Here is a 57,059-nt window from a genome sequence, read left to right on the forward strand (position 1 = left end):
CTCATCCACGATCGCGATGCTGTGGCCAAGGTGGACACCGAGATCGCCGCCCACCTCACCGGGTGGGGCTCGCTGTCGGTAGCCAAGACAGAGCAGGCCATCGACTACTGGGTCGACCGCTACGACCCCGCCGCGCTGCGGCGCACCGAAGACCGCGCCCGTGGACGCCATGTCGATATCCACACCCCCGACGACGGGTCGGGCAGCGCCGACATCACCGGGCAGTTGTTGGCCACCGACGCCGAGGCCCTCGACCAACGCCTCGACGCCATGGCAGGCGTCCTCTGCGAGGGTGATCCGCGCACCCACGAACAACGCCGCGCCGACGCGTTGGGTGTGTTGGCCCACGGCGGCGACCGGCTCACCTGCTTATGCGATGACCCGCAGTGTGCCGCCGCCGGCGTGCAGCCCAGCACGGTCATCGTGCACGTCGTCACCAACCAGGAGTCGCTGTCCGATGACACCCCGGCCGAGCTCGACGGACGAGCAGAACCCGGACCGACGCGCGCTGAACTGCTCAACATGACACTGCGAGAAGCGTTGTCAGAACCCCCGCCGCCCGGACCCGCGGCCACCGCACCCGCGGCGCTGTTGGGTGGCGGTGTGCTGCCCGCCCCGCTGCTGGCCGCCAAGATCGCGGGCACCGCCAAGATCGTCCCGATCGTGCACCCCGGTGGCACCGCACCGCAGCGGCGCTACATCCCGTCGGCGGTGTTGGCGTGGTTCGTGCGGTGCCGCGATATGACGTGCCGGTTCCCGGGCTGCGATCAACCCGCCCAGCACTGCGACATCGACCACACCATCGCCCACCCCGCCGGCCCGACCCAGGCATCCAACCTCAAATGTCTATGCCGAAAACACCACCTGCTCAAGACATTCTGGGGCTGGCACGACGAACAGCTCCCCGACGGCACCGTCCACTGGCGCTCACCACGCGGCCAGCGCTACACCACCCACCCCGGCAGCCGAATACAGTTCCCCGACCTGTGCAGACCCACCGCACCCGTAGCCCTCGGCGACAGACCCGACACCGCGAGACCCGGCCGCGCACTGGCCATGCCGCGACGCAAACAAACCCGAACCCACAACCGCACCAAAGCCATCAACGACGAACGCACATACAACCAACCGTTCGTCGACGCCGAAGCCGCAGAACGAAACCGACCTCCACCCTTCTGAGGACTACGGTGAATCCGTGAATGCTGCGTCGCCAACTGTCGTTCTGGTGCACGGCGCATTCGTCGACGGATCCACCTGGCGCGCGGTTTACGCCCTTCTCGCAGAAGACGGATACCGCGTCGCTGTGGTGCAGCTTCCGACGGTGTCCTTGATGGATGACGTGGCAAGGACACGGCGGATCATCGACTCCCAGGACGGACCAGTCGTGCTGGTAGGGCATTCCTACGGTGGCGCGGTCATCACCGAGGCCGGGACCCACCCCACGGTGGCAGCGCTCGTGTACGTCGCCGCATTCGCGCCGGACGAGGGCGAGTCGGTGAAGGCGCTGGGCGGTGACCCCAGCGCGCCCGGATCGCCGATCGTCCCGGCGCCCGGCGGCGGGTATGTCCAGAATCGCGCGACATTCCGCAACGCATTCGGCGCAGACCTGTCCGCCGCCGACGCCGCATTCCTGGCAGACTCGCAGATTCCGTGGGGGGTGGACGCCGCGGTGGGGACGGTCACCGAGCCCGGCTGGCGTAACAAGCCGAGCTGGTATCTGGTTGCCACCGAAGACCACATGATCCCGCCCACCGCCCAACACGCCATGGCACTGCGCGCAGGCGCCACCACGGTCGAGGTCGATGCCAGTCACGCCGTGTACATGTCACAGCCGCGCGCTGTCGCCGCACTCATCAGACAGGCCTGCGGACAAGCGATCCGGTGACTTGATACCTCATCACTCCCGCCTGGCTGCGCGGCAGTCGTTCTCGCCGTCCCGGAAACCGGCGTCATAGTCGGTGGTCTGCCTCGTCGAATCCGAGGCGACGGATCTGCGCCGCGGATCACTCGGGCACTGGCGGGGCGGCGTGTCCCCTCCACACGTCGTCACATCTGGTTCAGACGACCAGTCCGCCTCGGCGGTTCCCGGCAGTGTGGTCAAATGGCCGACATGGCAGACAAGGGTGCTGGTAAGCCCACTCCGCGGACCGGCCGGGAACGGATCCAGAAACTGGCACAGGCCGCGCTGAACGCCGACGTCACCGTGGAGCAGGTCGACACCATCCTCGAGGGACTGAGTGAGACCCTCGTCGACCTCAACAATTCGACCGGCAATCTCGACGCGACGCTGGAGCGGTTCAACGACACGATCAGCCGGATCAACGAACTCGCACCGCGCCTCATCGCGGTGGTGGACCGTCTCGAGGGCATCGTCGACCGCGTCGAGCGCATCGTGGGCATTGGCGAATCCGTCATCGGACCACTGGCCGCGACCGAACAGGCGGTCCGCGGCGCGGTCAACAGGGTGCGCAAGACCACCGGCCTCTAGTGCCCGCAAGCCTTCCGGTTCCAGAGCCCCCGATCGCCGACGGAGTCGGTCTTCCGTGGGACATTTCGGTCGACGATGCCGTCGCCGCAATCGCCGAAGCGCGCGCCCGCCATGGCGACACCTTCGCCGTCCGCAGCGGCAACGACAACTACCTGTTCACCTTCTCGCCGACCGGAGTCGAATCCTTCTACGGGCTGCCCGAGAAAGACGCCAGTAAGGGCGTCGCCGACTACCTGATGCTGCGACGCAAGCTTCCCGACGAGATCTTCGACGGCAGGCGCATCCTGCCGACGTCGTTGTTCCGCCGCGACAACGTCGCCTCGTATCTCGCCAACCTCGATCTGGCCCTGGATCAGACCGTGGCCGAGCTGGGATCCGAAGGAGTCGTGGAACTGTTCGCCCTCACGCGACGTCTGGGACACCGCATGGGCTTGGCGTCATGGGCGGGACCGGGCTCCGCAGAAGGTGATTCGTTCGAGCGGCTCGTCCTGGCATTCGAGACCCTCGACGGTTCGGATGCTTTCGTGCATCCCAACGCGATGGCGGCCGTCGACGCATCGGGCAAACAGGCCGAGCGAGCGGCGCTCGAGGACGTCGTCGCCATCATCGAAAACGCCGTGCGCGCCGTGGCTCCCGACACCGACGAAGGCGACCTCTTCGGACGGATAGTGCACGCATGGTCATCCGAACCCGATGACGTGCGGCTGCGCGGAATCGCGTTCGACGTCGCACTCATCCACATCGCCTCGATGTCGAACCTGATGGCCGCCCTGGGCTGGGCCCTCGTCGATCTCCTCGAACATCCCGCGCAGCGCGAACGCGTGGCGACAGGCGACACCGAGTTCGCGCAGCGGTGCGCACTGGAAAGCACGCGACTCGCACAGCGATCCATCATGTCGCGGGCGGTATTGGCGCCCGTCGATCTCGACGCTGGCGAGGTCATCTACCGGGTGCCCGCCGGCTGGACCATCGCCACACTGCTCCCGCTGCTCAACACGTCGGCGGCGCCGGGCCTGCAGACCTGGGACCCCGACCGGTGGCAGCGCTACCGCCTCGCCGACACGGCGTCCCTTCCGTCGCCCATGTTGGTCACGGCGTTCGGGCACGGGAAGCACTCGTGCCCCGCTCAACCGTTCTCGCTCGCGGCCATGACTGCGGCGATGACCCACCTCTGCAGCCGGTATGCGATGACGCCCAACTGGTCCGCATATCCGCGGCCGGTGCCCGCACAGATCGGGGGCGTCGCACGCTCGGCCGACGAGTGCCCCGTCGACTACGTCAGCCGCTGATCACACGAAGTCTGAACCGCCGTCGACGTTCACCGTCGCCCCGGTGACATAGCCGTTGCGCTTCGACGCCAGATAGACGGTGATCGACGCGATCTCCTCGGGCAGGCCGGCCCGTCCAAGGTCGCACGGTTGGTGGAAGTTGTTGTCGATCCAGGTCATCACGTCAGTGGGATTGGTGGCGTCGAGGCCGTCGGCCGCCAGAATGTCGGAGAGCACCTCGGTGAAGCTCGCCGTGACGATGGTGCCCGGGCATACGCAGTTGACCAGAATGCCATCCTTGGCAAGGCTTTTCGACAGGTTCTTGGTGATGCTGCTCAGCGCAGCCTTCGATGCGGTGTACGCGACGATCCGTGGGTTCTGCCGCTGAATCGAGTGGGCCGACAACGTCACGATCCTGCCCCATTCCGCGGCCCGCAGCATCGGTAGCGCGGCGCGGATCGATCGCACCCCCGACATCGTGCCGAGGGCGAACGTCTCCTCCCACTGCGCGTCGTCCATCTCCTCGAAATAGCCGTCACCCGGACCGATCGTATGGACAAGGCTGTTGAGCTGACCCCATCGCTGCGCGACGGTCTCGAAGCCCGCGGCGATCGACTCGGCGTCCGACATGTCGACGCTGATCCCGACGGCATCGGCGGCACCCGCATCGCGCAGGGTGGCCACCGCGTCGTCGAGGGCATCTGCGCCCCTGGCCATCACCGCAACCTTGGCACCCTCCTCTGCGAACGTCGTGGCGATCGCCAGGCCCATCCCCTTGCTACCGCCCGTCACAACTGCGGTCGAGCCCGCCAAACCCAGGTCCATCGAGTCACCTTTCCTAGGACTGCGCTACGCCGAGTCCGCGTATGCAGAAACGGACGATCTGTTCGCGAACGGCGTTGCGATCACATTCACCGGTCGCCCATTGGCGTTCGACACTCGCCCAGATCGCGCCATGGATCGACAGCGCGTCGGCCGCCGGGTCGATGCCAGGGAAAAGCCCGGCGGCCCTTCCCTTCTCGAGCTGTTCGACGAGGGGTTTCAATATCTCCCCGTAGGCATCGCCGACCAGTTCGGGAGCCGCGAACATCTGGGTCTGCGCCTCCAGAGACATCTGCCGCAGATCGGATCTGATCTGAGCGTTGAACGCCAGGTCCAAGCGGCCGTCGATCCAGGCGACCACGGCGTCGGCGGGGTTCGACGTAGCGGCCATTTGCCGTTTCAGCCTGCGCGTCTCGATACGGGCCATCTGCAGGAAAACCGCGGCCACCAAGGCGTCCTTGGAATCGAAGTGCCGGTAGAAGGCGCGTGTGCTCATACCGGCGCGCTCGAGCACGCGCGCGATGTTGACCGACGGGATCCCCTCGTCGCGCATGATCTCGGCGGCGGCCTTCACCAGCGCGTCGCGTACTCCGGGATCGGGGTCCAGCTTCTTGCGGTTCCGCCGAGCGACCGTTTCCATCAGGCGGTGGCGTCGTAGGTCGCGAGGTAGTCGACGAAGGATTCCTGCACCTGCTCCCGCGTCAGGCCGTAATCGGCGAGATCGTACGCATGCTCGCCGCGCGCTCCCGGCTGATGCCCATCGGCCCATTGGAGCACCCGACGGCGTGCCTCGTCGGTGAATGTCAGGCCGAGCCGGTCATAGCCACCCTCAAGGGTGCCGATCGGGTCGGCGTTCAGGTCGGCGAAGGACACATCGACGAAGCGGTTGTCGCCGAAGCGCATTCGGAAATCCATCGCCCGCCGGACACCTTCGGCCCAGCACTGGAGCTGCTCGGCGCCGAGTTCGTGCGCGTCGTCGCGATCACTACTCCAGCTCCGCACGTACTGGATCAGGCTGCACACCGATGCCAGCACTTTCGCCGGATCGCGGTGACTCCAAAGGAATTTGGCGTTCGGATAGACCGCCACGAGCGCATCGAGTGAGAACATGTGAACCGGTGTCTTCAAGTGCCACAGGTTCGGTGGGCAGTGCCACTGAAGGAGTTTGAGCACCTGCCGGTGGAACGTGTACGTCTCGGCCATATCGCACTGCATCAGCCATGCCAGGTACCCAGGCACGCGCACGACCCCGTCGAAGTGGAAGGTGCGGAAGCTCATCCCCATCAGGTCCTGGCATTCGGTCGCCGCCTGCGGCTCTGAGTTCATCATGGTCCGCATACGCGGAAACATGTTGTCCATCATGGCGAGTCCCTCGGCGGCCGCGGCGATCCGGGGATCGTCGTACTGGGTGGCGGCCTCCGGCGGCGGCGTACACGCCTGAGACTCCCACATCCGCAACGACCGGAACTGAGGATCGTTGGCGACCAGCTGGCTCAGGGCCGTCGTCCCGGTGCGCGGAAGCCCGATCACGAACACCGGACCCTCGACGACCTCGTCGTCTATCTCGGGATGCTGCTTGTAGGTGTCGACGATCCGCAGTCGTTGGATGAGGGCGTTACTGATGGTCGCGTGCTGGATGACCGCGCCCAGCTCGTTGAGATCGGCTTCGTTGTTCAGCGCGTCGACGGTGCGCTCCAGTCCCTCGCGATAATAGGGCGAGCCGAAATCGTCGAGCCCGGTCGCGGCTCGTGCGCCGTCTTCGAGTTCGTGCACGGTGAACGTCATACTGCGAACCTTTCGTGAACCGCGCGCCTACGCGCCGCGATGACTGCGGCGCGTTCTTCGGGGCTGACCGTCGCTGTGCCCGAAGGTAACTCAGATAAGACGTCGGCAACGTTGACCACCCGCGCACTCGGCGTTGGCGCGGTCTCCGTCCGCACACAGCGCAGGATCATCGCGCCATTGCTATGTCCCGCCGTATCAAGCCAATTCGCCACACCGGGATCGCGCGTGCTGACGACCACGCGAAGCACACCGTCCGAGTCGATCTTCGCCTGATGGGCGTTGAGGCTCGACTGATGCCGGCCGTAGTGAATGGTCTCCCACCACTGGTTGCCGAGCGAGTAACTCCAATAGACGCCCTTCGGCGGTTCGACCTCCAGGATCAGCGCCTCATCGGGTTCGAGTTCGTAGCGGCCGATGACAGGGCGATTCTCCGCCGCGGCGCCGATATCGGAGCGGTCGATGGGTGGCATGAACGCGTTGGCCGGTGGGCCCGCGTTGAAGTCGAGGAAGAACTTGAGGTTGTCGTGAACGAAATCCCCGAGCGCGTAGATCTGACGGGATACAGCAACATCGAGCGCCGCCGAGCGATCCTCCGGTTCGATCTCGTCGCCGATCCGCTCGATCTGCAACGAGGATGGCTTCTCGGTGTCCCAGTCGTAGAAGAAATGCCGCACCACCAGCGTGGGATGGTCGCCGTCCACACGCATCCAGTTGCCCTCGTGCTCGTCCGCCGACAGCACGACCTCGAAGTTTCCGTCCGCGTCCGTCTCGAGGTCCTCCACGAGGCAGTTGGTGGTGGAGACGATTCCATTCATGGTCTGCAGACCGACATATCGCGCGGTGCCCCGGTTGCCGAAGAGCCGGTACGTCTCGCCACCCCGCAGCGTCGACCGCAGGTAGATGCAGTCCGGGCACTCCATGCCCCAGGTCAGAATGTCGTCGGTGCTCGCGCGCGTCACCGCCAGCACCGGATCCGGGTCGACCCGCAGCGCCTCATCGACACCGACGGCCAGCAGCACCATCAAATGCCGCATCCCGGATGCGTAGTCGACGTTGTTGCGGTTGACGTCGCTGGATGCGACGAGTTCGCCCGCGGTCTTCAGCCGATCCAGAAGGTGCGCCCAGGCCCCGCTCAGATCGCCCGCGCCGCCGCCCTGCCCGGTCAGCGCCGCCTCGGCGATCGAGAACGGCAGCCAGGCCATCGGGTTCGCATCGGTCACGTGTGTCTCCAGTCCTGCCGACCTTAAATGAAAATATGGTTTTCATTTAAGACAGACATGACTGTGACACCTCACCACCGAAGTGTCAACGTTGCGTGCCCTAACCGCTGTTGCGCAGTGCGGTCGCGAGACCGCTCATCGTGAGCAGGATGCCGCGCTGGACGAGTTCGTCGTCGTCCCCGGACCGGTATCGGCGCAGCAGCTCCACCTGCAGATGGTTCAGCGGCTCGAGGTACGGAAACCGGTTGAAGACCGATCGCGCCAGCGACGGGTTGTCGGCGAGAAGATCGTCCTGGCCGGTGATCAGCTTGTGCATCCGGATCGTGCGGGTGTGTTCGGCGACGATCTTGTCGAACACCCGGGCCCGCAATTGCTCGTCGGGCACCAGCTCGGAATAGCGCGCCGCCAGGCCCATGTCGGCCTTCGCGAGCACCTGGGCCATGTTGGACAGGACGGTGCGGAAGAACGGCCACCGGCGGTACAGGTCCCGCAGCACCTCCAGACGCCCGTCGCCCTCGTTAATCCATCCTTCGAATGCGGCTCCGGTGCCGTACCAGCCGGGCAGCATCACCCGCGACTGGCTCCAGGCCAGGACCCACGGGATCGCGCGCAGGTCGGAGATGGATGTGGTGGGCTTGCGCGACGTCGGCCTGCTGCCGATGTTGAGCGCGCCGATCTCGGTGACGGGTGTCGACGCCTTGAAGTACTCGACGAAACCCTCTGTCTCGTGGACTAATTCGGAGTACGCGCGCTGCGCGCGGGCGGCCAGCTCGTCGAGCACGTCATAGGCGGGACCCGCGGCGTCGCCGAGGCCCTCGATGTCGAGCAGCGTGGCTTCCAGTGTCGCGGCCAGCAACGTCTCGAGGTTGCGATGCGCGATCTGCGGTTCGGCGTACTTGGCAGCGATCACCTCACCCTGTTCGGTGATGCGCAGCGACCCGTTCACCGCGCCGGGCGGCTGAGCCCGGATCGCGTCGTAGCTGGGTCCGCCGCCTCGCCCGACGGTGCCTCCGCGACCGTGGAAGAGACGCAAGCGGATTCCCGTTTTGCGCGCGGACTCGACGAGGTCGAGCTCGGCGCGATACAGCGCCCAGTTGGCGGCGAGGTATCCCCCGTCCTTGTTCGAGTCGGAGTAGCCGAGCATCACTTCCTGGCTGTTCTTACGGGCCGACACGATGGCGCGGTACACCGGAAGGTCCAGTGCCTGTTCGAGAATCGACGAGCCACGCTGTAGGTCGTCGATGGTCTCGAAGAGCGGGACGATCCCGACGGGCGCATGGACATCCGGTCCCGAAACATCCAGCAGGCCGGCCTCTTTGAGTAGCACGGCGGCCTCGAGCATGTCCGAAACCGACTGGCACATCGAGATGATGTAGTTCGGCACGGCCTGCGACCCGAACACCGTGACCGCGCGTGCGGCCGAGGCGACGATGTCCAGTTCCTTGCGCGCCAGCTCGGAGAGGTCGGCACACGCACCGATGAGGGGGCGGCGCGTGGCCAGTTCCGCCGCGAGCAGCTCGACACGCTCGGGTTCGGGCAGCGAACGATAGTCGTCATGCACACCGGCCCACGCCAGCAGTTCGGCGACGACCTCCTCGTGCACGTCGGAGTTCTGCCGCATGTCCAATCCGGACAGGTGAAAACCGAAGACGTGCACGGCTTCCCGCAGCCTGGCCACCCGATCGTCGGCAAGCACCGCGCTGCCGTTGGTGCGAAGCGACTCGTCGACGACGTCGAGGTCGGCCAGCAGTTCGGCCGGGGTCTCGTAACGTTCGAGCCCGAGGTCGAGTTCGTGTTCGGGCTGTCGGTCCAGGATCTCGAAGGCCGTCGTCGTCAGGCGCGCGTGGATGACGCGCAACGCCCGGCGGTACGGTTCGTCCGCGCGGACCGGTTCATGACACTGGTCGGCCAGCGCATCGAGCGCGTCGCTGACCGTCACCAGCCGCGCCGACATCGACAGCTCTTCTTCGAGCGCGGTGATCTCGGTGAAGTAGTGTTCGATCGCCGTGTAGGCGGCGTCACCCGTCGCCTTCCGCACCACCTCGGCGGTCACGTTGGGGTTGCCGTCGCGATCCCCGCCGATCCACGAGCCGGGTCGCAGAATGGGCTCACTCAGTAATTCGCTGTCGGGCCATCGGGACCGCAGCGCATTGCGCACCTCGGCGTTGACCTGCGGGACGACCTCGAAGAACGCAGCAGGGTAATAGCGCAGCCCGGTTTCGATCTCATCCTGAATCTTCAACCGCGACAACCGGATCAGTGCCGTCTGCCACAGCATGAGAATGTTGCGGCGGAGCTCACTCTCGACCTCACGGCCGTCGTCGGTGAGGTCATGGCCTTTCATTCGCAGACGCATCAGCTCGGTGATGCGGTGCTGGGTGTCGAAGATCGTGCGCCTTCGCGTTTCGGTGGGATGCGCTGTGATCACCGGCGATACCAGCGCCCCGGCCAGCGCGTCGGCCACCATCGTCGAATCGAGCCGTGCCGAATCGAGTTTGGCGTACGTCGCCGCCAGGCTGCTGTCCTGCGGCGGTTCCCCTGCGGCGACGTGGATCACACGCCGGCGCTCGCGGTGAATATCCTCGGCGACGTTGGCCAACAAGGCGAAATGGGTGAATGCGCGGATGACGGGGATGGCCTGGTGAATGTCGATGCCGTCGAACATCGACGCCAGCTCGGAGCGGTCGATCTCGGAACGCCGCACCCGGAACGACTCCACCCTGGCGCGCTCGACAAGGTCGAAGACGTCCTCGCCGTTCTGCTCGCGGACCGTCTCGCCGAGGATGGTGCCCAGCAGCCGGATGTCGTCGCGCATAGGTTCGGTGGCCTCCCGGCCCACCTTTGTGCGCTGTACCGCGCCGATGGGTTCCAGGTCGCCGAGCTCTGCCATGTCCCCAGTATCGGTGTGAGCCTCCTCGGCTGCAGACCGAGCGGGCAGCGGAGAGTACTAGCTGTACTTGATCTGCAGCGCGACGCCGACGATCGAGACCACCCAGATGGCGGTGACGAAATACGTCAGGCGGTCCAGGTTCTTCTCAACGACGGTCGAACCGGACAGGCTGGACTGGACGCCACCGCCGAACAGGGTGGACAAACCGCCGCCCTTGGCGCGGTGCAGCAACACGAGCAGCACCACGAGCAAGCTGGTGATGATCAGCGTGATCTGCAGGGCAAGAACCATGGCCGACAGCCTACAGGGGGAAAACGGCCGCTACGGCAAGGGCCCACCAGCGGCGATAGCCGAAAGGGTCGCGAACTGCTCACCATCCAGCGATGCCCCGCCGACCAGTGCACCGTCGACGTCCTCCTGTGCGACGATCTCGCCGACGTTCTTGGCGTTCACCGAGCCGCCGTAGAGGATGCGGACGCCGGCGGCGAGCTGCGGTGACGCCAGCTTGCCCAGCTCGTCGCGGATGGCCTTGCAGACCTCCTGCGCATCCGCGGCGCTCGCCACCCGGCCGGTGCCGATCGCCCACACCGGCTCGTAGGCGATGACGGAAGCGCCGATCTGCTCGGCGGTCAGCCCGGCCAACGAGCCCCGCAGCGACTCCACGTTGTATTCGACGTGGTTGCCGGCCTCCCGGACCTCCAGCTGTTCACCGATGCAGATGATGGGGGTGATGTCGTGTTTGAAGGCGGCAGCCGCCTTCGCGGCGACCAGCGCGTCGTCCTCGTGGTGGTACGTGCGGCGCTCCGAGTGCCCGACGACGGCGTAGGTGCAGCCCAGCTTGGCCAGGAAGGCGCCGCTGATCTCGCCGGTGTAGGCACCCGATTCATGCTGGGACACGTCCTGCGCCCCGTACGTCAGGCGCAGCTTGTCGCCGTCGACGAGGGTCTGCACGCTGCGCAGGTCGGTGAACGGCGGCAGCACCGCGACGTCGACCTTGTCGAAGTACTTGTCCGGCAGCGAGAACGCGATCTTCTGGACCAGCGCGATCGCTTCGAAGTGGTTGAGATTCATCTTCCAGTTGCCGGCGATCAGCGGCGTACGGCTCACTTGGGTACCTCTCTAGGGTTGCTCGAGTACTTCAATTCCGGGCAGTGTCTTGCCCTCAAGGTATTCCAGCGATGCCCCGCCTCCGGTGGAAATGTGGGAGAAGCCGTCCTCGGGCAGGCCCAGCTGTCGCACCGCGGCCGCGGAGTCGCCACCGCCGACGACGCTGAACGCGCCCTTCTCGGTCGCGCCGACGATGGCCTCGGCCACCCCCTTGGTGCCCTCGGCGAACGCGGGGAACTCGAAGACCCCCATGGGGCCGTTCCAGAAGACGGTCTTGGCGTTGGCGAGCAGGTTCGTGAACCGCTTGACCGAGCCCGGCCCGATGTCGAGACCCATTTTCCCGTCGGGGATCTGGTCGGCAGTCACGCGCTCCGGCGCCGAGTCTGCCGCGAACTTCTCGGCCACCACGATGTCGACGGGCAGGTGGATCACGTCGCCGTAATCCTCGAGCAGCTTGCGGCAGGTGTCGATCATGCTCTCTTCCAGCAGCGAGTTGCCCACCGAAACACCTTGCGACGCAAGGAAGGTGAAGCACATGCCACCGCCGATGACGATGCTGTCGGCCTTGGTCGCGAGGTTCTCGATGACGGCGAGCTTGTCGGACACCTTCGAACCGCCGAGCACGACCGCGTACGGCCGTTCGGTCGAGCTGGTCAGCTGCTCGAGGACCTTGATCTCGGCCGCCACCAGCGTGCCCGCGTAGTGCGGCAGCAGGGTGGCGACGTCGTAGACCGACGCCTGCTTGCGGTGCACGACCCCGAAGCCGTCGGACACGAAAGCGCCGGCCGAACCGTCTGGGCCATCGACGAGTTCGACGAGCTTCCTGGCCAGGGCCAGGCGCTCGCCGTCGTCCTTGCTGGTTTCGCGGGGGTCGAACCGGATGTTCTCCAGCAGCAGGATGTCGCCGTCGGTCAGCCCTTCCGCACGCGCCAGCGCGTCGCTGCCGACGACATCGCCCGCAAGCTGGACGTGCCTGCCGAGCTGGTCCCCCAGCGCCTTGGCGACCGGCGCGAGCGAGAACTCCGGGGCCGGACCGTCTTTGGGCCTGCCGAGGTGCGCGGTGACGATCACTTTCGCACCGGCATCCGACAACGCCTTCAGCGTCGGCACGGACGCGATGATGCGTCCTGGATCGGTGATGTTGCGATCGTCGTCAAGTGGGACGTTCAGGTCGGAGCGCACCAGTACGCCCCGGCCCGAAACCCCTTCTGTCAGGAGATCTTCGAGCGTCTTGATAGACGATGAAGCCATCGGTTCAGAGCGACTTGCCGACCAGCGCGACCAGGTCGACGAGGCGGTTGGAGTAGCCCCACTCGTTGTCGTACCAGGACACGGTCTTGGCCTGGTTGTCGATCACCTTGGTGAGGCCGGCGTCGAAGATCGAGCTGTGCGGATCGGTGACGATGTCGCTGGACACGATCGGCGCGTCGTAGTACTTCAGGATGCCTTTGAGCGGACCGTCCGCGGCCGCCTTGAATGCCGCGTTGATCTCGTCGGCGGAAGGCGACTTCTTCAGTTCGGCGGTCAGGTCGGTGCACGAACCGGTAGGGATCGGCACGCGAAGGGCGAAGCCGTCGAGCTTGCCCTTGAGTTCGGGCAGCACAAGGCCGATCGCCTTCGCCGCGCCGGTCGAGGTGGGCACGATGTTGAGCGCGGCGGCGCGGGCGCGACGCAGGTCCTTGTGCGGGCCGTCCTGCAGGTTCTGGTCCTGTGTGTAGGCGTGGATCGTGGTCATCAGGCCCTTGACGATGCCGAACTCGTCGTTGAGCACCTTCGCCAGCGGCCCCAGGCAGTTCGTGGTGCAGGACGCGTTGGAGATGATGTTCTGGCTGCCGTCGTACTTGTCGTCGTTGACGCCGAGCACGATGGTGATGTCCTCGTCGCTGGCGGGCGCGGAGATGATGACCTTCTTGGCGCCGGCATCGAGGTGGCCCTGCGCCTTGGCGCGCGCGGTGAAGATGCCGGTGGATTCGACGACGACGTCGACACCGAGGTCACCCCACGGCAGTGCGGCCGGTCCTTCCTTCACCTCCAGCGCCTTGATCTTGGTGTTGCCGATCACGATGGTGTCGTCGCCCTCGAGGGTGATCTCCTCGGGGTAGCGGCCCAGGATCGAGTCGAACTTCAGCAGGTGCGCCAGGCTGGCGTTGTCGGTGAGGTCGTTCACCGCAATGATCTCGATGTCGGTGCTCTTGCCCTCGGCCTTTTGCGCCGCGAGGGCCCGGTAGAAGTTGCGTCCGATGCGGCCGAAACCGTTAACGCCAACCCGGATGGTCACGTGTGTCTCCCTTTTTTGCCTCGATGCTCGATGACCAGCCTAGTGCTGTGACAGAGGCCACGCTCGCCCTGGTCAGTGCACGGCCAGGCTCTGGTCGGCGTACGGATTGCCCAACCATTTCCCGCGGATCCGCTGCAGTGTGCCGTCATCTTCCAATTCGGCCTGCGCGACGGTGATGCGCCCCAGTAGCGCCTGGTCGTCGAGCGGGACGGCGATCGCGATGTTCTCGACAGAGATGCCACGCTGCACGACCTGGACCGCGGGTACGGCCTTGACGAGCTCGTTCAGCACGGGTGCGAGTTTCATGAACGCATCGCAGGCGCCGGTGGTCAGATCTGTCAGCGCGGTGCGGATGCTGCCGTAGTCGTAGACGCGGACCGCGCGGGCCCTGCCGTCGGACACGAGGCCCTCGGCGATCGGCTGGCTGGTGTTGCCCTGCTGCACGCCGATGGTCAAACCGTCGAGGTCGTCGATGGACCGGACGTTCGGCAGGCGCGTGGTGTCGACGGCCAGCGACTGTCCGGAGATGACATAGGGCGGGACGAACCGGGCCTTGCGTTCGCGTGCAGGTGTGACGGTGGTGCCCGCGACGACGCAGTCGTAGTCCTTGCCAAGGCCGTCGAAGATACCGTTGAAGTCGGCACCCTCGTACCCGATGAATTCCACTGTTGCGCCCAGCTTTCCGGCGATGGCTTCCATCAGGTCGATGTCGAGCCCGGTATCGCCCGGCATCCCGTTGAACGGCGGGTCGGGGAAGGCCGCACCGACTCTCAGCGTCTCCATGTGTTCAATCTCCAATCTCCGGCGAACGTGGGTTACCCGCACGGTTCAGCGTCGAAAAGCGCGCTTAACCCCACATTCGGTGCCGGCCTCACGGCGATCGCTCGAGTTCTGTTCGCGCATCGTCGATCTCCTGGTAGGTGAACGTCGCCATCTCCGACATCGTCATCTCCGCACCCTGCAGAACCAGTGACTCATAGGATTTGTCGCCGACGATGCGTCGAAGCTCGGCGATCACGGCGTGCAGACCGGGAACGGTGCTGACTGTCATCGGGGTGTTCCCGTAGCCCAGGATCGTCGCCGCAGCCGCGTGCCGTCCGAGGCGATGGAGAAGGCAAGTGAGGTTGGCCAAGGGGACACCGATGACGGAGCGGTTGCCGGAGTCGTGGTAGTTGCGAATCGCAAGGCGGGCAGCGTCCAGCCCCGCGGTCGGGTCACCGGTGTCGGCTTCGTACTTGCAGAGGGTCATGGCAAGCAATGACACGTTCGCCCGGATACCGTTGGCTTGGGCAACTTCCAGGCCCCGGCGTGCCGCGTTCAGCGAACGCACCGGGTCCACACCGCTCAACGCGTTGCCGTAAGCGAGCAGCGCGTACGACAGCGCAGCCGGATTGTCGGCAGCCTCCGCGACGTCGATCAGACCGTCTGTCGCCGCGATCGCCTCATCGCGATATCCCATCGCTGTCAGCGCCATCGCCAGCGTCGCCCTGGCGAACCTCCGCGAGTCGGGACTCAGCGTCGCCGCCTCGCGGCAAAGCTCGGCCCATCGCTCAGGTTGCCCGGCAGCCAGGTACACCGAAGCCAGCGGCGCCGAGATGCTGTGCACCACGGAGTCACTACCTTTCGGAATCAATGAGTAGCTCGCCTCCTTGAAACGGACACCGTCATCGAGTCGGCCGGAGAAATGACACATCGTCGCGATCAGATACAGCTCCGCCAATCGGGGGTGACCCGCAATCCGTGCGGCCTCGTGGAGTTCCTCGGCCCAGGCGGCAGGCTCGTAGATCTCCACCCACATGCCAAGGAACGCGGCCAGGATGGCGATGGCAGCCGCGGTGTCCAGGTCATCCTGATCAGTAGCCGTGCGGAAAGCCGCGCGCAGATTGGCGAGCTCGCTGGAGAACCAGGTGTATGTCTCGTTCTGTCGTGCGCCGTCCCACAGCGCGAGCATCTCCGCCTCTCGGTCGGCGAAGTATCGACTGTGCGCGCGGCGCATCTCGTCCGCTGATCCGCTGGCCACCAGTTCGTCCTCGGCGAACTGACGGATGGTCTCCAGCATCGTGAACCGGGTATGCAATGTCGACGACTTGTCGGCGACCAGCAGTGACTTGCGCACCAACGCATCGAGGAGATCCAACGTGGCGAACTCGTCCTCCCCAAGACCACCGACTGCGTGTGCACTGTGCAGGTCGAAGCCTCCTGCGAACACCGAGCACCGGTCGAGCAGCAGTCTTTCCGCCTCGTCCAATAGATCGAACGACCACGCGACCGCGTGGCGCAGCGTCTGGTGACGCTCAAGACCTCGTCGGGCTCCGACGAGCAATCTGAACCGGTGATCGAGGCGGTCGCGAACTTCGCGCACCGACATCGACGACATCCGAGATGCGGCCAACTCGATCGCCAAGGGGATGCCGTCGAGTCGTCGGCAGACGTCCTCGACAGTCGAAGACTCGTCGGGCGAAACGCAATCTGCGCGCTCGCTGAAAAGCGTAACCGCTTCATTCACAGCCAATGACTTGACGCGCCATAGTCGTTCGTCGATCAGGCCCAGCCCTTCACGACTGGTCGCGAGAATATCGACGGTTGCGGACTGCTCGAGAATCGCTTCGACGAGTTCGGCCGCGGCATCCAGGATGTGTTCGCAGTTGTCGAAGATCAGCAGTCGTCGCCTGCCTTCCAAGGTGGCCGCCACCGACTCGCTCACCGTCTGGCCGGGCTGCTGATTGATTCCGAGCACCGCAGCTACCGCCTCGGGCACCGACGCCGGGTCCGTGACCGCCGCCAACTCGAAAAGCCATACACCGTCTGGGTATTCGTTGCGCAAACTCGATCCGACCGCGAGTGCTAGCCGGGTTTTCCCGATTCCACCGACCCCGGTCAAGGTGACCAGACGATGCGTTTGCAAGGCTGAAACAATCTCGGCAAGTTCGCCGGCTCGCCCCACCAGTCTGGTGGTAGGCGCACGCAGGTTTCCCTGTCCGGCCTCCAGCGTTCGCAACGGCGGGAAGTCGGTGGGCAGCCCCGGCGCACACAGCTGGTACAACGCCACCGATTGCGCCACGTCGCGGAGCCGCCGCGGTCCGAGGTGCACCAATTCCACGCCACTGAGCAGAACTGCCGTCGAATCGGCCACGAGCACCTGGCCACCGTGGCCAGCGGCCATCACCCGCGCGGCACGATTGAGCGCCGTGCCGAAGTAGTCGCCGTCGCGGAGCTCGGCCTCACCAGTCACAATCCCCATCCGCACCGGAAGTTGGAGTTCCCGCTGCGCGTCGATTGCCGCGTCGACCGCGGAGCGCGGCGAGTCGAAGGCCGCACAGGCGCCGTCGCCCGTGTGCTTGAACAAAAATCCGCCGTTGTCCTCGATCGCCGACCGCAGCACGTGGTCATGCGCGGCCAGCGCTGAACGCATTTCGTCCGCGTCGGATTCCCACCGACGGGTCGAACCCTCGATATCGGTGAACAGGAACGTCACTACACCCGACGGTGGCTCCCCCGCGGACATCCGCACAGAATCGCACAGTTAGGGGGCAGGGTCAGGCGTCTTCCAGCAAGTCTGGCGTAACCGCCGATTCCGTATCGGGAATGCCGTCTTGTTTGGCCTTACGATCGGCCATCGACAGCAGCCGCCGAATTCGGCCCGCCACAGCGTCTTTCGTCATCGGCGGGTCGGCCAGGCGTCCCAGCTCCTCGAGTGAGGCCTGTCGGTGCTCGACGCGTAGCTTGCCCGCGGCGGCCAGGTGGTCGGGCACGGTGTCGGCGAGAATCTCCAACGCACGCTCCACCCGTGCGGCCGCGGCGACCGCCGCCCGTGCCGAGCGCCGGAGGTTGGCGTCGTCGAAGTTGGCCAGCCGGTTGGCGGTGGCGCGCACCTCGCGGCGCATCCGCCGTTCCTCCCACGTCAGCCGGGTGTCTTGGGCGCCCATGCGCGTCAGCAGTGCGCCGATGGCCTCGCCGTCGCGCACCACCACCCGGTCTGCGCCCCGGACCTCGCGGGCCTTCGCGCTCACACCCAATCGCCGCGCCGCGCCGACGAGCGCCAGCGCGGCCTCCGGCCCTGGGCAACTGACCTCGAGCGCCGAGGACCTGCCGGGTTCTGTCAGCGATCCATGCGCCAAAAACGCACCGCGCCAAGCGGCTTCGGCATCGGCGACGCTGCCGCCGACCACCTGTGCGGGCAGACCGCGTACGGGTCGGCCACGGAGATCGAGCAGACCGGTCTGGCGGGCCAGCGCCTCACCGTCCTTTGCGACCCGCAGCACGTACCTGGTGCTCTTGCGGATCCCGCTCGCCGACAGCACGTGCACCACCGCGTTGTAGCCGTAGAGGTCGTAGATGTCCTTGCGCAGGCGCCGCGCGATGATGCCCAGGTCGACCTCGGCCTCGACGACCACCCGCCCCGACACGATGTGCAGCCCCCCGGCGAACCGCAGCAGCGATGCCACCTCGGCACGGCGAGCGCTCACCGAATTGACCGTCAGGCGGCTGAGCTCGTCTTTGACCTCGGCTGTCATCGCCACGGGTCGTCACCTCTCGGTCCGTTCGCTGTCGGTGCGGGCACAGTCGGCGCTGCGGGCGCCGGCGGCGCCGCTCCGCGCAACCGCACACCTTCCAGTGCCGCGGCCAACCTCGCCGGGTCATGTAAAGGTGTACCAGGTCTGGACACGTCAGCAAACTCAACTTCGGCATCCAAAATTTTGGCGGTGCGGCGCAATTGCTCACGCTCGCGTTCGCTCGGCACCCGGCTGGCGTCGACGATGACCTCGTGCATCGAGAATCCCGGCGCGTGCTGCGACAACACGTGGATGTGCCGTTCGGCCGAGAACTCCGCGGTCTCCCCCGGCTCGGCGACCAGGTTCACCACCAGTGCCCGCCGCGCCGACGTCGCCTGAAGGGCCGCCGCCAGCTGTGGAACCAGCACGTGCGGAATGACGCTGGTGAACCACGACCCGGGTCCCAGCACGACCAGATCGGCAGCCATGATCGCGTCCACTGCCTGACGGGTGGCGGGCGGATCGCCCGGCAGGAGCCGTACACGCCGCACCTTGCCCACGGTGGTCGCGATCGCCACCTGACCCCGGATCACCCGGCTCATCCGCGGATCGGATTCCAGGCCCGCCACGTCGGCCTCGATCTCCAGTCCCACCGGACACATCGGCAGCACGCGCCCGTGGATGCCGAGTACCCGGCCCAGCTCGTCGAGTGCCGCTACCGGGTCGGCAAGAACCTCGTTGAGACCCGCGAGTATGAGATTGCCTATCGGATGACCCGCAAGGGCGCCGTTGCCGCCGAAGCGATGTTGCAGGATCGTGGCCCACAGCCGTCCTTGTGGACTGTCAGATGCCAACGCCGCCAACGCCATTCGCAGGTCGCCGGGTGGCAGCACATCGAGTTCGCCGCGCAGGCGACCCGATGAGCCGCCGTCGTCGGCGACGGTGACGATCGCGGTGACGTGCGGGGTGAGTCTGCGGGCCGCCGACAGCGTGGCATAGAGGCCGTGCCCACCCCCGAGGGCAACGATCCGTGGGCTCATTCGCGCCCCAGATCCCGGTGCAGTACTCGCACTGTCAGGTCGTCACCGCCCTGCAATCGAGCCGCCAGCGCCTCGGCGATCGCGACACTGCGATGCTTGCCTCCGGTACAGCCAATGGCAACAGTCATGTAGCGCTTTCCCTCGCGACGGTATCCGTCGATGACGAAGTCCAGCAGCCGATGGTACGTCTCCAGGAATTCGCCTGCGCCCGGCTGACCGAGGACGTAGTCACGGACCGCCTGGTCCTGGCCCGTGTGTGGCCGCAGCGCATCCACCCAGTGTGGGTTGGGGAGAAAGCGCACATCCATCACCGTATCCGCGTCCATGGGTAGCCCGTACTTGTATCCGAACGACTCGACGGTGACATTCGTGTGAGCGACGGTTTCACCACCGAATGCCCGCTCGATGCTTTCCCGGAGTGCCGGAACGGGCAGTGTCGACGTGTCGATGACCAGATCGGCCCCGGCCCGAATCGGGGCGAGCATCGTGCGCTCGGCCGCAATGCCTTCTGCAAGAGTCTGATTGCCCTGGAGCGGGTGACTGCGACGGTTTTGCTCGTACCGGCGAACCAGGATGTCGTCGGAGGCCTCGAGGAACAGCACGCGCGGAGTGATGTTGCGGGTGGCCAGATCGTTGCGCACCCAGTCCAGGTCTCCGGTGAACCCGCGTGAGCGCACATCCATCACCACGGCGAGCTGAGTGATGCGCGAACCCGCCGCAAGACCCAGCTCGACCATCCGCGCGATCAGCTCGGGCGGCAGGTTGTCGGCGACGTACCAGCCGAGGTCTTCGAGCACCTTGGCCGCGGTGCCCCGGCCTGCACCGGACAGCCCGGTGACCAGTACGACGTCGATGCCGGATTCACCCTCATCCCCGGTTCCGGTGCCATCTTGCAATTCTTCGTGCATACCCTGATCTGTCATCCGGACGCTCTGCTCTGATCATCGCCGATAACCGGTGCGGGCGCTCCGGAATCGGCTGGGACGCCGAGGGCCTCCAGGACTGCCTTGGCGGTCGCGACGCCGATGCCGGGCACGGCGGTGATCTCCTCGACGCTGGCGTCCTTCAAGCGCGCCACCGATCCGAAATGCGTGACCAGCGCTTTGCGGCGATGCTCGCCCAATCCGCGGATCGAGTCGAGCGCCGATGCCGTCATGCGCTTGGACCGCTTGCTGCGGTGGTAGGTGATCGCGAATCGGTGCGCCTCGTCACGCACGCGCTGCAGCAGATACAGACCCTCGCTGTTGCGCGGCATGATCAAAGGGTCGGGCTCGGACGGCACCCACACCTCTTCCAGCCGCTTCGCCAGCCCGATCACCGCGACATCGCCGATACCCAGCTCGTCGAGCACCGCCTGCGCGGCATTGACCTGTGGCGCGCCGCCATCGACGACGTACAGGTTGGGCGGATAAGCGAACTTGCGCGATTTGCCTTCCGGCGCAAGCTCTGTCGGATGTTCCAGGTCGTGCAGATGCCGGTAGAATCGTCGCCGGGTGACCTCGGCGATCGACGCTACGTCGTCGGAGCGGCCCTCCCCCGCGGCGGCCCTGATCGCATAGTGGCGATAGTCCGACTTGCGCGGCAGCCCGTCTTCGAACACCACCAGCGAGGCCACCACATCGGTGCCCTGCACGTGGCTGATGTCGACACACTCGATGCGAAGTGGTGCGTCGGCGAGGCCCAGCGACTCCTGAATATTCTGCAGTGCAGCACTTCTCGCCGTGAAGTCGCCCGCGCGCTTCAGTTTGTGCTGCGCGAGGGCATCTTGCGCATTGCGTCGCACCGTCTCGGCGAGTGCGCGCTTGTCGCCGCGCTGCGGAACCCGCACCGCCACCCGTGAACCGCGCAGTTGCGACAGCCAGGTCTCGATCTCTTCGGAGTTGCCGGGCAGACACGGAACCAGCACCTGCCGGGGCACCGGCGTCAACGACATGTCGGCCGAACCGTCGAGTTCTGCCTGGTCGCCATAGAACTGGGTGAGGAACTGCTCGACCAGGCGTTCCTGACCGGATTCGCCCGGTTCACCGGATTTTTCGACGATCCATCCGCGCTGGCCCCGCACCCTGCCGCCGCGCACGTGGAACACCTGCACGGCCGCTTCCAGATCGTCGTCGGCGAACGCGACCACATCGGCGTCGGTGCCGTCACCGAACACCACGGCCTGCTTCTCCATGGCCCGCTTCATCGCAGAGATGTTGTCCCGCAATCGGGCTGCCCGCTCGAAGTCCAGCAGTTCGGCGGCCTGGTTCATCTGGGTTTCCATGTCACGGACCAGCCGGTCGGTCTTGCCGGCCAGGAAGTCGCAGAAATCGTTCACGATCTGCCGGTGTTCGTCGGCGGTCACCCGCCCGACGCAGGGGGCCGAACACTTGTCGATGTATCCGAGAAGGCAGGGCCGGTCGATCTGCCTGTGCCGCTTGAAGACTCCCGCCGAGCAGGTGCGTGCCGGAAACACGCGGGTCAGCAGATCGAGCGTCTCCCGGATCGCCCACGCGTGCGAGTACGGCCCGAAGTAGCGGACCCCTTTGCGGCGGGCCCCCCGGTAGACCATCAGGCGTGGGTACTCCTCGTTCAGCGTCACCGCGAGTACCGGGTAGGACTTGTCGTCGCGGTATCGCACATTGAACCGCGGGTCGAATTCCTTGATCCAGTTGTACTCGAGCTGCAGCGCCTCGACTTCGGTGTTGACCACCGTCCACTCGACGCCGGCGGCCGTCTTGACCATCTGGCGGGTGCGCGGTGCCAGACCGGAGAGGTCGGCGAAATAGGAGTTCAGCCGGCTACGCAGGCTCTTGGCCTTGCCGACGTAGATCACCCGGCCGTGCGGATCCCGGAACCGGTAGACGCCCGGCTGGACGGGTATCGACCCGGGCGCGGGTCGGTACGTCGCTGGATCGGGCACGGATCCCAGGTTACTGCCGACCTCGGACGGGTCCGATGAACTACCGTCGGGTGATGCGGATCTCGTCACTGATCAAGGTGGCGGCCCCGCTCACCGGGGTTGTCGTCATTCTCGCCGGATGCGGGGCCGAGCAGAGCACCGAGCCCAGCGCCGCCGGACCGTGCGCAGTCGTGGCCAACGGGACGCCTACGCCCAAAACCTCCGCGGCTCCTTCCGGCGGGGCGGCGACCACCTCCCGAAACATCTCCACCAATCCGGAGATGGCGACCGGTTACCGCACGGACATGACCGCCGTACACACCGGCCGCTACTCGGTGGTGACCGCCAACCCGCTGGCCACCAAGGCGGCATGTGAGGTGCTGCGCGACGGCGGGACCGCCGCGGACGCTCTGGTCACCGCGCAGGCGGTGCTCGGCCTGGTCGAGCCGCAGTCCTCTGGCGTCGGTGGCGGCGGGTTCCTGCTCTATTACGACGCGGCGGCGGACTCGGTCCAGGCCTACGACGGCCGCGAGGTGGCGCCCGCGGCAGCGACGGAGAACTATCTGCGCTGGATCTCCGACGCAGACCGGACCGAGCCCAAACCCGACGCCCGGGCATCCGGCCGCTCCATCGGCGTGCCCGGCATTGTTCGCCTGATGCAGGAGGTCCACGCCGAGCACGGCAAGACCGGCTGGCGCGAGCTGTTCGACCCCGCCGTCGCGCTCGCCGACGACGGGTTCGACATCAGCCCACGGTTGGCGTCCGCCATCGCCGACGCCGCACCTCAGCTCAAGGTGGATCCTGCAGCCGCCGAATACCTGCTGAACCCCGACGGCACCCCGAAGGCCGACGGCACGCGCCTGACCAACCCGGCCTACGCAAAGACGTTGGGCGTCATCGCATCTGATCCGCAGGCGTTCTACACCGGCGCGATCGCCGACGATATCGTCGCTGCGGCAGCCGACGCGTCCGGCGGCCGGACCCCGAGTCAGATGACGAAAGAAGACCTGGCCGGCTACACCGTCAAGAAGCGTGAAGCGCTGTGCGCTCCGTACCGCGGCAAGGAAATCTGCGGTATGCCACCGCCGTCGTCGGGCGGCATCGCGGTCGCCGCGACGCTGGGCATCCTCGAGCAGTTCGCGATGGCCGACCACAAGCCGACCGACATCGACCTCAACGGCGGCAGGCCCGCCGTAATGGGCGTCCACCTGATCTCCGAGGCCGAGCGGCTGGCCTACGCCGACCGCGACAAGTACGTCGCCGACACCGATTTCGTCCCGCTGCCCGGCGGCTCCCCCAATACCTTGATCAACAGCGATTACCTGGCAAGCCGCGCGGCGCTCATCTCCCAGCAACGTTCGATGGGGACGGCGAAACCGGGCGAATTCGGTCCGCCGACCAGTCCGGCGCCGCCGACGCCCGAGCACGGTACGAGTCAGGTCAGCATCATCGACGCTCAGGGCAACGCGGCGTCGCTGACCACGACGGTCGAGTCGTCGTTCGGTTCGTTCCACATGGTCGACGGGTTCGTCCTCAACAACCAGCTCACGGACTTCTCGGCCGAGCCCGCAGGACCTGACGGCGCTCCGGTCGCCAATCGCGTGCAGCCCGGTAAGCGCCCACGCAGCTCGATGGCACCCACGTTGGTCTTCGACGGCCCCGCCGCGGGACAGCCGGCCGCCCGAGGTCCGCTCTACGCGGTGCTCGGTTCCCCGGGTGGTTCGGTCATCATCCAGTTCGTCGTGAAAACCGTTGTGGGCATGCTGGATTGGGGACTCGATCCGCAGCAGGCGGTGTCGATGGTCGACTTCGGCGCGGCGAACTCTCCGAAAACCAACGTCGGCGGCGAACATCCCGTCATCGACACCTCCGATAACGGCGACCACGACCCGCTCGTCGTGGGGCTGCGAAAGCTCGGGCATCAGGTCGACCTGGCGGACCAGACAAGCGGACTGTCGGCCATCGTCCGCGACGGATCGGGGCTGATCGGTGGCGCAGATCCTCGCCGCGAGGGGCTGGTGATGGGAGACACCAGGTGACCGCAAGAGTCACCCGCCTCAAAGAGTCCGACTGGAGGGCCTTCGCCGTAATCCGGTTGCGGGCCTTGACCGACGCGCTCGGAGAGAACGATCCGCAGTATCAGAAAGAGGTCGGGTTCACCGCCGCGCAGTGGCGGCGACGATTACGCGATCACGCGCAGTTCGCGACGCTGGTCGGCGATCGCGCTGTCGGACTGATCGCCGCGCAACAGGAGAACCCCGACTCGGTATACCTCTATTCGCTGTGGCTGGATCCCGCCGCCCGGGGCCGGGGCCTGGCCCGTCCGCTGGTCGCCGCCGCGGTGGACTGGGCCCGCGACCAACGGGTGCGCACAGTCACTCTGCGGGTGGCATCGGACAACACCGCGGCCCGCGGCGTATACGAAAGCCTGGGATTCGCGGCACATTCGCCGGACAGCCCCGGACCGGGAGACGAAGTCGCGATGACGCTCAGCGTGGGTTGATGGCCTTGTAGCGCTCGAGAAGCGTGCGAACGGTGTCCATCGCGGCGACCGCACGGTCCTTGTCGACCGCCTGTATCGCCAGTACCGGGACGTACTCATCGTCGGGCAGATCGACGCGCGCCCAGCGAGCGCCGCGGGGGAAGGACACGTCGACCACGTCGGACCAGGGAATCAGCCGGTAGGTCAAGAGGTTCCGCACCGCGAGCCCCTGCGCGCCGACGCGCAGCCGCGGGCGGGCGAACAACAGCACGACGGCGGCGATGACGGCACCGAGCAGGGCCATCGCCACCTGGTCGGCGGTCTGGAAGATGACACCGGTCGACGCGATCTTCAGCAGCACACCGACGGTGATGTGCGCGGCCAGGATGAGCGCCGCCGCGCCGTATGCGAAATACGGTGTGAGATGGGGCCGTATCTCCACGTCCCAGTCGCTCATGACGGCGTGCGCAGGTCTCGCAGCGTCAGCGCGGTGGAGATCGCCGCCGCGGCCGCCTGCGCGCCCTTGTCCTCGGCCGAATGCGGCAGTCCGGCGCGATCAAGCGCCTGCTGCTCGGTGTTCGTGGTGAGCACGCCGTTGGCGACCGGGGTCGAGGTGTCCAGTGACACCCGGGTCAGTCCCTGGGTGACCGCGTCACAGACATAGTCGAAGTGTGGCGTTTCCCCGCGGATCACCACGCCCAGCGCCACCACCGCGTCATGTTTGGCCGCCAATGCCTGTGCGATGACTGGGATTTCGATGGCACCCAGAACGCGCACGACGGTGGGTCTCGCGATGCCCGCATCGGCGGCGATCTTGCGCGCGCCCTCGAGGAGCGCATCGCAGATGGTCGAGTGCCACGTGCTGGCGACGATTCCCAGCGTCACTCCCGCGGCGTCGAGCTGAGGCAGATCGGGAATGCCTGCGGCTGGACTCAATTCAGGACCCCGCCCGTTCGGGTGGAGTGCGATCACCCAGCAGGTACACGCCCTCGTCGTACGAGTCCATGGTGACGGCTTCGTGGTATTCGTCGAGGCCGGTGAGGTCGTGACCCATCCGGTCGCGCTTGGTCATCAGGTACCGGATGTTCTCTGCATTGGCGCGAACCGGCAGCGGAACACGTTCGATGATGTGCAGCCCGTACCCGTCGAGACCGACGCGTTTGGCCGGGTTGTTGGTGAGCAGCCGCATCGACCGCACACCGAGGTCGACGAGAATCTGTGCGCCGATGCCGTAGTCACGGGCATCGGCGGGCAGGCCGAGCTTCAGGTTGGCGTCGACCGTGTCCTCGCCCGCGTCCTGCAACTGGTAGGCCTGCAGCTTGTGCATCAGCCCGATGCCACGGCCTTCGTGCCCGCGCATGTACAACACAATTCCGCGACCCTCGCGGGCCACCATCGCCAACGCGGCGTCCAGCTGGGGACCGCAGTCGCAGCGCCGGGAACCGAAGACATCGCCGGTGAGGCATTCCGAGTGCACGCGAACTAGGACGTCGTGCCCGTCGCCCTGCGGTCCCGCGATGTCGCCGCGGACCAGCGCCACGTGCTCGACGTCTTCATAGATGCTGCTGTAGCCGACCGCGCGGAACTCACCGTGCCGGGTCGGGATGCGGGCCTCGGCGATGCGCTCGATGTGCTTCTCGTGCTTGCGCCGCCATTCGATGAGGTCGGCGATCGAGATGAGGGCCAGGCCGTGCTCGTCGGCGAAGACCCGCAGCTCATCGGTCTGCGCCATAGCGCCTTCGTCCTTCTGGCTGACGATCTCGCAGATCGCGCCGGCGGGCTTCAGGCCGGCCAGCCGGGCCAGGTCGACGGCGGCCTCGGTATGGCCGGGACGGCGCAGCACCCCACCGTCCTTGGCGCGCAGCGGGACGACATGGCCGGGCCGAGTGAAGTCGTCGGCGACGGCGGTCGGGTCGGCGAGCACGCGCATCGTGGTCGCGCGGTCGGAGGCTGAAATACCGGTTCCGACATCCTTTTTCGCGTCGACGGTGACGGTGTACGCAGTGCCATGCTTGTCCTGGTTCACCGCGTACATGGGCAGCAGGCCCAGTTTGTCGCAGATCGCACCGTCGAGGGGTACGCACAGATAGCCGGACGTGTACCGCACCATGAACGCCACGAGTTCGGGAGTCGCCTTCTCGGCCGCGAAGATCAGATCGCCTTCGTTCTCGCGATCCTCGTCGTCGATGACCACCACGGCCTTACCCGCGGCGATGTCAGCAACTGCCCGCTCCACGGAGTCCAGCCTCGTCACCACATCAGTATGAACCACCCAGGCCCAACACTTATTGCCGCCTTCCTGACCTGGTGCATTTAGCGCACGTCCGTGGCAAATATTGACGCCTGTCCTTGCACAGGAAACTGTGCCGCCCGAGTTCGTGCAGGTTCTGGGTGCAGACCCCACCGACCGGATTCACCGGTCGTCATCTGTCATGACCCCGGCTGCCCCGATAACCGGGGTTCGATCAGTCTCCCGAGGAATCTATAGAGCCGTCTCGCGCGTCCAGCAGCCGCTCAACGTATTTCGCAATGATGTCGACCTCGAGGTTGACCTGCGTACCCACCTCGGCCCGCCCGAGCGTCGTCAGTTCGAGCGTCGTCGGAATCAGCGAGATCTCGAACCAGTCGTGACCGACCGCGGAGACCGTCAACGACACTCCGTCCACGGTGATCGAGCCCTTCTCGACGACATACCGCGTCAAGGCCATCGGCAGCGCGATCCGCACCACCTCCCAATGCTGCGCCGGGGTGCGCGCGATGACATGGCCGGTTCCGTCGACGTGACCCTGCACGATGTGACCGCCGAGGCGGCTGTTCAGCGCGGCGGCACGCTCCAGGTTGACCCGACTGCCCACGCCGACGGCGCGCAGGCTCGACCTGTTCAACGTCTCGCCCATGACGTCGGCGGTGAACGCACCGTCGGAACGCACCTCGACAACGGTCAGACACACACCATTCACCGCAATCGAATCACCGTGTCCGGCGTCGGAGGTGACGACGGGACCTCGGATGGCGAACCGTGCGGCGTCGCCGAGATCTTCCTTGCCGACGACTTCGCCCATTTCTTCGACGATTCCGGTGAACACGCCGCCAGACTAATCCTCTGACAGTCGCTTCTCACCGAAGAAGGTCGCCACCGGATTGCCGTTGAAGTTCGGAATCTCCCGGTAACCCTCGGCGAGGTACATGCCCCGGGCGTGCGGTTGTCGCGGCCCGGTGTCCAGCCGGACGACGTCATAACCGAGTTGGTGCGCCGCGGCCTCGAGTGCGTGCAGCAGCTCCCTGGCGATTCCCTGTCTGCGGGCCGCCGGAACGACGTACATCCGCTTGATCTCGCACGCACCGTGTCCAAGTTGTTTGATGCCGCCGCCGCAGACGGGTTCGCCGTCGCGGTACCCGACCAGGAACGTCCCACCAGGCGGGCTGAGGTCAGCCGGCCCAGCCGCGGGCATATCCGGCGAATTGATGTCGAGTCCGTCCCCCACGTCCCAGTACAGCTCGCGCATCTCATCGGTCATCGCCGCCAGTAGTGCGGCGCCGTCGACCCCTTCCGCGGAGACATGGCGAAAGTCCAGTTCAGCGGCCACATTTCTACTTCTACCCGTGCCCGGCCACCTCGTCCAGGTGGGCCGACCGACTACGATGCAGTCATGCCGACCCGCCTCTTGGCGATCTTCGCCGCCCTCTTCACTTCCGTCGCTCTGCTCGCAGGGTGCTCGAGCTCCGAGGACAACAAGAACCTGCCCGACGCCGCGACGCTGCTGAAGCAGTCCGCCGAAACCACCAAGGGCCAGACGAGCGTGCATCTGCTGTTGACGGTGAACGGCAGCATCCCCGAATTCCCGATCGAGACGCTCGAGGGTGACCTGACCACCAAGCCCGCGGTTGCCGCGCAGGGCAAGGCCAACATCCTGTTCCTGGGCCAGCGGTTGGAGGGCGTCAACTTCGTCGTCGTCGACGGCATCCTGTACGGCGCGATCACGGCGGGCACTTTCCAGGACTTCGGGCCTGCTGCCGATATCTATGACGCCTCGGCGGTCCTGTCGCCCGAGAAGGGTCTGGCCAACGTGCTGGCCAACTTCTCCGATCCCAAGGCCGAGGCTCGCGAGACCATCAACGGCGTCAAGACCGTCCGCGTTACGGGCACCATCAGCAAGGACGCCGTGGACAAGATCGTTCCTCAGGTTGGCGCCACCGGCCCGGTTCCGGGCACGGCGTGGATCGCCGAGGAGGGCAACCATGAACTGGTGCAGGCCAAGATGGACCCGTCTAAGGACAACAGCCTGACGATGACGCTGTCGGACTGGGGTAAGCCCGTGACGGTCACCAAGCCGGCGGTCTGATGCCGGCCTCGCCAGAAGCCGTCGCGCCGGCGACGTCCGGGCGGCGTATCGCGATCAGCGCGGGCAGCCTTGCGGTGTTGCTCGGCGCTCTCGACACCTATGTCGTCATCACGATCATCCGCGACATCATGCTCGACGTCGGCATCGGCATCAATCAGATTCAGCGAGTCACGCCGATCATCACGTGGTACTTGCTGGGATACATCGCGGCGATGCCGCTGCTGGGCCGGGCATCGGACCGGTTCGGCCGAAAGCTGTTGCTACAGGCCAGCCTTGCCGGTTTCGCCGTTGGCTCGGTGATCACGGCGATGTCCACGGATCTGGACATTCTGGTCATCGGCCGGCTCATCCAGGGCATCGCCAGCGGCGCCTTGTTGCCGGTCACCCTGGCGCTCGCCGCCGACCTCTGGTCGAGCCGTAACCGCGCGGCGGTCCTCGGCGGCGTCGGCGCGGCCCAGGAATTCGGCAGCGTCATCGGCCCCATGTACGGCATCGCGATGGTCGCGCTGTTCCACCATTGGCAGGCGGTCTTCTGGGTCAATGTGCCGCTGGCGTTGCTCGCCATGGTGATGATCCAGTTCAGCCTGCCGTCGCAGCCGAAACCCGAGAACCCCGAGAAGGTGGACGTCGTCGGCGGCCTGCTTCTGGCACTCACGCTGGGTTTGGCGACCTTCGGCCTCTACAACCCCGCTCCCGACGGCAAACAGGTGCTTCCGCCCAACGGCCTCGTGTTGCTCATCGGCGCGCTGGTGTCGGCGGTGGCGTTCTTCGTGTGGGAGCGATTCGCCCGCACGCGGTTGATCGAACCCGCAGGCGTGCATTTCCGACCGTTCCTCGCGGCGCTCGGCGCCTCGTTGGTCACCGGCGCGGCACTGATGGTGACCCTGGTCAACGTCGAGCTGTTCGGACAGGGTGTGCTCGGCCAGGACCAGGACCAGGCGGCCTTCCTGCTACTGCGATTCTTGATCGCGCTGCCGATTGGGGCGCTATTGGGCGGCTGGATCGCCACCAAAGTCGGCGATCGGATCGTGGCGTGCGCCGGGTTGTTGATCGCCGCAGGCGGCTACTACCTGGTCTCGGAATGGCCCGCCGACGTGCTGTCGGCACACCACAACCTCGGTTTCGTCGCCCTGCCGATGCTCGACACCGACCTGGTGATCGCCGGACTGGGCCTGGGTCTGGTGATCGCGCCGCTGACGTCGGCGACGTTGCGCGTAGTGCCCTCCGTCCAGCACGGCATTGCCTCCGCGGCAGTCGTCGTCGCGCGGATGATCGGCATGCTGATCGGTGTCGCGGCACTGAGCGCGTGGGGCTTTTACAAGTTCAACCAGTACCTGCAGGAGCGTCTCGCCGAGTTGCCTCCCCCGAGCGGCGATTCGCCGGGCGGCCAGCTGCTCGCGGCAACCACGCGCCTGGCACAGGCATCCCGCGAGGCCTATGTGATGCAGTACGGCGAGATCTTCAAGATCACCTGCGTCGTTTGCATAGTGGGCGCTGTGCTCGCCCTGCTGATCAGCAGGCGTCATGAGCACGCCGATGAGCCGGTCGAGCCGGTCGAAACGGCCCCGAGGCGCGCCACTGCCGGCTCACCCGCCGATGACAATCCGACACAGGCGTTCGAGGCACACACTCAGCAGATATCGAGTCAATCGGCGGATGAGACGGCCCGGCTGGAGCAGCCCCGCGGCCACAACCGACCGGACTAGGCGCCGGTCAGCAGCGCTCGAGTCCTCGACCCATCAGGGTCAGCTCGGGAAGTGAATCCGGCTCGTCGCTTGAAAGGCCCCGAATCACGTCACGGATCAGTGACTTCACGTTTCGGGGATCCATCGGGCGATCGCTGAGCCAGTCCTGCAATGCAGTCATGCTCGTCGTCCTTCGTTCGTGCTCACACGCGCAACTCGTCGGTGAAAGCGCGATATCTGCGCAAAACGCAGCCAGACCACGATGCCTGGCTTTGGTACAAGTGTACCGACGGCAGCGCCCCTGTTTGTTGCTCGGCACGCCGGGTATGCGTGGGAAAAGACACACTGAAGGGACGAGAATTCATGGCTACTTCACTGAATGGCAAGAAAATTGCGTTCCTGGTGGCGCCCGAAGGCGTCGAGCAGGTCGAGCTGACCGAACCCTGGAAGGCAGTTGAACAGGCTGGCGGCACACCCGAACTCGTGTCGACGGAACTCGGCAAGGTGCAGGCTTTCAATCACCTGACTCCTGCCGACACCTTCGAGGCGGATAAGGCCGTCGACAATGTGTCCGTATCTGATTACGCCGCGTTGGTACTGCCGGGAGGCGTGGCCAATCCCGACTTTCTGCGGACGAACAGTGACGCCGTGGCGTTCGCCAAGGGCTTCTTCGACGAAGGCAAACCCGTCGCGGTCATCTGCCATGGACCCTGGACATTGGTGGAGGCCGACGTGGTGCGCGGTCGGACCATGACTTCGTGGCCCAGCGTCAAGACCGACCTCGTCAACGCCGGGGCGAACTGGGTGGATGACGAAGTCGTCGAATGCTCGCGCGGCCCAAACACATTGGTTTCCAGCCGCAAGCCCGATGACCTGCCTGCCTTCTGTAAGGCCTTGGTCGGGGTCGTCGCGAAGGTCACATCGTAGCCAAACCCGACCCACGAACGTGGCTGCGTCGGTAACGTCGCCGCCATGCTGATGGCCGCGCTGCGCGACATGCAGTGGCGACGACGGCGATTCGTCATCGCGATCCTGTCCACCGCCATCATCTTCGCGATGACGCTGGTGCTGACCGGCCTCGCCAACGGATTCCGGGTGGAGGCCGACAAGACCGTGAATTCTCTGGGTGTCGACCTGTTCATCGTCAAGGCAGGCGCATCCGGTCCGTTTGTCGGGGCGACGCCGTTTGCACCGGTGGAACTGCGCAGAGTCGCACAGGCTCCCGGCGTGGAGGCGGCCGCACCCCTCGCCTACGCGGGCGGCACGGCCACGCTCGACGGTTCGACACGCAATGTGGACATCTTCGGTGCGCCGGAGGACGGGCCGGGTATGCCTTCCGTTTCCGAAGGGCGGCCCCCGTCGACACCGGATGAAGTCGCGGTATCGAGCACGCTGGGCAAGGGAATCGGCGACGAAGTCGAGATCGCGTCGCGCAAGCTGCAGATCGTCGGCATCGTGGAGAACTCCACCGCGCTGGCGAACCTGCCGAACGTGTTCCTCACCACGCAGGGTGCACAACGACTCGTCTACGCCGGCGAGCCTCTGGTCGCGTCGATCGGCGTGCGCGGCACGCTCACGGAGGCACCTCCTGGATACCGTGCGATCGACCGGAACGGTGCCGTCGAAGATCTGCTGCGGCCGCTGAAAGTGGCCGTCAACTCCATCACGATCGTCGCCATCCTGCTGTGGGTCGTCGCGGCACTCGTCGTCGGATCGGTGATCTACCTGTCGGCTCTCGAGCGGCTGCGAGACTTCGCGGTGTTCAAAGCGATTGGAGTGTCCACCAAGAGCATCGCCGCGGGACTCGCGATGCAGGCGATCATCGTCGCGCTGCTCGCGGCGCTTGTCGGTGCCGGGCTTTCCATGTTGCTCGGGCCGCTGTTCCCGATGCAGGTGATCGTTCCCGTCGAGGCGTTCGTCGCGCTTCCCGCCATCGCCATCGTCATCGGGCTGATCGCCAGCGCGTCGGGACTGCACCGGGCGGTGTCGGTGGATCCCGCGCTTGCGTTCGGAGGGCCCTGAGCCATGGGTGATCTCAGCATCCAGGATCTGACGGTCGAATACGCCAGCGGCGCCGACACCGTCCGCCCCATCAACGCCTTCAATCTCGATGTCGCCGCAGGGTCACTGGTGATCCTGATGGGTCCCAGCGGTTGCGGTAAGACGACGCTGTTGTCATGCCTCGGCGGCATCTTGAAGCCCAGCAAAGGGGCCATCAAATTCGGCGACGTCGACGTGACATCGCTTGACGGCCACGAGATGTCGGTCTACCGCCGAGAAACCGTCGGCATCGTGTTTCAGGCATTCAATCTCGTGCCGAGCCTCACCGCACTCGAGAACGTCATGGTGCCGCTGCTCGCGGCGGGCCATCCGCGCCGCGCGGCCCACAAGCGTGCCGGGCAGCTGCTGTCGCGAGTCGGCCTCGAGGAGCGGGTATCTCATCGGCCGGGTGACCTCAGCGGCGGTCAACAACAACGCGTCGCGGTCGCGCGCGCCATTGCGCTCGACCCGCCCCTGATACTCGCCGACGAACCCACCGCGCACCTGGATTTCATCCAGGTAGAGGAGGTACTGCGCCTGATTCGCGAACTCGCCAGCGGCGACCGGATGGTGGTCGTCGCGACCCACGACAGCCGGATCCTGCCGTTGGCCGACCGCGTCGTCGAACTCGTTCCCGACTTCGCCTCCACGGAACGACCGCCAGACACCATTGAGCTGGAGGCCGGTGACGTCCTCTTCGAACAGGGGACGATGGGCGACCTGATCTACGTCGTCGCCGAGGGTGAACTCGAAATCATCCGTGAATTAGCCAGCGGCGGTGAGGAATTACAGAAGGTCGCCAAACGCGGCGACTACCTCGGCGAGATCGGCCCGGTCTTCCATCTACCGCGCTCGGCGACGGTGCGAGCGCGCACGGACGCGACCGTCATCGGTTACACCGTGCGGGCCTTCCGGGAACGCCTCGGCTCGGGTGGTATACGCGACCTGATCGAACACCGGCCGCTGAAAACCGCTAGCTCGGAACAAGACTGAGCAGGACGTCGGGTCCGATCGAGTCGACGCCGTCGAACCGCCAGCGTTGTGCGTGCGCGATCGACAACACCCCGACGTCGTCGATCGCCGTGATCGGACCGCCGAGCAGAATCGGCCCGATGTAGGCCAGGATGCGGTCGATAACGCCGGCGCGCAGAAATGCGCCCGCGAGCGTAGGTCCACCCTCCAGCAGCACATCGGTGCGGTCCGACAACGCCTTGAGCACCTCATGCGGATCTCGGGTCCGAATAACCATCGTCCTCGAGTCGTCGTTCAGAACCTTTGCCTCGGAGGATATTTCGCGTTCACCGACGACGACGCGCAACGGCTGCCGTTCCGCGAGGGAGCCATCCGGCAGTCTCGCGGTGAGCAGCGGATCGTCGACGAACACCGTCCCCGTGCCGACCAGAACCGCGTCGGCCACGGCACGTCTGCGGTGCACGTCGGCGCGCGCCGCCTCGCTGGTGATCCACTGGCTGGACCCATCCGCCGCGGCACTGCGACCGTCGACACTGGTGGCGAATTTCCACGTCACGTGCGGCAAACCGGTGCGCTGCTTGTGCAGCCACTCCCTCAGCGGCCCACCCGCGACCTGATCGGCCAGTACACCGGGCATCACCTCGACCCCGATCTCTGTCAGTCGCGACGCGCCCCCTGCCGCCACGGGATTCGGGTCGGCGACGGCATACGCCACCGCCGAAACCCCCGCCGCGACAAGCGCATCCACACAGGGTGGAGTGCGGCCGTGGTGATTGCACGGTTCCAGGGTGACCACCGCGGTACCGCCGACGGCGCGCTCCCCTGCCCTGCGCAGCGCGATCACCTCGGCGTGCGGTCCCCCCGGCGGCTCCGTCGCCCCCACCCCGGCGACTTCGTTGTCGCTGTCCAGGATCACTGCGCCCACCGGTGGATTGGGATACGTGGCGCCCTTGACCCGCTCGGACTGTTCGATCGCCAGCCGCATCGCGGTGTCGAGATTCATAGGCGCAGGTGTTTTGACGCTGCGGCCGCCTGGCGGCGCAACGCGTCAACGGCGACGGCCGGATCCTCGGCGCTGTACACCGCCGAGCCGGCCACGAAGCAGTCCACACCGGCTAGCGCCGCCTCTTCGATGGTGTCGGCGTTGATGCCGCCGTCGATCTCGACGACGATCGTCAGTTCACCCGAGTCGACCAGGCGGCGCACGGTGCCGACCTTCGGCAGTACCTCGGCGATGAACTTCTGGCCACCGAACCCCGGCTCCACGGACATGATCAGCACCGTGTCGAACTCCCGCAGGATCTCCAGGTACGGCTCGATCGGAGTACCGGGCTTCACGGAGAGTCCTGCCTTCGCGCCTGCGGCACGGATGTCGCGGGCCACCCCGACCGGATTGTCGGTCGCCTCCGCGTGGATCGTGACGTTGTAGGCGCCCGCCTCCGCATACGGCGGCGCCCAGCGCTCGGGGTTGTCGATCATGAGATGGCAGTCCATCGGGATCGCCGTCCGCTTGAGCAGGGCTTCGACGACCGGCAGCCCGATCGTCAGGTTCGGTACGAAATGGTTGTCCATCACGTCGACGTGCAGCCAGTCGGCACCGGCCACCGCGGCGGCCTCGTCGCCCAGCTCGGCGAAATCAGCCGCCAGAATCGACGGCGCAATCAGCGGCTTCGACATGAGCCTCACCCTATCTGTTGACTCTTCCCACATGGCTCTTCGCGCAAGCGCCCATCGCTGCGCCAGCGGCTCATCGCACTTTGAGAGCGGCCGCGAACATCGCATCGGTGCCGTGCCGGTGCGGCCACAACTGCACGTAGGGTCCGTCGCCGAGATCGTCGACGGGGTCGAAAAGATCTCGCGCGTCCATCGCCGTCACCGGATGGCGACGCAGCGCATCGGCCACGACGCCCACGGTCTCGGCGAGATGCGGCGAACACGTGGCGTACAGCACCACACCGCCGGGCCGGGTCAGCCGGATCGCCGACGCCAACAACTCGCGCTGCAGTTTGGCCAGCTGCGGCACATCGCCGGGCACCCGGCGCCAGCGCGCCTCGGGCCGGCGCCGCAGTGCGCCCAACCCGGTGCACGGCGCGTCGACCAGAACCCGATCGAAACCGGGATCCAATCCCGGGTCCCGGCCGTCGACGCGGAGCACGTCCACCGGCAGGCCCGCGGTGTTCTGTTCGACGAAGTCGGCGCGCCGCGCGGTGGGTTCGACGGCCGTGACCCGCCCGTCCCCGGCAAGCGCCGCCAGAAGCGCCGTCTTGCCCCCCGGTCCGGCGCAGAGGTCCAGCCAGCGCCCGGTGTCCGGGCCATCCAGCTCGACGAGCGTCAGCGCGCGAGCCACCAACTGGCTGCCCTCGTCCTGAACAAGCGCGGCGCCGTCACGTATCGGCGCGAGCCGACCGGGATCGCCGCCGGGCAGATACACCGCATACGGCGAGTAGCGGCCCACCGTGCCGTCCACCTGCTCGGCCAACTGCTCGGCGGTCAGGACACCCGGCCGTGCGGCCAGGTGAACCGCGGGCCGCTCGTCGTCGCTGGCAAGCAGTGCATTCAGCTGCCCGGCATCTGCGCCGAGTGCATCGGTGAACGCCTGCGCGATCCAGCGCGGGTGCGCATTGACGAATGCCGCATGCCCGACGGGGTCGGTGGCGACGTCGGGTGCCAGCTCCTCGACCCACGCCTTCTCGTCGCGGCCGGCGATGGTGCGCAGCACGCCATTGACGAAACCGGCTCGCGCCGAATCGAATTCGACACCGGCCTGCTCCACGGTGGTGGACACCGCGGCGTGTTGTTCGACGCGGGTACGCATGAGTTGGTACGTGCCGAGACGCAGCAGGTCCAGCAGTACGGGATCGATCTTGTCCGGCGACCGTCCCGCAGCCGCGGCGATGATCGCATCCAACAGGCCGCGGGTTCGGCAGGTGCCGTAGGTGAGTTCGGTCGCGAAAGCGGCGTCGCGGCCGGTGATTCCGCGGTCGCGCAGCATCGCGGGCAGGGCAAGGTTGGCGTAGGCGTCCTTCTCCGACACCGCACGAAGCACGTCGAACGCGGCACGCCGAGCGGGGTCGAGTTGTTTGCGCCGCCTGTTCTGGGTCATTCGGCGCGCGCGGATTCGTCGAGCCGAGCGCCGCGGGCCCAGTCCGAGGCGTTCATCGGTTTCTTACCAGGGGGCTGGATGATGCCGAGCACCACCGGGTGCGATCCCGTGCCGACGCGCACACCGTGGCGCTCGACCCGGATCACGCCCGGCGCCAAGGCGTCCGCTGCCGAGTCGTCGACCTGCACGGGCCCGACCTTCACCCGCAGGTCCCCGATCATGGTCCATGCACCGGGGTTCGGTGTGACGGCGCGAATACGGCGGTCGACTACGTGGGCGGGCAGATCCCATCGCACGCGGGCCTCCTCGACGGTGATCTTCGGTGCGACGGTGATGCCGTCGGGCGGCTGCGGTACGGGGTGCAGCGTCGCGTCGGCGATGCCGTCGAGAGTCGCGGCCAACAGCTCCGCACCCGAGATCGACAGCCGCTCAAGCAGTTCCCCTGCGGTATCGGTGGGCCGGACCGTCTCGGTGACCACCCCGTAGACCGGTCCGGAGTCGAGCGAGGGCTCGATCAGGAACGTCGTCGCCCCCGTGACGGTGTCACCCGCGGCGACGGCAGCCTGGACCGGAGCCGCACCACGCCACGCAGGCAGCAGCGAGAAATGCAGGTTGACCCAGCCGTGTACGGGCACCGCGAGCAGCCGCTCACTGAGCAGCGCGCCGTAGGCGACGACGGCACAGCACTCGGGTGCCAGCGCGGTCAGCTCGCTGATGAACTCGTCGGAGTTCGGTTTGCCCGGACGTAGCACCGGGATGTCGTGCTCCTGAGCGAATCGGGCCACCGGCGACGGCGCCGGTTTACCGCGCCGGCCTGCAGCGGCGTCGGGGCGGGTCAGCACAGCGACGACGTCGTGGCGTGGCGATTCGACGAGCCGCGCGAGTGAGGGCACGGCGGGCTCGGGGGTACCTGCGAAGACGAGACGCACCGCGCCAGTGTAATTACCGGGGCGTCTGGTAATACTCCTGCTCGCCCACGCCGGTGAGCGGCGCGACGAACATCCACGGGATGGTGCTGATCAAGCCGTTGAGGGTGGCCACCGAATCGTTGTAGTACTGACGGGCGAAGGCGAGCTTGTTCTCGGTGTCGGCGAGGTTGTCCTGCAGGTTCAGGAAGTTGTTCGACGAGTTGAGCTGCGGATAGCTCTGGCCGAGCGCCAGCAGCGGCGCCAACGCGGAGTCCAGGTCCTTTTCGGCGGCGCTGCGTTGCGCCACCGACTTGCCGCTGGTCGCCGATGTCAGCGCCGCCCGTGCGTTGGTGACATGGTCGAGGATGCCCTTCTCGTGGACGGCGAACGTCTGCACTGTGTGCACCAGGCTCGGGATCAGCGATGCGCGCCGCGTCAACTCGACGTCGATCCCGGACAGCGCCTCCGCGACGCGGACCTCCGCTGAGCGGATCTTGTTGTAGCCCATGACGAAAATCACGAGTGCCGCCAGCGCGAGCGCCAGCACGACAACGAGCAGCAACCTCACCATGATCCGCCTCCTCCTCCACCGCCGCCGCCTCCGCCGCCACCGCCGGAGCTGAAGCTACTGCCGCTACTGCTGCCACTGGACGACGATGACTGCGAAGCCGTGTATGCACCGATCGACGAGGACAACGCCGACTCGAAACTGTCGAAGTTGGGCCCACCGGAGCCTCCGACGAAGCCCGCACCCGTAGCCGTCGGCGATGAGTTGTACCAATCAGGTTGCGGCGCAACCGTACCCGTCGCCATCTCGTACTTCTTCGCCCAAAGCGCGGCAGCGCCGGCGGCGACCGCGAACGGGACGTAGGCCATGTAGAGGTCTTTACGCGCACCGAAGTCAAAGCGCGCCTCAGCCGAATCCGTGGTCAGCATCCGGTGGAATCCGCCTGCACGCGACCATAGTTCGCGGCCGCTTGCGGTTCGCCGCGAACCCACACCGTCTTTCCAGGACGCCGCGGAGAACAGGAAGAACGCCGCGAACGGCAGCGCCCACATGGTGGCGGGAAAGCCCCAGCGGAAGAATCCGAACAGCATCAGGATGAAGGCGATCGCATTGGCGACGCGCACCCACAAATCCTTCTTGTGCTTGGCCATGAACCCGTCGCCGTACGCCCACTTCTCCACCCATTCGGCCATATCCGTCTTGGCCTTGTTGAGTTTCTTGCCGGCCGTTGCGGTGTTCCTGGCCTCGAACTCCTTGCCGGGTCCCGTGACTTTGAGCGCCGCCCCGACGGCCAGGCTGGCGCGGTCGACGTCGGCCCACGCACCCTTCTCGCCCGTGCCGCGGATATTCCACTGCTTGTCGTTGACCTGACGCATGTCGATCAGGCCGCGATCGGCGAGATAGAACAGCGTGGCGGTCAGGCCGTTCTTCGGCATGCTCTCGGTGCGGATGTATTCGGTCTGCACGGGACCAAGACCCGGCGGCGGCGCGTACTGCAACGGGAATCCGGGTGAGGGTTCAACAGTGGTGCGGTACCAGAGGATTGCGCCGATCGCCGCGGCAGCGGTGAGCGCCAGTACCCACAGCACGCCCGCGACGGACTGGCCGAGCACGCGGTCCCACGTGAAGGACCACGGCACCTCGGATCTTGGCGGCGTCGGTACATCGACACCGGCGCGCAACGTCACCGGGGTCCGTGGCGGCAGATTCCGCGCCGACAACTCGACCCTGTTCCCGGTGATGGTCAGACCGGCGCAGGCCCGTCCCACACCGAAGCCGACGGAGCACTGCGCGCGGCCGACCTCACCGGGCATCGCGACGGTGATCTCGGCACGCTCGATCTCGTTGTTCCACGCCTGCGCGACAACGTTCCAGAAGAAGACGGACGGCGATTCGGCGGTGTCACCGGTCGAGTCCGCGAAGGTCCTGTTCTTCCCTGTCGTCCCGGGGTCCAGAACCCCGTCGATGGTGTAGCGGATCTCGAACACATGCGTCCCGGAGTCCAGGTACTGATCGGGATTGCCGATCTTCGCCACCCGGAATCGCTCGCCGTCCTCCCACAGCATCTGGTAGGGCACCCACTGGCCGTCGAGCAGGATCGAGGTGACCTCCGGTATCTGCCGCACCCCGGGATCGTTCTGGTTGTCGACCGCCCAGTACTTGAAGAGCCCGTGCCGACCGCTGGGGAACTCCGCGGTGATGGTCTCGACCGCATCGAGGCGACCGCCTGCACTGACGATCAAGTCGACCTTGTAGTTGCTGAAGACGACCGGATCGGAGACCTCGGTTGCGTCTGATCCGGGCTGGATCACCACGGGCCACAGCACCCCAACGGCGATGAGCGCCAACGGAATCAGCATCAGAAAGAACCGCCGCATGCCGACCTCCTTTCCGATGCTCCCTAGGGTGCCCGCATTACCCTATGTGCAAGGGGTCGATTTGCACACGAACCGGCTCTTGATCGCGCCGCGCGCTCACGACGCCCGCGGCGCGTCGCAGCGCCGAGGAAAGCGGTAGTCCGGCGTCGCGCGGCACGCGCACCAGCATCCGTCTGACCGGTTTCTCCGGTGGCGTGCCGGGCGGCCTACGGGCGCCGGGCGGCAGGTCGACGGGTCCCAGTAGGTCGGCGCCATCGGGGAGTTCGGCGGTTTCGATCATGGCGCGCACGGCGTCGGGCGCGCCGTCGACGGCGGCCATGTGCACCGCGGGCGGAAGACCGACCTCCGCGCGGGAATCGAGCTCGGCATCGGCATGGCCGACGGGATCCCACCGGATCAGTGCCTGCACGGTGGGAATCGCCGACTCGGCGACCACCGCGACCATCCCGCCGTCGCTACGGCTGCGCACGAGGGCGGCGGCCGCCATCCAGCGGCGCAGCGCGTCCTCGGACGCCCGGAGGTCCTGACGCCCGAGCAGTGCCCAGGTGTCCAGGAGCAGTGCGGCTCCGTAGCCGCCGGCGGCGACGGGTTCCGCGCCGGGTGTCGACACAACCACGGCCGGTTCCGCGGGCACCGCGGCGACCATCGCGTCACCGCCCGACGTCACAACGTGCACACCCGGGAAGGCGCGGCCCAGTTCCTCGGCGGTTCGCCGGGCCCCGACGACGACGGCGCGCACGGTGTCGGAACCGCAGCGGGTGCAGCGCAGTGCCGGTTCCTCGCGGCCGCACCATCGGCACACCGCTCCTGCGGTGTCCCGCGCGGGCAGCGACAGCGGCCCGGTGCAATGTCGGCAGCGGGCGACCGTGCGGCAGCGACCGCATGCCAGCGCCGGCACGTAGCCCCGGCGGGGCACCTGCACGAGCACGGGCATATCGGCCGCCAGTGCCGTGCGCGCGGCCTGCAATGCCATGGATGGCAGCCGGGCCGTCCTGGCGGCGGGGTCGCGTTCCTGTTCGAAGTTACTGTCCTCGAGCGCGACGACGCGCGGCGACCGCACGCGTACCTCCTGCCGGGTGGCCACCAGGTCGTGCGCCCAACCGCTTCGGACCAGCGCCTGCGCCTCGGCGGTGCGGGCATAGCCTCCGATCAGCGATGCGCAGCGCAGCTGATGAGCGCGCAACATCGCCACCTCCCTGGCGTGCGGGTAGGGAGCGCGCGGCTCGGCGAGCGAGTCATCGCCGTCGTCCCACAACATGACGAGGCCGAGATTCGCCACCGGAGCGAACCCGGCGCTGCGGGTCCCGATGACGATGCGGGCACCGCCCCGCAACACCGAAAGCCAGCGCCGGTAGCGCTGCGCGGGCCCAAGACCCGCCGACAGCGCAACCACCCCGGCCTCGCCGAAAAGCTCGACGGTCGCGGCGTGCAACGCGTCGACGTCCCGTTGATCGGGCACGATGGCGAGGGCGCCGCGACCGGAGTTCGCCGTCGCCGCGGCCAGCTCCGCGAGCCGATCGGTCCACCGCTCCCCTGGCAGCGCCTGCCATACGGCGCGGGCAGCGCGCCCGTCGCGCAGGGCGGCGACATACTGCTCGCCCCCTCGGTAGGCCGCCCACGCAGCGCTATCCAAGGCTGCGGCCGTCCATGCGACCGGCTCCGGTGGAGGCTGCTTCTCGACGTTGGCATGCCGCGGCGGCACGGCCAGCCGCAGGACGTCCGCTCTGGTGCCCGCATACCGTGCGGCGACAGCGTCGGCGAGCCTGCGCACGTCCGGTGCGAGCACCCGCTCGGCCGATACGACGCGATCCAGCCAGCCGAGCTTTCCGACATGGTCTGTATCGGAACGTCTTTCGAGGACGAACGCGTCGACCAACCGACCGTGGAACCGCACCCGCACCCGCACACCGGGCTGTGCGTCGTCGGACTGTTCCGCGGAGACCAGGTAGTCGAATTCACGGTCCAGGTGCGGAACAGACAGCAACGGGAGCACGCGAGCGATCGGCTCGTGCTCGGCCTGCTGCCGGTTACTCGTCACCTATGCAGTGGTAGCAGACCGCGCCGACGGCAAAGTCGACCCTGCCCCGCGACCGAAGAAGAAGCCCGCGGTGATGAGCAGCAGCGACGTCGCGTACGCCCACCAGATCGGGACCGCGAGCGCCTCGTTACCGAGGACGAACTTGGAGATGCCGATCATGCCGTCGGACACCGCGAAACACACCGCACCGAGCGCGGTCCACGGCGTCGGCAGCCGGGCCATCAGCGCGGCACACACCATGGCGCCGAGAACCGCGATGTACAGCGTGACGGGTATCGCCATACCCTCTTCGATCAGCCGGGGCCAGAACCACACCAACAATGCGACGCAGGCGGCGACGGTGACCGCTGCGGCCGCCAGCCGGGGCGCCGACCGGGCGGCCAGCGGCAGGAGTGCGGCCAGGAAACACAAGTGGGCCACCAGGAAGGCGCCGAGACCCAGCACGAACGACGGCTCCCACCACGGCATCGCGAGCAGAAAGTCGCCCGCGGCCGAGAACACCAGCGCCGCGACGAGCCAGCGACGTTCGCGGGCAATAGGATGCGTGAGCGCGGCGACGGCGAGCAGCTCTGCCGTCGCCGCCTTGACCGCGGGTTGCAGCGTGAACTGGCCGGTCAGCTCGGCGCCTGACGGTAATCGCAGGTCCGTCACGATCAGGAAGATGCCGTAACAGGCGCCGACGGCCGCGGCCGTCACCCACAGCAGCCTGGTGCGTGGGTGTGCGTACCGTGTCCCCATGTCAATCGCTGAGGAAAAGCCGGCCGTCGACGCCATCCTGCTGAAGGTAATGGAAGCCGTGCCGTTTCAGTTGACAACCGACGGAGGCGTCGAGGAAGCACGCAGGCGGTTCCGTGACATACCCCGCCGTGAGGTCCATCCGGAGGTGCGCAGCGAGGACCGCGTGATCGACGGACCGGGCGGCCCGATTCCGACCCGCATATACCGGCCGCCCACCGACAGCGACGCGCTGTTGCCGATCGTTCTGTTCATCCACGGTGGCGGATGGTCGGTCGGCGACCTGGACACGTACGACGGCATCGCGCGTCGGCACGCCGCGGGCGCAGACGCGATCGTCGTATCGATCGACTACCGGCTGGCACCCGAGCACCCCTACCCCGCTGCCGTCGACGACGCCTGGGCCGCAACGCAATGGGTCGCCGAGCACGCCGCGGAACTGGGCGCGGATCCGGACCGGCTGGCCGTCGCAGGCGACTCGGCGGGCGGCAACCTGGCCGCGGTGGTCTCGCAGCTCGCACGCGACGCCGGCGGGCCACGAATTCTGTTTCAGCTCTTGTGGTATCCGTCGACGACCTTCGACACGTCCCTGCCTTCGTTCACGGAGAACGCCAACGCGCCGATCCTCGACGTCGACGGATGCAAAGGCTGCACCCGTTGGTATATCGGTGATCTCGACCTTTCCGACATGCCCGCGACGCTTGCACCTGCGCGTGCCGAGAACCTGAGCGGACTGCCGCCGGCCTACATCGCTGTCGCGGGCCACGACCCGCTGCGCGACGACGGTATGCGATACGCCGAACTGCTCACCGCGGCCGGCGTACCCGTCGAATTGCACAATGCCCAAACGCTCGTCCACGGGTACGCCGGATACGACGGGGTGGTGCCCGCGGCGACCGAGGCCGTCGAGAGCGCAATTATCTCTCTTCGGCAGGCGTTGAATCATGGGTGAGCACACGACCGGGCATTGACCCAACCATGCTCAAATTCGCCAAAGCGCTGCCGACATTCACGATCGCCGACGGTGTCGAGGCCGCCCGGGACATCATCGGGATTTTCAAGGTGCTGCCGGAGTCGTTGCCTGCCATGCGAACTGAAGATCTGTTGGTCGGATACGGCGATATCGCCGATGTGCCGGTGCGGATCTACCGGCCGCCGGATGCCGACGCCGGGAACTCGCCCGTGGAGGTGTTCTTCCACGGCGGGGGCTGGGCGGTCGGCGACCTGGACGTCTACGAGCCGGTGGCGCGCACCCTCGCGATCGCGTCCGGCTGTGGTTCTATCAACGGATCGGGCTGTCCGACCTCCTGAGCGTTCGGCCCGTATGAGCCAACAACTGCACATTCGCCGTGAGCCCGCCTCTTCGGTGGTAGAACTCCAAGCGACGCCAACGTTGCGAGGAGGCTCTATGACAGCGCCCGACTACAACACAGTCATCGTCGGTGCCGGATTTTCCGGTATCGGCACCGCCATCAAACTCGACAGGTCCGGGATGGGCGACTACCTGGTGATCGAGGCGGGCGACGGACCTGGCGGCACCTGGTACTGGAACACGTATCCCGGTATCGCCGTAGACATTCCGTCATTCTCGTATCAGTTCTCGTTCGAGAAGAGCGCGGATTGGACACGGACCTACGCGCCGGGACGTGAACTCAAGGCCTACGCCGAACATTGCGTCGACAAGTACGGCCTGCGCCCCAAGATCCGGTTCAACACCAAGGTGCTCGGGGCCAGCTTCGACGATCACGACAACCTGTGGCGCATCGAGCTCGACACCGGCCACGCGGTGCGCGCCCGGTTTCTGGTCAATGCCAGCGGCGTCCTGATCACGCCCAACATGCCCGATATCGACGGTGTCGACTCGTTCGCGGGCCTGACGATGCACACCGCGCGCTGGGATCACGAGCAGGACCTGACGGGCAAGCGGGTCGCCATCATCGGCACGGGCGCCTCCGCGGTACAGGTCATCCCCGAGATCGCGCCGATCGTGGAGCGCCTCAGCGTTTTTCAGCGCACACCCATCTGGTGCCTTCCCAAACCCGACGTGCCGCTGTCACCGTTGACCCGGCGCCTGATGCGGCTACCCGGCGGCCATACGGTGCAGCGCGTCCTCAGCCAGGCCTACGTCGAGCTCACCTTCACACTGCCCGCGCAGTACTTCACCCTCAATCCGATGGCTCGCAACATGGCCAAGGTCGGTGAGTCGTATCTGCGTAAGCAGGTGCGCGACCCCGAGGTACGCGACAAGCTCACGCCGCGCTACGCCGTCGGTTGTAAACGCCCCGGATTCCACAACACGTACCTGTCTACGTTCAACCGCGACAACGTCGAATTGGTGACCGAACCGATCGACAAGATCACCGGATCTGGTGTGGCGACCACCGACGGCGAGACCCGCGATATCGACGTGCTGATCCTGGCGACGGGGTTCAAGGTGATGGATGTCGACGACAATCCGACCTATCCGCTGACCGGGTCGGGCGGCCGGTCGTGGAGCGAGCACTTCAGCGAGAACCGGCTGCAGTCCTACGAGGGTGTCGCCGTTCCCGGCTTTCCGAACTTCTTCTCGGTGTTCGGCCCGTACGGGTACGTCGGAAACTCGTACTTCGCCCTGATCGAAGCGCAGACGCACCACATCGTGCGCTGCCTGAAACACGCCCAGCGCAGGCGCGCCAGCCGCGTCGAGGTCAAACAGGACGCCAACGACCGCTACTTCGCCGAGATGATGCGCAAGCGGCATCGGCAGATCTTCTGGCAGGAGACGTGCAAGGACGCCAGGAGCTACTACTTCGACAAGAACGGCGATGTGCCGCTGCGGTCAGCGACCACGCTCCACACTTACTGGCGCGCCCGCCGCTTCCCGCTCGACGACTACGAGTTCAGGTCCTAGACGGCGCTCTTGAGCTCGTCGACCTTGTTCAGCTGCTCCCAGGGCAGTTCGACATCCGTGCGGCCGAAGTGGCCGTACGCCGCGGTCTGTGCGTAAATCGGCCGCAGCAGGTCGAGATCGCGCACGATCGCACCCGGTCGCAGGTCGAACACCGAGGTGATCGCCTTCTCGATACGGGCCGGGTCGACGGTCTCGCTGCCGAAGGTCTCCACGAACAGCCCGACCGGGGCGGCCTTGCCGATCGCATAGGCGACCTGGACCTCGACGCGCTCCGCCAGGCCGGCGGCGACCACGTTCTTTGCCACCCAGCGCATCGCATACGCCGCGGAACGGTCGACCTTGGACGGATCCTTGCCCGAGAACGCGCCACCACCGTGACGGGCCCATCCGCCGTAGGTGTCGACGATGATCTTGCGACCGGTCAGTCCGGCGTCGCCCATCGGCCCGCCCAGCACGAAAATGCCCGTCGGGTTCACCAGCAGGCGGAAGTCGGACGTGTCGAGGGTGTCGTGATTCAGGTCCGCGAGCACCGTGTTGACGACCTTCTCGCGGATATCGGGGGCCAGGGTCGCGTCCAGGTCGATACCGGCGGCGTGCTGCGTCGAGAGCACCACGGTGTCGAGGCGCACCGGCGTGGTGCCGTCGTACTGCACGGTGACCTGGGTCTTGCCGTCGGGACGGAGGTAGTCCAGCACCCCGTTCTTGCGAACCTCGGTCAGCCGGCGGGACAGCCGGTGGGCCAGCGCGATCGGCAGGGGCATCAACTCGGGAGTGTCCTTGATGGCGTAGCCGAACATCAGCCCCTGGTCACCTGCGCCCTGGGCGTCCAGCGGGTCACCCGCACCTTCGACTCGAGTCTCATGAGCGGTGTCGACGCCCTGCGCGATATCGGGCGACTGCGCGCCGATCCCGATGTTGACGCCGCAGGTCTCGCCGTCGAAGCCCTTCTCCGAGGAGTCGTAGCCGATATCGAGGATGCGCGCCCGCACGGTGTTGGTGATGTCGGCGAAGGCTTCCTTCGCCGATGTGGTCACCTCGCCGACCACGTGGACCTGGCCGGTCGTGACCAGCGTTTCCACCGCGACGCGGGATCTGGGATCGTCCGCCAGCAAAGCGTCGAGCACCGAGTCGCTGATGGCGTCGCAGATCTTGTCGGGGTGGCCTTCGGTCACCGACTCACTGGTAAACAGCCGAGCATCACTCACGGGTTGATCCTTCCACCCAAGTCGTCTTGAGATAGTTAGTTAATCAAATTATATATGCTTGCCCTGGTGCACCCAAGCGTGCGCCCCGGTTCCGCACAACCCTTACGTGCAGCGTGCGCGTTACCCGCCGCTCTGCAGGATCGCCACGATCGCGTCTACGATACGGCTGGCCATCAGAGTTTTCGAACCGTGTTCCAACGCGGACTCCGCGCCGTCGGCCGCGAGCAGCCACCCGTCGTTGTTGTCCACTTCGAACGCCCGATTCTCTCCGACGGCGTTGACCACGAGCAAATCGCACCCCTTGCGCTGCAATTTGGCCCGGGCGTGGAACAGCACGTCGCCGTTGGCGTCGCCGGTCTCTGCGGCGAATCCCACGATGGCGCGCATGTTGGGCAGCTGACCGTCGGTCCGGGCACGAACGGTGCCGGCCAGCACGTCGTCGGTGCGGGTCAGTTCGATCACCGGGGTCGCGGCATCGGGGTCGGCGGACTTCTTGATCTTGTTGGTCTGGACCTGTGTCGGGCGAAAGTCGGCGACCGCGGCGGCCATCACCAGGACATGAGCATCGGGCGCGTGCTTCGAAACGGCGTCCTTGAGCTGGGCCGCCGAGCTGACGTGGACCACGTCCACCCCCGCTGGGTCGATGAGACCCGCCGTATGGCCCGCGATCAGCGTGACGTCGGCTCCGCGCTGGGCCATCACCCTGGCCATCGCGTAGCCCTGCTTGCCCGAACTGCGGTTGCCGATGAATCGCACCGGGTCGATCGGTTCGCGGGTGCCGCCCGCGGTGACCAGCACCCGCACGCCCGCCAGGTCATAGGGCAGCGAGTCACCGCGCTCGAGCAGCAGGCTGGCCAGCGTCGAGATCTCCTCGGCCTCGGGCAGCCGGCCCGCGCCGCTGTCGGCGCCCGTGAGTCGTCCAGACGCCGGCTCCAGCACCACCACACCCCGGCGGCGAAGCGTTTCGACGTTGTCAACGGTGGCCGGGTGGAACCACATCTCGGTGTGCATCGCAGGCGCGAAGAGCACCGGACATCGCGCGGTCAGCAGAGTGGCGGTCAGCAGGTCGTCGGCGCGCCCCGAAACGGCCCGTGCCAGAAGGTCAGCGGTCGCCGGGGCGACCACGACGAGGTCGGCCTCCTGCCCGATCCGCACATGCGGCACCTCGTGGACGTCATCCCAGACACCGGTGTGAACCGGGTTGCCGGAGAGAGCTTCGAACGTGGCCGCACCGATGAACCGCAGAGCGGACTCGGTGGGAACGACACGAACGGAATGGCCCGCCTCGGTCAGTTGACGGACGACCGTGGCCGCCTTGTAAGCGGCGATGCCACCGGCGACGCCGACGATGATCCGCTTCTGTTCGGTCACTTCAGCTCTCGCCCCAGAGGCTCATCGCCGTTCTCCGCTACTCGCCTTCGGTGTGTTCGAGAAGGTCGCCGTGGATCTCACGCATCGCGATCGACAGCGGCTTCTCCTGCAGGCCGGGCTCGACCAGTGGGCCGACGTATTCGAGGATGCCGTCGCCGAGCTGGTTGTAGTAGTCGTTGATCTGGCGCGCGCGCTTGGCGGCGTAGATCACCAGCGCGTACTTGCTGGACGCGCGGTCGAGCAGCTCGTCGATGGGCGGATTGGTGATGCCCAGCGGGGTGTCATAGGCGCCGGTGCCGGACTCGAGGTCGCCGACAGCTGTCAGCTGGGCATCGGCGTGGGGGGTGCTCACGTAGAAGATCTCCTGGCGGTTTATTTGGGTGGCTCACCGTGGGCCACCAGCAAGGATACCAATTCGGAGCAGGCAGACTCCAATTCGCTGTTCACGACGACGACGTCGAAGTCATTCTGAGCTGCCAATTCCTCCCGTGCGGTGGCCAGGCGGCGGGTCATCGCCTCGGGGGTTTCGGTTCCGCGGCCGGTCAGCCGGCTCTCCAACGCATCCCAGCTGGGCGGCGCGAGAAAAACCGTGAGGGCTTCCGGCATGGATTTCTTGACGGCACGGGCCCCGGCCAGATCCACCTCGATGAGAACGGGTTGACCAGCCTGGGTGGCATCGCGAATGGGCTGCGCGGGGGTGCCGGAGCGCTGCAGACCACCATGGATATCCGCCCACTCGAGCAGGGCGCCGTTATCGATGAGCTCCTGGAAACGCTCGGCTGTCACGAATGAGTAGTCGACGCCGTCGACCTCGCCCGGGCGCGGGGCCCGGGTGGTGACGGACACGCTGAAGTGCAGGTCGGGGACGCGTTCACGCAGACAGCGGACGACGCTCGATTTCCCGACGGCAGAGGGGCCGGACAGCACGATCACCCGTCCGGCCCCCCGGCCGGCGCTCAACTTATGCGCCCGGGACTACTGGTCGAACTTTTCCAGCAGCGCCTTGCGCTGGCGATCGCCGAGTCCGCGCAGGCGGCGGGTCGGGGCGATCTCGAGTTCGGTCATGATTTCCTGCGCCTTGACCTTGCCCACCTTGGGCAATGCCTCCAGAAGCGCAGAAACCTTCATCTTGCCCAAGACCTCGTCGGTCTCGGCATCCTTCAGCACCTGCTTGAGGTTGGTGCCGCCGCGCTTGAGCCGATCCTTGAGCTCGGCACGTATACGACGTGCGGCAGCAGCCTTCTCCAACGCTGCCGCGCGCTGTTCGTCGGTCAACTGGGGAAGGGCCACGGGTTTCCTCCGTCTCTCACCATCATTGTTTCTGTCACGGCTGATCGGAAAAAATCCAGAACAGCCAGCGACGACGACCGTACCCACGCAACCTGACGAAAGCTAACCCCACCCCCTGGTTACGGCCTCAAAAGCCCAGCGTGTAAAGCAGAGCCGCGCGAGGCGCGGATGCGTCTCAATCGGCTCGAAAGCCATGAATTAAGCCCTCGTGACGCCGGATTTGACTGCATATCAAGGCTTTTCGACCTTTTGACGCTGGGTCACCGGCCCCCACGGGGTGTGGCCTGGACCACACTTCGGCCGCCGGCGGAGCCCGAAGAAGAAAATTTTGCCTGGTCATCGCGTGTCGGGCGTGTCGCAGCCGCTCTTCGCCCCGCGCGGCACCGATTGTGGCCATCTACCCGAGCTATAAATTCAAAAACTCGCCGAAATCGGTGACAGGAGATGCTGATTAGACGGATGTTGCAGATGTTTCTGGTGTTGTTCGCTGCTCAAAGCACCCGATCAGGGCCGCGGGCGAAATAGGATTCGCCGCCAGGAGGTCGTAATGGTCTTTCGAGCTTGTCGGTCCCTTGTCCTGATCCTCGCCCTGTTGGCCGGCGCGGTGGTGTTCACCGTCGTGAGCCCGGCATGGGCCTGCGGCTGCGGCGCGTACGTACCCGACAGCCCGGGCTCCGCGGTCGCCGACGAGCGTGCGCTGATCGCCTGGGACGGCACGACCGAGGACATCGTGATGTCGTTGTCGGTGACGGGCGCGTCGGAGCGGGCCGCATGGGTGATGCCGGTGCCGTCGGCCGCTCGCGTCACTCTCGGCGACTCCGAGGTCTTCGACGCGCTCGGCGAGCTCACCGCACCGCGAATCGAGTATCAGGACTCCTGGTGGCCGACGTTCCCCTGGTTCGTGGGGGCTGGGGCGTCGCCCGAACTGGATACCGCGGGTGCGCCGAGCGGGGCCGTCCACGTACTCGAGCGTCAGCGCCTCGGGCCGTTCGACGTCACCCGCCTAGCGGCCAATGATCCGACCGCAGTGGCAAATTGGTTGAGCGACAATGGATTTCCACATCCCGACGGACTGGACGACAACCTCGCTCCCTACGTCGCCGACGGCTGGGAGATCGTCGCGGTCAAATTGGTTCCGGCCGAAGCCGGCGGCTCGCTGACGGGCGCGCTTCAGCCGTTGCGGTTGTCGTTCGCCTCCGACGAAGTCGTCTACCCGATGCGGCTGTCGCGATCGGCGACGATGTCCCAGTACATCGACCTGTACGTGCTGGCCGACCACCGAATGGATCCGTCGGCGCTGCCCGTCGCCGGCGAGGCGCCGTCGCTGGAGTTCGCGGGACGCATCGAACACGGCGACTCCCCCGCACTCGACGATTACGTCGGCGACGCCGCGTTTCTGACCCGGTGGAAGAACACCATCTACGACCCTGCCGCGATCGGGGGCGATTACGTGTTCGAGCAGGCGTCCTCGGACACCCCGTTCCAACAGGTCATCCATCGCACGCGTGACCGCGGCGAGCTGACCGGCTTTATCCTGCTCGGGGTGCTCGGCGTCGCAGGCATCGTGACGATCGTGCTGCTGACGCGGTTTCTACCGCGCAGATCGCGAGGAACTAGCGCTTGAGCTCGACGACCAGCACCCACGCGTTGGCGGTCGCCGCCACGAAACCCGTTGTAACAGCTGCGGTGACCCAGTACAGACCGCCGCCGCGCTGACACCACAGCGAGACCGCCGCCGCGATGAGCAGCACCGCGGGCAGCAGCAGCATCAGCATCGACGTCAGCACTCGCGCCCGGTGTGGGCTTGCCCGCTGATGCCGCATCGCTTCGGTCACCAGCGCGGCCGTCACGAGGCCGAGCACCGCCATTTCGATCGACAACGCGTACCTGCTCTGCCCTGGCGTCGCAACGAAGATGGCGGTGAGCAGGATCGCCACCGTCAGACCGAGGGTGGCCGCGGCTCGCGACGGCACACCCCGGTATTCCAGAACCTCGGCCAGGTTCAGCGACAGCCCGACGAAGAGCAGCCCCGCGAGCGCAGCCGCACCCCCGGCGACTGTGTTGGCGAAGTCGTTCCACGCCGCCAGGTCATACCCGTTCATGTCAGGTAGGCGACGGCGTCGCGGAACTTCTCGGCAGCCGATCGCACCGCGGCCACGTCGGGCCCGGCCCGCAGAATGTCGCGCGACACCGCAGGCAGCAGCTGGCCGGGGTGCGCGCCGCCGAGGCCACCGAGCGCTTCGGGACGTCCGCCCTGCGCCCCGACACCGGGCACCAGGACCGGACCACCCAGCGCGCTGACATCCGGCGGTTCGGCGAGTGTCGCGCCGACGACGACACCGACCGCACCGGGTCCGGGCGAGCGATCGCCGTTGACCGCGGCCGCGGCATCGACGATCGACTGCGCAACGGTCCGGCCGCCGGTCTCGGCACGCTGGACGGCGGCGCCCTCCGGATTGGAGGTCGCGGCGAGGACGAAGACACCGCGGCCGTTGGCGTGTGCGGTGTCCAGCAGCGGCTGCAACGATCCGAAGCCCAGATACGGCGATGCGGTCACGGCGTCGGCGGCCAGCGGTGAATCACCTACCCACGCCTCGGCGTAGGCCGCCATGGTCGACCCGATGTCACCCCGTTTCGCGTCGGCAAGAACCAGCACGCCGACATCATGAAGCGCCCGAATCGTGTTTTCCAGCACCGTGTATCCGGCAGCGCCGTACGCCTCGAAGAACGCCACCTGCGGTTTGACGATCGCGAAGCCGGAGAACGCTTCGACGCAGATGTGGCAGAACTGCGCCAATCCGTCGGCGTCGGCGGGCAGCCCCCACGCGCTCAGCAGCTCGGGGTGGGGATCGACACCGGGACACAGCGGCCCGCGGGCCGCGATCGCCTCTGCCAGGCGGGCGCCAAAAGCCGTCACGGCCCCAGCACGCTGTGCAGCTCTTGCAGCGACATCACGCCGATGTCCCCGCGGATTCCCGCTTCGATGCCCTGCACCGCGGCCGACGCACCCTGCACCGTGGTCACGCACGGAATGTTCATCGACACCGCCGCCGAGCGGATCTCGTAACCGTCGATACGCGGACCCGAATTGCCGTACGGCGTGTTGATCACCATGTCCACTTCACCGGACCGGATCAGGTCGACCGCGGACGAGACAGGGCGCCCCTCCCCCGGCTGCTCGAAGTGTTTGCGCACCTCGTCGCAGGGAATGCCGTTGCGCCGCAACATCTCCGCCGTTCCTGCGGTGGCCAGCACCCGGAACCCCAGATCGGCGAGCCGCTTCACCGGGAACACCAGCGAGCGTTTGTCGCGGTTGGCCACCGAGACGAACACCGTGCCCTCGGCGGGCAGCGACCCGTAAGCCGCGGTCTGACTCTTGGCGAAGGCGCTGCCGAAGTCGTGCGCGATACCCATCACCTCGCCCGTCGACTTCATCTCGGGACCGAGCAGAGAATCGATCTGCGAGCCGTCGGACTTGCGGAACCGGTGGAACGGCAGGACCGCTTCCTTGACCGCAACCGGCGCATTGCGCGCAGTCGTCGCACCGTCGCCGGTTCGCAACAGCACACCTTCCTCGCGCAGTTCGGCGATACTGGTGCCCAACATGACTCGCGCACACGCCTTCGCCAGTGGAATGGCGGTGGCCTTCGACACGAACGGCACAGTCCGGCTGGCACGCGGATTGGCCTCGAGCACGTAGAGCACGTCGTCCTTGAGCGCGTACTGCACGTTGAGCAGTCCAACCACCCCGATGCCGTGCGCGATCGCCTCGGTTGCGCGCCGCACGGATTCGATGTCACTGCGGCCCAGGGTCACCGGGGGCAGCGCACACGCCGAGTCACCGGAGTGGATGCCTGCCTCCTCGATGTGCTCCATGATGCCGCCGATGTACACCTCGGTGCCGTCGCACAGCGCGTCGACGTCGATCTCGATTGCGTCCTCGAGGAATCGGTCCACGAGCACCGGATGTTCCGGCGAGAGTTCGGTGGCACGCGTGATGTAGCCCTGCAACGTCTCCTCGTCATACACGATCTCCATGCCCCGGCCACCCAGGACATACGACGGCCGCACCAGCACCGGGTAGCCGATGTCGGCGGCGATGCGGCGGGCCTGCTCGAAGCTGGTCGCCGTGCCGAAACGTGGCGCCGGTAGGCCCGCGATGTTGAGGACCTCACCGAACGCGCCCCGGTCTTCGGCGAGGTCGATCGCCTTGGGGCTGGTGCCGACGATCGGCACACCCGCCTTCTCCAACCGCTCCGCGAGCCCGAGCGGGGTCTGGCCGCCGAGTTGCACTATGACACCGACGACCCCGGGACCGCCTGCACCGGAGGCGGACTCGGCGTAGTACACCTCGAGCACGTCCTCGAATGTCAGGGGTTCGAAGTACAGCCGGTCGGCGGTGTCGTAGTCGGTGGAGACCGTCTCCGGATTGCAGTTGACCATGACCGTCTCGAAGCCGGCCTTGCTCAGCGTGGTCGCGGCGTGCACGCAGCTGTAGTCGAACTCGATGCCCTGCCCGATGCGGTTGGGCCCCGAGCCGAGGATGAGCACCTTGGGCTTCTCGGTCTGGGGCGCGACCTCGGTCTCCGCGGCCGGGTCGAGCTCGTAGCTGCTGTAGTGGTAGGGCGTCTTGGCCTCGAACTCGGCCGCACAGGTGTCGACGGTCTTGTACACCGGATGTACGCCGAGCCGGGTGCGCAGCGCGCGCACGCCGATCTCACCCGCCAACTCCGGTCGCAGGGAGGCGATTTGACGGTCGGACAGCCCGTGGTACTTGCCGCGCCGCAGCAGCTGTCCGTCGAGCACCGGTGCGTCCAGCAGTTCGGCGCGCAGCTTGACCAGTCCGGCGATCTGTTCGACGAACCACGGATCGACACCCGAGGCCTCCGCCACCTGCTCGACGCTGGCGCCCTTCCGCAGCGCCAGCTCCAGGTCGTAGAGCCGCCCGTCGGTGGGTGTCCTCAGCCGCTCGAGCAGGTCGTCGAGGGACACCTCCGGGTCGGGTTTGGTCCAGAACCCGGCGCGACTGGTCTCCAGCGACCGCATCACCTTTCCGAGCGCTTCGATGAAGTTGCGGCCCAACGACATCGCCTCGCCGACGGATTTCATGGTGGTGGTCAGGGTCGCGTCGGCGCCAGGGAACTTTTCGAAGGCGAAGCGTGGCGCCTTGACGACGACATAGTCCAGCGTCGGCTCGAAGCAGGCCGGCGTCTCCTTGGTGATGTCGTTGACGATCTCGTCGAGCGTGTAGCCGATGGCCAGTTTGGCCGCGATCTTCGCGATCGGGAAACCGGTGGCCTTCGACGCCAGTGCGCTCGACCGGGACACCCGGGGGTTCATCTCGATGACGACGAGACGGCCGTCGGCCGGATCGACGGCGAACTGGATGTTGCACCCGCCGGTGTCGACACCTACCTCGCGCAGGATCGCGATGCCGAGGTCACGCATCGTCTGGTATTCGCGGTCGGTGAGGGTCATCGCAGGTGCCACGGTCACCGAGTCACCGGTGTGCACACCCATCGGATCGAGGTTCTCGATCGAGCACACGACGACGACGTTGTCGCGTCCGTCGCGCATCAGCTCGAGCTCGAATTCCTTCCAGCCGAAGATGGATTCCTCGATCAGCACATTGGCGCTCGGCGATGCGGTCAGCCCTTCGCCGGCCATCCGATCGACGTCCTCGGCCGAGTAGGCCATCCCCGAGCCCAGGCCGCCCATCGTGAACGACGGCCGCACGACCACCGGCAGTCCGAGCTCCTCGACGGTTTCGCGGACCTCATCCATCGTGAAACACACACGCGAGCGCGCGGATTCGCCGCCGACCTTGGTGACGATGTCCTTGAAGCGCTGCCGGTCCTCCCCGCGCTGGATGGCTTCGAAGTCCGCCCCGATGAGTTCGACACCCCAGCGCTCGAGCGCGCCGTTCTCGTAGAGCGCGACAGCGGTGTTCAGCGCGGTCTGGCCGCCGAGGGTGGCCAGCAGTGCGTCGATCTTGTTGCCGCGCTCGGCCTGTTGGGCGAAGATCTTCTCGACGAACGCCGCGGTGATCGGCTCGACGTAGGTGAAGTCGGCGTACTCCGGGTCCGTCATGATCGTCGCGGGATTGGAGTTGATCAGGCTCACCTGCAGACCTTCGGCGCGCAGCACGCGGCAGGCCTGCGTTCCCGAATAGTCGAACTCACAGGCCTGGCCGATGATGATGGGCCCGGAGCCGATCACCAGGACGTGGTTGAGGTCGCTGCGCCGCGGCATCTACTTACCTCCCGCCATCAGGTCGACGAACTGGTCGAACAGATAGTTCGCATCGTGTGGGCCCGCTGCGGCCTCAGGATGGTACTGCACCGAAAAGGCTCTCCCATCAACCAGTTTGATGCCTTCGACGACGCCATCGTTGGCGCAGGTGTGACTGACGATCGCGGTACCGAAGGGGGTGTCGAACGTCTCGCCGGCCTCACCCTCGAGCGCGAAACCGTGATTCTGTGCGGTCACCGCGACCCGTTTGGTCTCGTGGTCGATGACGGGCACGTTGATACCGCGGTGGCCGAACACCATCTTGTACGTCGACCGGCCCAATGCGCGGCCGAGGATCTGGTTGCCGAAGCAGATGCCGAACAGCGGGATCCCCGCCCCGAGGACCTCGCGTGTCACACCGACGATGTGGTCGGCCGTCGCCGGGTCGCCTGGCCCGTTCGAGAGGAACACGCCGTCGGGCTTCAGGTCGGCGATCTGATCGAAACCGGCTGTGGACGGCAGGACGTGGCTGCGGATACCGCGGCTGGCGAAGTTTCGCGGCGTGTTGGTCTTGATACCGAGATCGATCGCCGCGACGGTGAAGCGTTGCGGTCCATCGGGTTCGACGACATACGTCGCATCGGTACTGACCTCGCCCGCCAGGTTCGCGCCCAGCATGGACGGCTGATCACGAACGCGCGCCAACAGTTCGTCGGGGTGGCCGAGCGCATCTCCGGAGAACACGCCCGCCTTCATCGAGCCGAGGCTGCGAAGGTGCCGTACCACCGCCCGGGTGTCGATCCCGGCGATCCCGACGATCCCCTGACGGACGAGCTCGTCGTCGAGAGTGCCGGTCGCGCGCCAGTTCGACGCGCGTGGAGACGGGTCGCGCACGGCGTATCCCGCCACCCAGATCTTGTCGCCGCGGCTCTCGGCATCCTCGTCGTTCCAGCCGGTGTTGCCGATCTGCGGGGCGGTAGCCACCACGATCTGTCCGTGATAGCTCGGGTCGGTCAGGGTTTCCTGGTAGCCGGACATGCCGGTGGAGAACACCGCCTCGCCGAGAGTCTCGCCGAGCGCCCCGAAAGCCGTTCCCGTGAAGATGCGTC

General features: G+C 66.6%; 53 protein-coding genes (1 of these 53 running past the window's edge). 15 read left to right on the forward strand and 38 right to left on the reverse strand.

Going from position 1 to position 57,059, the window contains the following annotated elements; all coding sequences use genetic code 11:
- The 4 genes from AB4Z42_RS19770 to AB4Z42_RS19785 all read left to right on the forward strand — a co-directional run.
- The coding region (locus AB4Z42_RS19770) for a DUF222 domain-containing protein (RefSeq protein WP_442010917.1) at nucleotides 1-1,179 on the forward strand (1,179 nt) is incomplete at its 5' end.
- A 16-nt stretch (nucleotides 1,180-1,195) separates the two neighbouring features.
- Nucleotides 1,196-1,885 (forward strand): alpha/beta fold hydrolase, encoded by a 690-nt coding sequence (locus AB4Z42_RS19775; protein ID WP_442010918.1) that lies wholly within the window; start codon nucleotides 1,196-1,198, stop codon nucleotides 1,883-1,885.
- A 225-nt stretch (nucleotides 1,886-2,110) separates the two neighbouring features.
- Nucleotides 2,111-2,488, forward strand: coding sequence for an ATPase (locus AB4Z42_RS19780; RefSeq protein WP_442011244.1), 378 nt, complete (start codon nucleotides 2,111-2,113; stop codon nucleotides 2,486-2,488).
- Nucleotides 2,488-3,777: a cytochrome P450 gene (locus AB4Z42_RS19785; RefSeq protein ID WP_442010919.1), complete on the forward strand. Its 1,290-nt coding sequence runs from the start codon at nucleotides 2,488-2,490 to the stop codon at nucleotides 3,775-3,777. Before AB4Z42_RS19780 ends, AB4Z42_RS19785 begins: the two co-directional genes overlap by 1 nt.
- Here AB4Z42_RS19785 and AB4Z42_RS19790 read toward each other — a convergent pair whose 3' ends face one another.
- The 15 genes from AB4Z42_RS19790 to uvrC form a co-directional block, all read right to left on the reverse strand.
- Nucleotides 3,778-4,581 carry an SDR family NAD(P)-dependent oxidoreductase gene (locus tag AB4Z42_RS19790; RefSeq protein ID WP_442010920.1) on the reverse strand — a complete coding sequence of 268 codons (804 nt, stop codon included), beginning with the start codon at nucleotides 4,579-4,581 and terminating at the stop codon, nucleotides 3,778-3,780. It lies immediately after the preceding gene.
- Nucleotides 4,582-4,594: 13 nt separating this feature from the next.
- Nucleotides 4,595-5,218 carry a TetR/AcrR family transcriptional regulator gene (locus AB4Z42_RS19795; RefSeq protein ID WP_442010921.1) on the reverse strand — a complete coding sequence of 208 codons (624 nt, stop codon included), beginning with the start codon at nucleotides 5,216-5,218 and terminating at the stop codon, nucleotides 4,595-4,597.
- Nucleotides 5,218-6,363 (reverse strand): sulfotransferase family protein, encoded by a 1,146-nt coding sequence (locus AB4Z42_RS19800; protein ID WP_442010922.1) that lies wholly within the window; start codon nucleotides 6,361-6,363, stop codon nucleotides 5,218-5,220. The genes AB4Z42_RS19795 and AB4Z42_RS19800 overlap by 1 nt, the downstream gene beginning before the upstream one ends.
- Nucleotides 6,360-7,565, reverse strand: coding sequence for a DUF1214 domain-containing protein (locus AB4Z42_RS19805; protein WP_442011245.1), 1,206 nt, complete (start codon nucleotides 7,563-7,565; stop codon nucleotides 6,360-6,362). The genes AB4Z42_RS19800 and AB4Z42_RS19805 overlap by 4 nt, the downstream gene beginning before the upstream one ends.
- A 118-nt stretch (nucleotides 7,566-7,683) precedes the next feature.
- A complete protein-coding gene (gene ppc, locus AB4Z42_RS19810) occupies nucleotides 7,684-10,473 on the reverse strand; it encodes a phosphoenolpyruvate carboxylase (RefSeq protein WP_442010923.1) in 2,790 nt (929 codons plus the stop codon).
- Nucleotides 10,474-10,530: 57 nt separating this feature from the next.
- Entirely contained in the window at nucleotides 10,531-10,764 is a 234-nt protein-coding gene (gene secG, locus AB4Z42_RS19815; RefSeq protein ID WP_442010924.1) for a preprotein translocase subunit SecG, read from the reverse strand.
- Nucleotides 10,765-10,794: 30 nt separating this feature from the next.
- Nucleotides 10,795-11,580: a triose-phosphate isomerase gene (gene tpiA, locus AB4Z42_RS19820; protein ID WP_442010925.1), complete on the reverse strand. Its 786-nt coding sequence runs from the start codon at nucleotides 11,578-11,580 to the stop codon at nucleotides 10,795-10,797.
- 12 nt (nucleotides 11,581-11,592) lie between these two features.
- A complete protein-coding gene (locus tag AB4Z42_RS19825; RefSeq protein WP_442010926.1) occupies nucleotides 11,593-12,831 on the reverse strand; it encodes a phosphoglycerate kinase in 1,239 nt (412 codons plus the stop codon).
- Nucleotides 12,832-12,835: 4 nt separating this feature from the next.
- On the reverse strand, nucleotides 12,836-13,858 hold the full coding sequence (gene gap / locus AB4Z42_RS19830; protein WP_442010927.1) for a type I glyceraldehyde-3-phosphate dehydrogenase: 1,023 nt from the start codon (nucleotides 13,856-13,858) through the stop codon (nucleotides 12,836-12,838).
- 72 nt (nucleotides 13,859-13,930) lie between these two features.
- Nucleotides 13,931-14,641: an ABC transporter substrate-binding protein gene (locus AB4Z42_RS19835; protein ID WP_442010928.1), complete on the reverse strand. Its 711-nt coding sequence runs from the start codon at nucleotides 14,639-14,641 to the stop codon at nucleotides 13,931-13,933.
- Nucleotides 14,642-14,729: 88 nt separating this feature from the next.
- Nucleotides 14,730-17,363 (reverse strand): ATP-binding protein, encoded by a 2,634-nt coding sequence (locus tag AB4Z42_RS19840; protein ID WP_442010929.1) that lies wholly within the window; start codon nucleotides 17,361-17,363, stop codon nucleotides 14,730-14,732.
- Nucleotides 17,364-17,394: 31 nt separating this feature from the next.
- Nucleotides 17,395-18,372, reverse strand: coding sequence for a DNA-binding protein WhiA (gene whiA, locus AB4Z42_RS19845; protein WP_442011246.1), 978 nt, complete (start codon nucleotides 18,370-18,372; stop codon nucleotides 17,395-17,397).
- Complete coding sequence (yvcK, locus tag AB4Z42_RS19850; RefSeq protein WP_442010930.1) at nucleotides 18,369-19,391, reverse strand: uridine diphosphate-N-acetylglucosamine-binding protein YvcK; 1,023 nt, start codon at nucleotides 19,389-19,391, stop codon at nucleotides 18,369-18,371. Before yvcK ends, whiA begins: the two co-directional genes overlap by 4 nt.
- Nucleotides 19,388-20,299, reverse strand: a complete 912-nt coding sequence (gene rapZ, locus AB4Z42_RS19855; protein WP_442011247.1) for an RNase adapter RapZ — start codon at nucleotides 20,297-20,299, stop codon at nucleotides 19,388-19,390. Before rapZ ends, yvcK begins: the two co-directional genes overlap by 4 nt.
- An 11-nt stretch (nucleotides 20,300-20,310) precedes the next feature.
- Nucleotides 20,311-22,293 (reverse strand): excinuclease ABC subunit UvrC, encoded by a 1,983-nt coding sequence (gene uvrC / locus AB4Z42_RS19860; RefSeq protein ID WP_442010931.1) that lies wholly within the window; start codon nucleotides 22,291-22,293, stop codon nucleotides 20,311-20,313.
- Nucleotides 22,294-22,346: 53 nt separating this feature from the next.
- On the opposite strand from uvrC, the gene AB4Z42_RS19865 reads away from it, so the two are divergent.
- Both AB4Z42_RS19865 and AB4Z42_RS19870 read left to right on the forward strand, forming a co-directional pair.
- The gene (locus AB4Z42_RS19865; RefSeq protein ID WP_442010932.1) at nucleotides 22,347-24,311 is read left to right on the forward strand and encodes a gamma-glutamyltransferase family protein; all 1,965 of its coding nucleotides are present in this window, start codon (nucleotides 22,347-22,349) and stop codon (nucleotides 24,309-24,311) included.
- Nucleotides 24,308-24,775 (forward strand): GNAT family N-acetyltransferase, encoded by a 468-nt coding sequence (locus tag AB4Z42_RS19870; protein ID WP_442010933.1) that lies wholly within the window; start codon nucleotides 24,308-24,310, stop codon nucleotides 24,773-24,775. The genes AB4Z42_RS19865 and AB4Z42_RS19870 overlap by 4 nt, the downstream gene beginning before the upstream one ends.
- Here the strand turns inward: AB4Z42_RS19870 and AB4Z42_RS19875 are convergent.
- The 5 genes from AB4Z42_RS19875 to AB4Z42_RS19895 all read right to left on the reverse strand — a co-directional run bounded on the left by AB4Z42_RS19875 (nucleotide 24,762) and on the right by AB4Z42_RS19895 (nucleotide 28,341).
- Nucleotides 24,762-25,211 carry a PH domain-containing protein gene (locus AB4Z42_RS19875; protein WP_442010934.1) on the reverse strand — a complete coding sequence of 150 codons (450 nt, stop codon included), beginning with the start codon at nucleotides 25,209-25,211 and terminating at the stop codon, nucleotides 24,762-24,764. The genes AB4Z42_RS19870 and AB4Z42_RS19875 overlap by 14 nt on opposite strands.
- Nucleotides 25,208-25,690, reverse strand: a complete 483-nt coding sequence (gene ribH, locus AB4Z42_RS19880; RefSeq protein WP_442010935.1) for a 6,7-dimethyl-8-ribityllumazine synthase — start codon at nucleotides 25,688-25,690, stop codon at nucleotides 25,208-25,210. The genes AB4Z42_RS19875 and ribH overlap by 4 nt, the downstream gene beginning before the upstream one ends.
- A 1-nt stretch (nucleotide 25,691) precedes the next feature.
- Entirely contained in the window at nucleotides 25,692-27,008 is a 1,317-nt protein-coding gene (locus AB4Z42_RS19885; protein WP_442010936.1) for a bifunctional 3,4-dihydroxy-2-butanone-4-phosphate synthase/GTP cyclohydrolase II, read from the reverse strand.
- A gap of 211 nt (nucleotides 27,009-27,219) precedes the next feature.
- Nucleotides 27,220-27,840 carry a riboflavin synthase gene (locus AB4Z42_RS19890; protein ID WP_442010937.1) on the reverse strand — a complete coding sequence of 207 codons (621 nt, stop codon included), beginning with the start codon at nucleotides 27,838-27,840 and terminating at the stop codon, nucleotides 27,220-27,222.
- Nucleotides 27,841-27,849: 9 nt separating this feature from the next.
- Nucleotides 27,850-28,341, reverse strand: coding sequence for a GNAT family N-acetyltransferase (locus AB4Z42_RS19895; RefSeq protein ID WP_442010938.1), 492 nt, complete (start codon nucleotides 28,339-28,341; stop codon nucleotides 27,850-27,852).
- A gap of 63 nt (nucleotides 28,342-28,404) precedes the next feature.
- On the opposite strand from AB4Z42_RS19895, the gene AB4Z42_RS19900 reads away from it, so the two are divergent.
- The gene (locus AB4Z42_RS19900; RefSeq protein ID WP_442010939.1) at nucleotides 28,405-29,097 is read left to right on the forward strand and encodes an LppX_LprAFG lipoprotein; all 693 of its coding nucleotides are present in this window, start codon (nucleotides 28,405-28,407) and stop codon (nucleotides 29,095-29,097) included.
- Complete coding sequence (locus tag AB4Z42_RS19905) at nucleotides 29,097-30,803, forward strand: MFS transporter (protein WP_442010940.1); 1,707 nt, start codon at nucleotides 29,097-29,099, stop codon at nucleotides 30,801-30,803. Before AB4Z42_RS19900 ends, AB4Z42_RS19905 begins: the two co-directional genes overlap by 1 nt.
- Nucleotides 30,804-30,810: 7 nt before the next feature.
- On the opposite strand, the gene AB4Z42_RS19910 is transcribed toward AB4Z42_RS19905, so the two are convergent.
- Nucleotides 30,811-30,963 (reverse strand): hypothetical protein, encoded by a 153-nt coding sequence (locus AB4Z42_RS19910; protein WP_442010941.1) that lies wholly within the window; start codon nucleotides 30,961-30,963, stop codon nucleotides 30,811-30,813.
- 182 nt (nucleotides 30,964-31,145) lie between these two features.
- On the opposite strand from AB4Z42_RS19910, the gene AB4Z42_RS19915 reads away from it, so the two are divergent.
- The 3 genes from AB4Z42_RS19915 to AB4Z42_RS19925 are packed head-to-tail and all read left to right on the forward strand — an operon-like array spanning nucleotide 31,146 to nucleotide 33,815.
- Nucleotides 31,146-31,709: a type 1 glutamine amidotransferase domain-containing protein gene (locus tag AB4Z42_RS19915; RefSeq protein ID WP_442010942.1), complete on the forward strand. Its 564-nt coding sequence runs from the start codon at nucleotides 31,146-31,148 to the stop codon at nucleotides 31,707-31,709.
- Nucleotides 31,710-31,754: 45 nt separating this feature from the next.
- A complete protein-coding gene (locus AB4Z42_RS19920) occupies nucleotides 31,755-32,804 on the forward strand; it encodes an ABC transporter permease (RefSeq protein ID WP_442010943.1) in 1,050 nt (349 codons plus the stop codon).
- A 3-nt stretch (nucleotides 32,805-32,807) separates the two neighbouring features.
- The gene (locus AB4Z42_RS19925) at nucleotides 32,808-33,815 is read left to right on the forward strand and encodes an ABC transporter ATP-binding protein (protein ID WP_442010944.1); all 1,008 of its coding nucleotides are present in this window, start codon (nucleotides 32,808-32,810) and stop codon (nucleotides 33,813-33,815) included.
- On the opposite strand, the gene ribD is transcribed toward AB4Z42_RS19925, so the two are convergent.
- The 8 genes from ribD to AB4Z42_RS19965 all read right to left on the reverse strand — a co-directional run bounded on the left by ribD (nucleotide 33,796) and on the right by AB4Z42_RS19965 (nucleotide 43,002).
- Entirely contained in the window at nucleotides 33,796-34,797 is a 1,002-nt protein-coding gene (gene ribD / locus AB4Z42_RS19930) for a bifunctional diaminohydroxyphosphoribosylaminopyrimidine deaminase/5-amino-6-(5-phosphoribosylamino)uracil reductase RibD (RefSeq protein ID WP_442010945.1), read from the reverse strand. The genes AB4Z42_RS19925 and ribD overlap by 20 nt on opposite strands.
- Complete coding sequence (gene rpe, locus AB4Z42_RS19935) at nucleotides 34,794-35,471, reverse strand: ribulose-phosphate 3-epimerase (protein ID WP_442010946.1); 678 nt, start codon at nucleotides 35,469-35,471, stop codon at nucleotides 34,794-34,796. The genes ribD and rpe overlap by 4 nt, the downstream gene beginning before the upstream one ends.
- A gap of 70 nt (nucleotides 35,472-35,541) precedes the next feature.
- A complete protein-coding gene (locus AB4Z42_RS19940; protein WP_442010947.1) occupies nucleotides 35,542-36,897 on the reverse strand; it encodes an RsmB/NOP family class I SAM-dependent RNA methyltransferase in 1,356 nt (451 codons plus the stop codon).
- Nucleotides 36,894-37,826 carry a methionyl-tRNA formyltransferase gene (gene fmt, locus AB4Z42_RS19945; RefSeq protein WP_442010948.1) on the reverse strand — a complete coding sequence of 311 codons (933 nt, stop codon included), beginning with the start codon at nucleotides 37,824-37,826 and terminating at the stop codon, nucleotides 36,894-36,896. The genes AB4Z42_RS19940 and fmt overlap by 4 nt, the downstream gene beginning before the upstream one ends.
- A 13-nt stretch (nucleotides 37,827-37,839) precedes the next feature.
- Entirely contained in the window at nucleotides 37,840-38,376 is a 537-nt protein-coding gene (locus AB4Z42_RS19950) for a LemA family protein (RefSeq protein WP_442010949.1), read from the reverse strand.
- Nucleotides 38,370-40,190 carry a DUF2207 domain-containing protein gene (locus AB4Z42_RS19955; RefSeq protein ID WP_442010950.1) on the reverse strand — a complete coding sequence of 607 codons (1,821 nt, stop codon included), beginning with the start codon at nucleotides 40,188-40,190 and terminating at the stop codon, nucleotides 38,370-38,372. The genes AB4Z42_RS19950 and AB4Z42_RS19955 overlap by 7 nt, the downstream gene beginning before the upstream one ends.
- A 37-nt stretch (nucleotides 40,191-40,227) precedes the next feature.
- Nucleotides 40,228-42,228, reverse strand: coding sequence for a primosomal protein N' (locus AB4Z42_RS19960; RefSeq protein ID WP_442010951.1), 2,001 nt, complete (start codon nucleotides 42,226-42,228; stop codon nucleotides 40,228-40,230).
- A complete protein-coding gene (locus AB4Z42_RS19965; RefSeq protein WP_442010952.1) occupies nucleotides 42,229-43,002 on the reverse strand; it encodes a lysoplasmalogenase in 774 nt (257 codons plus the stop codon).
- Between AB4Z42_RS19965 and AB4Z42_RS19970 the strand changes: the two genes are divergently transcribed.
- The 3 genes from AB4Z42_RS19970 (at nucleotide 42,965) to AB4Z42_RS19980 (ending at nucleotide 45,853) form a co-directional block, all read left to right on the forward strand.
- Entirely contained in the window at nucleotides 42,965-43,915 is a 951-nt protein-coding gene (locus tag AB4Z42_RS19970; RefSeq protein WP_442010953.1) for an alpha/beta hydrolase, read from the forward strand. The genes AB4Z42_RS19965 and AB4Z42_RS19970 overlap by 38 nt on opposite strands.
- A gap of 26 nt (nucleotides 43,916-43,941) precedes the next feature.
- The gene (locus AB4Z42_RS19975; RefSeq protein WP_442010954.1) at nucleotides 43,942-44,274 is read left to right on the forward strand and encodes a hypothetical protein; all 333 of its coding nucleotides are present in this window, start codon (nucleotides 43,942-43,944) and stop codon (nucleotides 44,272-44,274) included.
- A 97-nt stretch (nucleotides 44,275-44,371) separates the two neighbouring features.
- Nucleotides 44,372-45,853: a flavin-containing monooxygenase gene (locus AB4Z42_RS19980; RefSeq protein WP_442010955.1), complete on the forward strand. Its 1,482-nt coding sequence runs from the start codon at nucleotides 44,372-44,374 to the stop codon at nucleotides 45,851-45,853.
- On the opposite strand, the gene metK is transcribed toward AB4Z42_RS19980, so the two are convergent.
- The 5 genes from metK to mihF form a co-directional block, all read right to left on the reverse strand.
- Nucleotides 45,850-47,058, reverse strand: a complete 1,209-nt coding sequence (gene metK / locus AB4Z42_RS19985; protein ID WP_442010956.1) for a methionine adenosyltransferase — start codon at nucleotides 47,056-47,058, stop codon at nucleotides 45,850-45,852. The genes AB4Z42_RS19980 and metK overlap by 4 nt on opposite strands.
- A 120-nt stretch (nucleotides 47,059-47,178) precedes the next feature.
- Nucleotides 47,179-48,429: a bifunctional phosphopantothenoylcysteine decarboxylase/phosphopantothenate--cysteine ligase CoaBC gene (gene coaBC, locus AB4Z42_RS19990; protein ID WP_442010957.1), complete on the reverse strand. Its 1,251-nt coding sequence runs from the start codon at nucleotides 48,427-48,429 to the stop codon at nucleotides 47,179-47,181.
- Between the two features lie 37 nt (nucleotides 48,430-48,466).
- Nucleotides 48,467-48,781 carry a DNA-directed RNA polymerase subunit omega gene (rpoZ, locus tag AB4Z42_RS19995; RefSeq protein ID WP_442010958.1) on the reverse strand — a complete coding sequence of 105 codons (315 nt, stop codon included), beginning with the start codon at nucleotides 48,779-48,781 and terminating at the stop codon, nucleotides 48,467-48,469.
- Between the two features lie 20 nt (nucleotides 48,782-48,801).
- Nucleotides 48,802-49,389, reverse strand: a complete 588-nt coding sequence (gene gmk, locus AB4Z42_RS20000) for a guanylate kinase (RefSeq protein WP_442010959.1) — start codon at nucleotides 49,387-49,389, stop codon at nucleotides 48,802-48,804.
- Nucleotides 49,390-49,404: 15 nt separating this feature from the next.
- The gene (mihF, locus tag AB4Z42_RS20005; protein ID WP_006244838.1) at nucleotides 49,405-49,719 is read right to left on the reverse strand and encodes an integration host factor, actinobacterial type; all 315 of its coding nucleotides are present in this window, start codon (nucleotides 49,717-49,719) and stop codon (nucleotides 49,405-49,407) included.
- A 547-nt stretch (nucleotides 49,720-50,266) separates the two neighbouring features.
- Between mihF and AB4Z42_RS20010 the strand changes: the two genes are divergently transcribed.
- Entirely contained in the window at nucleotides 50,267-51,343 is a 1,077-nt protein-coding gene (locus AB4Z42_RS20010; RefSeq protein WP_442010960.1) for a DUF2330 domain-containing protein, read from the forward strand.
- Here AB4Z42_RS20010 and AB4Z42_RS20015 read toward each other — a convergent pair.
- The 4 genes in view from AB4Z42_RS20015 to carA are tightly spaced (each overlapping or abutting the next) and all read right to left on the reverse strand, a layout consistent with a single transcriptional unit that may run on beyond the window.
- Entirely contained in the window at nucleotides 51,333-51,821 is a 489-nt protein-coding gene (locus AB4Z42_RS20015) for a hypothetical protein (protein ID WP_442010961.1), read from the reverse strand. The two genes, AB4Z42_RS20010 and AB4Z42_RS20015, sit on opposite strands and share 11 nt — an antisense overlap.
- The gene (gene pyrF / locus AB4Z42_RS20020; protein WP_442010962.1) at nucleotides 51,818-52,636 is read right to left on the reverse strand and encodes an orotidine-5'-phosphate decarboxylase; all 819 of its coding nucleotides are present in this window, start codon (nucleotides 52,634-52,636) and stop codon (nucleotides 51,818-51,820) included. Before pyrF ends, AB4Z42_RS20015 begins: the two co-directional genes overlap by 4 nt.
- A complete protein-coding gene (carB, locus tag AB4Z42_RS20025; protein WP_442010963.1) occupies nucleotides 52,633-55,971 on the reverse strand; it encodes a carbamoyl-phosphate synthase large subunit in 3,339 nt (1,112 codons plus the stop codon). Before carB ends, pyrF begins: the two co-directional genes overlap by 4 nt.
- A protein-coding gene (gene carA / locus AB4Z42_RS20030; protein ID WP_442010964.1) for a glutamine-hydrolyzing carbamoyl-phosphate synthase small subunit crosses the window boundary here: on the reverse strand, nucleotides 55,972-57,059 show its 3' portion. It continues 37 nt past the right edge of the window; 1,088 of the gene's 1,125 nt are visible here — the last part of the coding sequence; the start codon falls outside the window, past its right edge — the gene reads right to left on this strand; it ends in the stop codon at nucleotides 55,972-55,974.

Origin of the sequence: Mycobacterium sp. 2YAF39, assembly GCF_052114565.1 — a bacterium.
Lineage (GTDB): Bacteria > Actinomycetota > Actinomycetes > Mycobacteriales > Mycobacteriaceae > Mycobacterium.

Excerpts from the sequence above, each read along its gene's own strand:
- AB4Z42_RS19925 (WP_442010944.1), top strand. The coding sequence starts at position 32,808 with ATGGGTGATCTCAGCATCCAGGATCTGACGGTCGAATACGCCAGCGGC.
- AB4Z42_RS19920 (WP_442010943.1), top strand. The coding sequence starts at position 31,755 with ATGCTGATGGCCGCGCTGCGCGACATGCAGTGGCGACGACGGCGATTC.
- AB4Z42_RS19835 (WP_442010928.1), bottom strand. The coding sequence starts at position 14,641 with ATGGAGACGCTGAGAGTCGGTGCGGCCTTCCCCGACCCGCCGTTCAAC.
- AB4Z42_RS19940 (WP_442010947.1), bottom strand. The coding sequence starts at position 36,897 with ATGACCCAGAACAGGCGGCGCAAACAACTCGACCCCGCTCGGCGTGCC.
- AB4Z42_RS19915 (WP_442010942.1), top strand. The coding sequence starts at position 31,146 with ATGGCTACTTCACTGAATGGCAAGAAAATTGCGTTCCTGGTGGCGCCC.
- carB (WP_442010963.1), bottom strand. The coding sequence starts at position 55,971 with ATGCCGCGGCGCAGCGACCTCAACCACGTCCTGGTGATCGGCTCCGGG.
- AB4Z42_RS20010 (WP_442010960.1), top strand. The coding sequence starts at position 50,267 with ATGGTCTTTCGAGCTTGTCGGTCCCTTGTCCTGATCCTCGCCCTGTTG.
- whiA (WP_442011246.1), bottom strand. The coding sequence starts at position 18,372 with ATGACAGCCGAGGTCAAAGACGAGCTCAGCCGCCTGACGGTCAATTCG.
- AB4Z42_RS19900 (WP_442010939.1), top strand. The coding sequence starts at position 28,405 with ATGCCGACCCGCCTCTTGGCGATCTTCGCCGCCCTCTTCACTTCCGTC.
- AB4Z42_RS19910 (WP_442010941.1), bottom strand. The coding sequence starts at position 30,963 with ATGACTGCATTGCAGGACTGGCTCAGCGATCGCCCGATGGATCCCCGA.
- AB4Z42_RS19795 (WP_442010921.1), bottom strand. The coding sequence starts at position 5,218 with ATGGAAACGGTCGCTCGGCGGAACCGCAAGAAGCTGGACCCCGATCCC.
- secG (WP_442010924.1), bottom strand. The coding sequence starts at position 10,764 with ATGGTTCTTGCCCTGCAGATCACGCTGATCATCACCAGCTTGCTCGTG.
- AB4Z42_RS19825 (WP_442010926.1), bottom strand. The coding sequence starts at position 12,831 with ATGGCTTCATCGTCTATCAAGACGCTCGAAGATCTCCTGACAGAAGGG.
- ribD (WP_442010945.1), bottom strand. The coding sequence starts at position 34,797 with ATGAATCTCGACACCGCGATGCGGCTGGCGATCGAACAGTCCGAGCGG.
- AB4Z42_RS19905 (WP_442010940.1), top strand. The coding sequence starts at position 29,097 with ATGCCGGCCTCGCCAGAAGCCGTCGCGCCGGCGACGTCCGGGCGGCGT.
- AB4Z42_RS19800 (WP_442010922.1), bottom strand. The coding sequence starts at position 6,363 with ATGACGTTCACCGTGCACGAACTCGAAGACGGCGCACGAGCCGCGACC.
- AB4Z42_RS20015 (WP_442010961.1), bottom strand. The coding sequence starts at position 51,821 with ATGAACGGGTATGACCTGGCGGCGTGGAACGACTTCGCCAACACAGTC.
- AB4Z42_RS19840 (WP_442010929.1), bottom strand. The coding sequence starts at position 17,363 with ATGTCCGCGGGGGAGCCACCGTCGGGTGTAGTGACGTTCCTGTTCACC.
- AB4Z42_RS19965 (WP_442010952.1), bottom strand. The coding sequence starts at position 43,002 with ATGGCGTCGACGGCCGGCTTTTCCTCAGCGATTGACATGGGGACACGG.
- AB4Z42_RS19955 (WP_442010950.1), bottom strand. The coding sequence starts at position 40,190 with ATGCGGCGGTTCTTTCTGATGCTGATTCCGTTGGCGCTCATCGCCGTT.
- AB4Z42_RS19865 (WP_442010932.1), top strand. The coding sequence starts at position 22,347 with ATGCGGATCTCGTCACTGATCAAGGTGGCGGCCCCGCTCACCGGGGTT.
- rpe (WP_442010946.1), bottom strand. The coding sequence starts at position 35,471 with ATGTCGAAGCCGCTGATTGCGCCGTCGATTCTGGCGGCTGATTTCGCC.
- AB4Z42_RS19980 (WP_442010955.1), top strand. The coding sequence starts at position 44,372 with ATGACAGCGCCCGACTACAACACAGTCATCGTCGGTGCCGGATTTTCC.
- ppc (WP_442010923.1), bottom strand. The coding sequence starts at position 10,473 with ATGGCAGAGCTCGGCGACCTGGAACCCATCGGCGCGGTACAGCGCACA.
- AB4Z42_RS19950 (WP_442010949.1), bottom strand. The coding sequence starts at position 38,376 with ATGGTGAGGTTGCTGCTCGTTGTCGTGCTGGCGCTCGCGCTGGCGGCA.
- AB4Z42_RS19875 (WP_442010934.1), bottom strand. The coding sequence starts at position 25,211 with ATGAGCGACTGGGACGTGGAGATACGGCCCCATCTCACACCGTATTTC.
- AB4Z42_RS19975 (WP_442010954.1), top strand. The coding sequence starts at position 43,942 with ATGCTCAAATTCGCCAAAGCGCTGCCGACATTCACGATCGCCGACGGT.
- yvcK (WP_442010930.1), bottom strand. The coding sequence starts at position 19,391 with ATGAGCCCACGGATCGTTGCCCTCGGGGGTGGGCACGGCCTCTATGCC.
- AB4Z42_RS19805 (WP_442011245.1), bottom strand. The coding sequence starts at position 7,565 with ATGGCCTGGCTGCCGTTCTCGATCGCCGAGGCGGCGCTGACCGGGCAG.
- rapZ (WP_442011247.1), bottom strand. The coding sequence starts at position 20,299 with ATGCACGAAGAATTGCAAGATGGCACCGGAACCGGGGATGAGGGTGAA.
- AB4Z42_RS19970 (WP_442010953.1), top strand. The coding sequence starts at position 42,965 with ATGTCAATCGCTGAGGAAAAGCCGGCCGTCGACGCCATCCTGCTGAAG.
- AB4Z42_RS19780 (WP_442011244.1), top strand. The coding sequence starts at position 2,111 with ATGGCAGACAAGGGTGCTGGTAAGCCCACTCCGCGGACCGGCCGGGAA.
- AB4Z42_RS19790 (WP_442010920.1), bottom strand. The coding sequence starts at position 4,581 with ATGGACCTGGGTTTGGCGGGCTCGACCGCAGTTGTGACGGGCGGTAGC.